57 protein-coding genes (2 of these 57 cut by a window edge) are annotated in these 57,671 nt (G+C 32.3%); 36 read left to right on the forward strand and 21 right to left on the reverse strand.

The genetic code is table 11. From position 1 onward, the window contains the following. Window positions 1-733, reverse strand: the 5' portion of a protein-coding gene (locus FEF17_RS11780; protein WP_211342480.1) for a TonB-dependent receptor. It extends 746 nt beyond the left edge of the window; the window shows 733 of its 1,479 coding nt (coding positions 1-733); its start codon is at window positions 731-733; its stop codon lies beyond the left edge, outside the window. A 93-nt stretch (window positions 734-826) separates the two neighbouring features. On the opposite strand from FEF17_RS11780, the gene FEF17_RS11785 reads away from it, so the two are divergent. Both FEF17_RS11785 and FEF17_RS11790 read left to right on the forward strand, forming a co-directional pair. After that, complete coding sequence (locus tag FEF17_RS11785) at window positions 827-1,588, forward strand: MBL fold metallo-hydrolase (RefSeq protein WP_139002598.1); 762 nt, start codon at window positions 827-829, stop codon at window positions 1,586-1,588. A gap of 7 nt (window positions 1,589-1,595) precedes the next feature. Beyond that, window positions 1,596-2,096, forward strand: coding sequence for a hydrolase (locus FEF17_RS11790; RefSeq protein ID WP_139002599.1), 501 nt, complete (start codon window positions 1,596-1,598; stop codon window positions 2,094-2,096). Here the strand turns inward: FEF17_RS11790 and FEF17_RS11795 are convergent. Then, the gene (locus FEF17_RS11795; protein ID WP_170181002.1) at window positions 2,090-2,461 is read right to left on the reverse strand and encodes a DNA topoisomerase IV; all 372 of its coding nucleotides are present in this window, start codon (window positions 2,459-2,461) and stop codon (window positions 2,090-2,092) included. The two genes, FEF17_RS11790 and FEF17_RS11795, sit on opposite strands and share 7 nt — an antisense overlap. Window positions 2,462-2,497: 36 nt before the next feature. Then, a complete protein-coding gene (locus FEF17_RS11800; RefSeq protein ID WP_139002600.1) occupies window positions 2,498-2,860 on the reverse strand; it encodes a helix-turn-helix domain-containing protein in 363 nt (120 codons plus the stop codon). A gap of 280 nt (window positions 2,861-3,140) precedes the next feature. On the opposite strand from FEF17_RS11800, the gene FEF17_RS11805 reads away from it, so the two are divergent. Next, entirely contained in the window at window positions 3,141-4,286 is a 1,146-nt protein-coding gene (locus FEF17_RS11805; protein WP_139002601.1) for a M14 family zinc carboxypeptidase, read from the forward strand. A gap of 70 nt (window positions 4,287-4,356) precedes the next feature. Beyond that, the gene (locus FEF17_RS11810; RefSeq protein WP_139002602.1) at window positions 4,357-4,839 is read left to right on the forward strand and encodes an Lrp/AsnC family transcriptional regulator; all 483 of its coding nucleotides are present in this window, start codon (window positions 4,357-4,359) and stop codon (window positions 4,837-4,839) included. 57 nt (window positions 4,840-4,896) lie between these two features. Here FEF17_RS11810 and FEF17_RS11815 read toward each other — a convergent pair whose 3' ends face one another. Beyond that, the gene (locus FEF17_RS11815; protein WP_139002603.1) at window positions 4,897-5,178 is read right to left on the reverse strand and encodes a hypothetical protein; all 282 of its coding nucleotides are present in this window, start codon (window positions 5,176-5,178) and stop codon (window positions 4,897-4,899) included. Between the two features lie 74 nt (window positions 5,179-5,252). Further along, window positions 5,253-6,320: a 3-dehydroquinate synthase gene (gene aroB, locus FEF17_RS11820; RefSeq protein WP_139002604.1), complete on the reverse strand. Its 1,068-nt coding sequence runs from the start codon at window positions 6,318-6,320 to the stop codon at window positions 5,253-5,255. Between the two features lie 93 nt (window positions 6,321-6,413). On the opposite strand from aroB, the gene FEF17_RS11825 reads away from it, so the two are divergent. Then, window positions 6,414-7,595, forward strand: a complete 1,182-nt coding sequence (locus FEF17_RS11825; RefSeq protein ID WP_139002605.1) for a proline dehydrogenase family protein — start codon at window positions 6,414-6,416, stop codon at window positions 7,593-7,595. Here FEF17_RS11825 and FEF17_RS11830 read toward each other — a convergent pair. Together FEF17_RS11830 and FEF17_RS11835 are read right to left on the reverse strand one after the other, a co-directional pair. Next, the gene (locus FEF17_RS11830; RefSeq protein ID WP_139002606.1) at window positions 7,592-7,945 is read right to left on the reverse strand and encodes a hypothetical protein; all 354 of its coding nucleotides are present in this window, start codon (window positions 7,943-7,945) and stop codon (window positions 7,592-7,594) included. The two genes, FEF17_RS11825 and FEF17_RS11830, sit on opposite strands and share 4 nt — an antisense overlap. A 37-nt stretch (window positions 7,946-7,982) precedes the next feature. Then, window positions 7,983-9,182, reverse strand: coding sequence for an alanine dehydrogenase (locus tag FEF17_RS11835; RefSeq protein ID WP_139002607.1), 1,200 nt, complete (start codon window positions 9,180-9,182; stop codon window positions 7,983-7,985). Window positions 9,183-9,369: 187 nt separating this feature from the next. Here FEF17_RS11835 and FEF17_RS11840 point away from each other — a divergent pair, with 187 nt between their 5' ends. Then, on the forward strand, window positions 9,370-11,811 hold the full coding sequence (locus FEF17_RS11840) for an outer membrane beta-barrel family protein (protein ID WP_211342481.1): 2,442 nt from the start codon (window positions 9,370-9,372) through the stop codon (window positions 11,809-11,811). Here the strand turns inward: FEF17_RS11840 and FEF17_RS11845 are convergent. The 4 genes from FEF17_RS11845 to porX all read right to left on the reverse strand — a co-directional run bounded on the left by FEF17_RS11845 (window position 11,808) and on the right by porX (window position 14,667). Beyond that, window positions 11,808-12,356 (reverse strand): hypothetical protein, encoded by a 549-nt coding sequence (locus FEF17_RS11845; RefSeq protein ID WP_139002609.1) that lies wholly within the window; start codon window positions 12,354-12,356, stop codon window positions 11,808-11,810. The two genes, FEF17_RS11840 and FEF17_RS11845, sit on opposite strands and share 4 nt — an antisense overlap. Beyond that, a complete protein-coding gene (locus FEF17_RS14325; RefSeq protein ID WP_170181004.1) occupies window positions 12,301-12,441 on the reverse strand; it encodes a hypothetical protein in 141 nt (46 codons plus the stop codon). The genes FEF17_RS11845 and FEF17_RS14325 overlap by 56 nt, the downstream gene beginning before the upstream one ends. A 175-nt stretch (window positions 12,442-12,616) precedes the next feature. After that, on the reverse strand, window positions 12,617-13,030 hold the full coding sequence (gene tsaE, locus FEF17_RS11850) for a tRNA (adenosine(37)-N6)-threonylcarbamoyltransferase complex ATPase subunit type 1 TsaE (protein WP_139002610.1): 414 nt from the start codon (window positions 13,028-13,030) through the stop codon (window positions 12,617-12,619). Between the two features lie 89 nt (window positions 13,031-13,119). Continuing rightward, complete coding sequence (gene porX / locus FEF17_RS11855; RefSeq protein WP_139002611.1) at window positions 13,120-14,667, reverse strand: T9SS response regulator signal transducer PorX; 1,548 nt, start codon at window positions 14,665-14,667, stop codon at window positions 13,120-13,122. Window positions 14,668-14,762: 95 nt separating this feature from the next. Here porX and FEF17_RS11860 point away from each other — a divergent pair, with 95 nt between their 5' ends. The 19 genes from FEF17_RS11860 to hisIE all read left to right on the forward strand — a co-directional run bounded on the left by FEF17_RS11860 (window position 14,763) and on the right by hisIE (window position 33,531). After that, window positions 14,763-15,983 carry an HD domain-containing protein gene (locus FEF17_RS11860; protein ID WP_139002612.1) on the forward strand — a complete coding sequence of 407 codons (1,221 nt, stop codon included), beginning with the start codon at window positions 14,763-14,765 and terminating at the stop codon, window positions 15,981-15,983. A gap of 54 nt (window positions 15,984-16,037) precedes the next feature. Continuing rightward, complete coding sequence (lpxD, locus tag FEF17_RS11865) at window positions 16,038-17,066, forward strand: UDP-3-O-(3-hydroxymyristoyl)glucosamine N-acyltransferase (RefSeq protein WP_139002613.1); 1,029 nt, start codon at window positions 16,038-16,040, stop codon at window positions 17,064-17,066. Continuing rightward, on the forward strand, window positions 17,053-18,459 hold the full coding sequence (locus FEF17_RS11870) for a bifunctional UDP-3-O-[3-hydroxymyristoyl] N-acetylglucosamine deacetylase/3-hydroxyacyl-ACP dehydratase (protein ID WP_139002614.1): 1,407 nt from the start codon (window positions 17,053-17,055) through the stop codon (window positions 18,457-18,459). Before lpxD ends, FEF17_RS11870 begins: the two co-directional genes overlap by 14 nt. A gap of 10 nt (window positions 18,460-18,469) precedes the next feature. Next, the gene (lpxA, locus tag FEF17_RS11875) at window positions 18,470-19,255 is read left to right on the forward strand and encodes an acyl-ACP--UDP-N-acetylglucosamine O-acyltransferase (RefSeq protein ID WP_139002615.1); all 786 of its coding nucleotides are present in this window, start codon (window positions 18,470-18,472) and stop codon (window positions 19,253-19,255) included. 4 nt (window positions 19,256-19,259) lie between these two features. Beyond that, complete coding sequence (gene efp / locus FEF17_RS11880; protein WP_139002616.1) at window positions 19,260-19,826, forward strand: elongation factor P; 567 nt, start codon at window positions 19,260-19,262, stop codon at window positions 19,824-19,826. 3 nt (window positions 19,827-19,829) lie between these two features. Further along, entirely contained in the window at window positions 19,830-20,768 is a 939-nt protein-coding gene (locus FEF17_RS11885; protein ID WP_139002617.1) for a UDP-3-O-(3-hydroxymyristoyl)glucosamine N-acyltransferase, read from the forward strand. A gap of 61 nt (window positions 20,769-20,829) precedes the next feature. After that, on the forward strand, window positions 20,830-21,702 hold the full coding sequence (gene sucD / locus FEF17_RS11890) for a succinate--CoA ligase subunit alpha (RefSeq protein WP_139002618.1): 873 nt from the start codon (window positions 20,830-20,832) through the stop codon (window positions 21,700-21,702). A 118-nt stretch (window positions 21,703-21,820) separates the two neighbouring features. Then, window positions 21,821-22,567: a 3-oxoacyl-[acyl-carrier-protein] reductase gene (gene fabG / locus FEF17_RS11895; RefSeq protein WP_139002619.1), complete on the forward strand. Its 747-nt coding sequence runs from the start codon at window positions 21,821-21,823 to the stop codon at window positions 22,565-22,567. A gap of 4 nt (window positions 22,568-22,571) precedes the next feature. Further along, entirely contained in the window at window positions 22,572-23,129 is a 558-nt protein-coding gene (locus tag FEF17_RS11900; RefSeq protein ID WP_139002620.1) for a hypothetical protein, read from the forward strand. Continuing rightward, window positions 23,130-25,163: a VWA domain-containing protein gene (locus FEF17_RS11905; RefSeq protein WP_139002621.1), complete on the forward strand. Its 2,034-nt coding sequence runs from the start codon at window positions 23,130-23,132 to the stop codon at window positions 25,161-25,163. A gap of 11 nt (window positions 25,164-25,174) precedes the next feature. After that, window positions 25,175-25,990 (forward strand): prohibitin family protein, encoded by an 816-nt coding sequence (locus FEF17_RS11910; RefSeq protein ID WP_139002622.1) that lies wholly within the window; start codon window positions 25,175-25,177, stop codon window positions 25,988-25,990. Window positions 25,991-26,303: 313 nt separating this feature from the next. Then, window positions 26,304-27,161 carry an ATP phosphoribosyltransferase gene (gene hisG, locus FEF17_RS11915; protein ID WP_139002623.1) on the forward strand — a complete coding sequence of 286 codons (858 nt, stop codon included), beginning with the start codon at window positions 26,304-26,306 and terminating at the stop codon, window positions 27,159-27,161. 24 nt (window positions 27,162-27,185) lie between these two features. Then, entirely contained in the window at window positions 27,186-28,472 is a 1,287-nt protein-coding gene (gene hisD / locus FEF17_RS11920; protein ID WP_139002624.1) for a histidinol dehydrogenase, read from the forward strand. Beyond that, the gene (gene hisC, locus FEF17_RS11925) at window positions 28,469-29,506 is read left to right on the forward strand and encodes a histidinol-phosphate transaminase (RefSeq protein ID WP_139002625.1); all 1,038 of its coding nucleotides are present in this window, start codon (window positions 28,469-28,471) and stop codon (window positions 29,504-29,506) included. The genes hisD and hisC overlap by 4 nt, the downstream gene beginning before the upstream one ends. After that, window positions 29,503-30,639, forward strand: a complete 1,137-nt coding sequence (hisB, locus tag FEF17_RS11930; RefSeq protein ID WP_139002626.1) for a bifunctional histidinol-phosphatase/imidazoleglycerol-phosphate dehydratase HisB — start codon at window positions 29,503-29,505, stop codon at window positions 30,637-30,639. The genes hisC and hisB overlap by 4 nt, the downstream gene beginning before the upstream one ends. 124 nt (window positions 30,640-30,763) lie before the next feature. After that, a complete protein-coding gene (hisH, locus tag FEF17_RS11935) occupies window positions 30,764-31,345 on the forward strand; it encodes an imidazole glycerol phosphate synthase subunit HisH (protein ID WP_139002627.1) in 582 nt (193 codons plus the stop codon). Window positions 31,346-31,408: 63 nt separating this feature from the next. After that, complete coding sequence (gene hisA, locus FEF17_RS11940; protein ID WP_139002628.1) at window positions 31,409-32,140, forward strand: 1-(5-phosphoribosyl)-5-[(5-phosphoribosylamino)methylideneamino]imidazole-4-carboxamide isomerase; 732 nt, start codon at window positions 31,409-31,411, stop codon at window positions 32,138-32,140. Further along, the gene (hisF, locus tag FEF17_RS11945; protein WP_139002629.1) at window positions 32,140-32,895 is read left to right on the forward strand and encodes an imidazole glycerol phosphate synthase subunit HisF; all 756 of its coding nucleotides are present in this window, start codon (window positions 32,140-32,142) and stop codon (window positions 32,893-32,895) included. The genes hisA and hisF overlap by 1 nt, the downstream gene beginning before the upstream one ends. A gap of 42 nt (window positions 32,896-32,937) precedes the next feature. After that, window positions 32,938-33,531 (forward strand): bifunctional phosphoribosyl-AMP cyclohydrolase/phosphoribosyl-ATP diphosphatase HisIE, encoded by a 594-nt coding sequence (hisIE, locus tag FEF17_RS11950; protein WP_139002630.1) that lies wholly within the window; start codon window positions 32,938-32,940, stop codon window positions 33,529-33,531. A 54-nt stretch (window positions 33,532-33,585) separates the two neighbouring features. Here hisIE and FEF17_RS11955 read toward each other — a convergent pair whose 3' ends face one another. Continuing rightward, a complete protein-coding gene (locus FEF17_RS11955) occupies window positions 33,586-34,002 on the reverse strand; it encodes a hypothetical protein (protein ID WP_139002631.1) in 417 nt (138 codons plus the stop codon). A gap of 94 nt (window positions 34,003-34,096) precedes the next feature. Here FEF17_RS11955 and FEF17_RS11960 point away from each other — a divergent pair, with 94 nt between their 5' ends. Together FEF17_RS11960 and FEF17_RS11965 are read left to right on the forward strand one after the other, a co-directional pair. Continuing rightward, the gene (locus FEF17_RS11960) at window positions 34,097-34,873 is read left to right on the forward strand and encodes a tRNA pseudouridine synthase A (protein WP_139002632.1); all 777 of its coding nucleotides are present in this window, start codon (window positions 34,097-34,099) and stop codon (window positions 34,871-34,873) included. A 36-nt stretch (window positions 34,874-34,909) separates the two neighbouring features. Further along, window positions 34,910-35,593 carry a DUF2461 domain-containing protein gene (locus FEF17_RS11965; protein ID WP_139002633.1) on the forward strand — a complete coding sequence of 228 codons (684 nt, stop codon included), beginning with the start codon at window positions 34,910-34,912 and terminating at the stop codon, window positions 35,591-35,593. 12 nt (window positions 35,594-35,605) lie between these two features. Here FEF17_RS11965 and FEF17_RS11970 read toward each other — a convergent pair whose 3' ends face one another. Further along, window positions 35,606-36,022: a glyoxalase gene (locus FEF17_RS11970; RefSeq protein ID WP_139002718.1), complete on the reverse strand. Its 417-nt coding sequence runs from the start codon at window positions 36,020-36,022 to the stop codon at window positions 35,606-35,608. Window positions 36,023-36,310: 288 nt separating this feature from the next. On the opposite strand from FEF17_RS11970, the gene FEF17_RS11975 reads away from it, so the two are divergent. The 5 genes from FEF17_RS11975 to leuB all read left to right on the forward strand — a co-directional run bounded on the left by FEF17_RS11975 (window position 36,311) and on the right by leuB (window position 42,128). Further along, window positions 36,311-37,177, forward strand: a complete 867-nt coding sequence (locus tag FEF17_RS11975; RefSeq protein ID WP_139002634.1) for a DUF72 domain-containing protein — start codon at window positions 36,311-36,313, stop codon at window positions 37,175-37,177. Between the two features lie 249 nt (window positions 37,178-37,426). Then, entirely contained in the window at window positions 37,427-38,833 is a 1,407-nt protein-coding gene (leuC, locus tag FEF17_RS11980; protein ID WP_139002635.1) for a 3-isopropylmalate dehydratase large subunit, read from the forward strand. A gap of 11 nt (window positions 38,834-38,844) precedes the next feature. Beyond that, on the forward strand, window positions 38,845-39,444 hold the full coding sequence (gene leuD / locus FEF17_RS11985; RefSeq protein ID WP_139002636.1) for a 3-isopropylmalate dehydratase small subunit: 600 nt from the start codon (window positions 38,845-38,847) through the stop codon (window positions 39,442-39,444). A gap of 91 nt (window positions 39,445-39,535) precedes the next feature. After that, complete coding sequence (locus FEF17_RS11990; RefSeq protein WP_139002637.1) at window positions 39,536-41,056, forward strand: alpha-isopropylmalate synthase regulatory domain-containing protein; 1,521 nt, start codon at window positions 39,536-39,538, stop codon at window positions 41,054-41,056. A 16-nt stretch (window positions 41,057-41,072) separates the two neighbouring features. After that, the gene (leuB, locus tag FEF17_RS11995; protein WP_139002638.1) at window positions 41,073-42,128 is read left to right on the forward strand and encodes a 3-isopropylmalate dehydrogenase; all 1,056 of its coding nucleotides are present in this window, start codon (window positions 41,073-41,075) and stop codon (window positions 42,126-42,128) included. 65 nt (window positions 42,129-42,193) lie between these two features. Here the strand turns inward: leuB and FEF17_RS12000 are convergent, their stop codons facing one another. From FEF17_RS12000 to FEF17_RS12010, 3 genes are all read right to left on the reverse strand, one after another. Beyond that, window positions 42,194-43,444, reverse strand: coding sequence for a mechanosensitive ion channel family protein (locus FEF17_RS12000; RefSeq protein ID WP_139002639.1), 1,251 nt, complete (start codon window positions 43,442-43,444; stop codon window positions 42,194-42,196). 1 nt (window position 43,445) lies between these two features. Beyond that, window positions 43,446-43,736, reverse strand: coding sequence for a DUF3817 domain-containing protein (locus tag FEF17_RS12005; protein WP_139002640.1), 291 nt, complete (start codon window positions 43,734-43,736; stop codon window positions 43,446-43,448). A 64-nt stretch (window positions 43,737-43,800) separates the two neighbouring features. Beyond that, window positions 43,801-44,412 (reverse strand): YqaA family protein, encoded by a 612-nt coding sequence (locus FEF17_RS12010; RefSeq protein WP_139002641.1) that lies wholly within the window; start codon window positions 44,410-44,412, stop codon window positions 43,801-43,803. A gap of 200 nt (window positions 44,413-44,612) precedes the next feature. On the opposite strand from FEF17_RS12010, the gene FEF17_RS12015 reads away from it, so the two are divergent. Further along, window positions 44,613-46,718: an elongation factor G gene (locus FEF17_RS12015; protein WP_139002642.1), complete on the forward strand. Its 2,106-nt coding sequence runs from the start codon at window positions 44,613-44,615 to the stop codon at window positions 46,716-46,718. A 22-nt stretch (window positions 46,719-46,740) separates the two neighbouring features. After that, window positions 46,741-47,121, forward strand: a complete 381-nt coding sequence (locus FEF17_RS12020; RefSeq protein ID WP_139002643.1) for a hypothetical protein — start codon at window positions 46,741-46,743, stop codon at window positions 47,119-47,121. A gap of 266 nt (window positions 47,122-47,387) precedes the next feature. On the opposite strand, the gene FEF17_RS12025 is transcribed toward FEF17_RS12020, so the two are convergent. The 4 genes from FEF17_RS12025 to FEF17_RS12040 form a co-directional block, all read right to left on the reverse strand. Continuing rightward, window positions 47,388-48,605, reverse strand: a complete 1,218-nt coding sequence (locus tag FEF17_RS12025) for a radical SAM/SPASM domain-containing protein (RefSeq protein ID WP_139002644.1) — start codon at window positions 48,603-48,605, stop codon at window positions 47,388-47,390. Window positions 48,606-48,613: 8 nt separating this feature from the next. Continuing rightward, window positions 48,614-50,317 (reverse strand): hypothetical protein, encoded by a 1,704-nt coding sequence (locus FEF17_RS12030; protein ID WP_139002645.1) that lies wholly within the window; start codon window positions 50,315-50,317, stop codon window positions 48,614-48,616. Between the two features lie 168 nt (window positions 50,318-50,485). After that, window positions 50,486-51,394: a TolB-like translocation protein gene (locus FEF17_RS12035; protein WP_139002646.1), complete on the reverse strand. Its 909-nt coding sequence runs from the start codon at window positions 51,392-51,394 to the stop codon at window positions 50,486-50,488. Between the two features lie 394 nt (window positions 51,395-51,788). Next, window positions 51,789-52,940, reverse strand: coding sequence for a DUF7486 family protein (locus FEF17_RS12040; protein WP_139002647.1), 1,152 nt, complete (start codon window positions 52,938-52,940; stop codon window positions 51,789-51,791). Between the two features lie 213 nt (window positions 52,941-53,153). Here FEF17_RS12040 and FEF17_RS12045 point away from each other — a divergent pair, with 213 nt between their 5' ends. Then, complete coding sequence (locus FEF17_RS12045) at window positions 53,154-55,349, forward strand: amino acid permease (RefSeq protein ID WP_139002648.1); 2,196 nt, start codon at window positions 53,154-53,156, stop codon at window positions 55,347-55,349. 19 nt (window positions 55,350-55,368) lie between these two features. On the opposite strand, the gene FEF17_RS12050 is transcribed toward FEF17_RS12045, so the two are convergent. Continuing rightward, on the reverse strand, window positions 55,369-56,829 hold the full coding sequence (locus FEF17_RS12050; RefSeq protein ID WP_139002649.1) for an MltF family protein: 1,461 nt from the start codon (window positions 56,827-56,829) through the stop codon (window positions 55,369-55,371). Between the two features lie 172 nt (window positions 56,830-57,001). On the opposite strand from FEF17_RS12050, the gene FEF17_RS12055 reads away from it, so the two are divergent. Continuing rightward, window positions 57,002-57,671, forward strand: the 5' portion of a protein-coding gene (locus FEF17_RS12055; RefSeq protein ID WP_139002650.1) for a M23 family metallopeptidase. The gene runs 224 nt beyond the window's last position; only the first 670 of its 894 coding nucleotides appear in the window; its start codon is at window positions 57,002-57,004; its stop codon lies off the right edge, out of view.

The raw sequence follows: 57,671 nt of genomic DNA on the forward strand, positions 1-57,671 counted from the left end.
GTAATTCATTATTACCATCGGGACCAAACATTACAGCGTCGGTCATTCCATTTTTAACCAATTGCAAACTCATCAGGCGATTGTCAACATCTTTAAAAACGGGTCCAGAAAAATTAATGGTATCAATTTCTAACTGATCTTTATCTAAGTGATCGTATAAGTAGCGCAACAATTTCTTAGGCTCGTTATACTTGTAAAAAGCACCATAAATTAAGTTTGTTCCCAATACACCAAGCGTTTCTTGCTGTAATCGGGCATCAGTTTCCTTAAATCTTAAATGAATTATTATTTCATTATAATCTTGACTAGCTTCTATTTGATACTTTATTCCAACCCAGCCGTGTCCTTTAAATTGCTTTGCAAAATCAATGGTTGCAACAGTATTGGCATATGTGAAAAAGATTTTATTCGGATTTTTTTCTCTAGTTAACCTATTTTCCATAAGATCCATCTCATGAGAAAGCATTTTTCGTAACCGGGCTTCAGTTACATAACGTCCATCTTTTTCAGCACCATAAATAGCATCACTAAAATCTTTATCGTATGCCGACATTGCTTTTGCAATGGTTCCAGATGCTCCACCAGCCCTAAAAAAATGACGACAGGTTTCTTGACCCGCACCAATTTCGGCAAATGTTCCGTAAATATTTTCGTTTAAATTAATTCGAAGTGCTTTCGATTTTAAAGAAGGAATATCATCAAAATCTTTATCGCCTTTTATGGTAATTTCCATATTAATTAATAGGTTATAACTTGTGTTACAAAGGTATCAAATAAGTATAGCAAACAAAAAAATAAACTTATTTTTGTGGAAAACTAAATGTAATTGAAAATAACCTTTCTTGGTACTGGTACATCACAAGGTATTCCAATAATTGGAAGTAATCATCCAGTTTGTTTAAGTGATGATCCAAAAGATAAGAGGTTGCGTGTTTCTATTTTAGTAGAATGGGACAATTATACTTATGTTGTAGATTGTGGTCCTGATTTTAGATATCAAATGTTACGTGCAGAATGCTCTAGAATTGATGGAGTTCTTTTTACTCATGAACATTCAGATCATGTTTTAGGATTAGATGATATAAGACCGTTTTATTTTAAGCAAGGTGATATTAATGTTTATGCTCATAAACGTGTTATAAAAGCCTTAAAAAAGCGATTTAATTATATTTTCAAAACAAAGAATAAATACCCAGGAGCTCCTACGGTCATTACAAATCGTTTAAAGAACAAGCCGTTTGTAATAAGCGATTTAGAAGTGATTCCCATAAAGGGACTGCATGATAAGCTTCAAGTTTTTGGTTTTAGATTTAATGATTTTGCGTATTTAACTGATATGAAAACGGTTTCTGAAAAAGAAATCAACAAATTAAAAAACCTAAAAGCATTAGTAGTAAATGCATTGCGTATCACACCGCATCAATCGCATTTTAACCTAGAGGAAGCGCTTTTATTTATAAAAAAGGTTAATCCTGAAAAAGCCTACTTGACACATATTAGTCACTTATTAGGTTTTCATGAAGAAGTGGAATCAAAATTGCCTGAAAATGTCTTTCTTGCCTACGACGGTTTACAATTAAAACTATAAAAATCAAATGAAGCAACGCATATTTTTATACCTATTTATTTTTGCTAGTTTATTAGCACTATTTCAATATATCAATGCTAAACGCGTAATTGAAGAATTGAATAAAAAAAGTCAAAATTGTTCGAATGCATTAGTCACTTATAAAGATTCTGTGGCATTTTTAAGTAACAAGATGTTAGAACTATCACATTTTAATTTAGAACGAAATGAAGATGCGCTTTCTTATTTTGAGAATGACGGTTATAAAACGGATGAACTCATTCCTTTTATTAAAGATGAACTTTATAAGTTAAATGAGATAAAAGGAGAGCATCCTATAGTTCCTTACGCAGCCAGTGAAGGAAGAAAAATGATGATTAATACCGTCAAAATGCTGAATCACAAATGGATTATAGCTGATTTTTCGGATGGCGAATATTGGGGTGAAGTTTTTCTAACTTATGAAATAAATAAAGACAAAGAACTTCAGTTTAACTTGATTGAATCGTTTTTGTATCCTTTTTATTGATTGAGTCTGTAGGCTGTGCCTTTTTGTTTTTTTGTTTCTCCTACATAAGAATACTCAAACGTATATGAAGAATCTGTTGTAGTTAAAATTTTTAGGTGTACATCCTTTTGTTCAGCTCTATTTTTTGGGTTGATAGTTTTAAAAATGACCTCACAATCGTTTATCCACCTTAGTTTAGAGGAATCTATTTTGCTATTGTAAGTTTCAACTTGTGTGGTTTTAAATCGCTCAAATTGTGATTTATAAGTGACGTCATCAATTATTACTTCGCTGTAAAATGTGCCTGTTTTATAATCAGTACAATTTCTTTCAATATTATAACAGCTTGTCAAACATATAAGCATAATCAATCCAAAAAGGCGCATAGAATAGTTTTTAGGCAAAGTTAAGTAAGTTTCCTATTAATTCTGAAAGCTTTTAAAACTGCCGTCGGAATAAAAAATCACGATTCGTTCAATAGCCTTATCGTCTTTATCTGGAAATCCAGTTTTCTCTGTACTATCTTCTTTGGCATTTTCAACGATATTTGAAGTTACTGTGGAAGGGAATGTGCCTTTACCATTTAAAAGCCAATAAAGTTCTACTTCTGGAAAAGAGGCTAGGACCTTTAAAACAAATTCCAAACTTGGTTTGTTTCTACCTGATAGTATGTGCGAAATACCTGAGCGCTGTACTCCAATTTTTTCGGCGAAAGAGGAAGCAGATTCTCCGTGATAATCTATCACTTTTTGTAGTCTTTTCGAAAAAGCCTCGTTGTTTATCATTGTAAATTAGTATCAAAATCGATTCGATATACAAATGTAACAATATGAACCTAAAATGACTATTCAAATCTGATAATTTGTTTATTATTAATAAATAAACACTTTATTTAAAAGTAATTAATATATTGAATAGCAATCATTTATTAATTAAATAATGAATTTAATATATTTTTAATTTGATAATATGATTATGTGTTTATAATTGTAAACAATTTAATATAAATAAATGTTCACAATTGTAACACAGTAAATGTTTACTTTTGTAAATTAAATCTTTTAGATGGATATTGAGTTAATAAAAGAATTGTATTTAAAGAACAAAGAAGAAAGCTTGTTTCATAGGTATATTACTAACGATCACGTAAGTCCTTTACTTCAAAAGCGCAAAGGAGGCATTGATGTAAATACAATTGGTAAATCAGTTTTCGGTGAGCCGATTTATGGATTTAAAATTGGGAATGGTAATAAAAGAATTTTAATGTGGTCTCAAATGCATGGAAATGAATCTACCACAACAAAAGCCTTATTCGATCTTATAAATACGTTTCTTGATAGCACTTCTGATGTTGATTACATATTAAGTTCATGCACTATATATATAATCCCTATACTTAACCCGGATGGTGCTCGTGCCTATACTAGAATTAATGCCAATGAAATTGATTTAAATAGAGATGCACAAAATTTAACACAGCCAGAAAGTAGAGTGTTGCGTAAAGTTTTTGAAGATTTTAACCCTCATTTTTGTTATAACTTACATGGACAACGAACCATTTTTAGTGCTGGTAAGACGTCGAATTCGGCTACTGTTTCGTTTTTAGCTCCGGCTCAAGATGAAATTTGTACTATAACACCTAATAGGAAAGTAGCCATGGAAGTTATTAGTGTTATGAATAAATCGCTCCAAAAAGTTATTCCACAGCAAATAGGCGTTTATGATGATGCTTTTAATATTAATTGTGTTGGGGATACGTTTCAAAGTCAAAATGTGCCTACCATACTGTTTGAAGCTGGTCATTCTAAAGATGACTATGCTAGAGATAAAACACGTGAATTAATATATTTGTCTTATTTAGTTTCATTAGATTACATCTCAAGGAATAGCATAAATGGACTTCATTATAAAGATTACTTTGATATTCCTGAAAACGACAAATGTTTTTTAGATGTTATTATTAGAAATGCTAAAGTTGAAGGTGATAACGTAGATATTGGAATTCAATTCCAAGAAAACTTAGTTGATAACCGAGTTACATTTTTACCAAGAGTTGAAAAAATTGAAAATCTTAATGAGCTTTATGGCCATTTAGAGATAGAGGCAAGTGGTTGTGAGGTGTTAGCGCATGATGGTAAAACCTTAAAAATCGGTTACGAAAACGTTTGCGTAATATTGAATAATGAAAAAATATTGCTTTTATCGAAATAAAACATAGTATTTTTGCTGAATTTTTAATAAAAATGTATTAATTTTGACTCATATTTAAGAATAGTTAATTATGGGGAAAATTAAATTAGACGAAATTGATCATCAAATTCTTGACATGTTAATTGATAACACAAGAATTCCGTTTACTGATATTGCTAAAAAATTATTGATATCCGCAGGTACAGTTCATGTTCGTGTTAAGAAAATGGAAGAAGCCGGGATTATTAGAGGTTCTTCGTTAACACTGGATTACAAGAAATTAGGATATTCTTTTATTGCATACGTTGGGGTTTACTTAAATAATACTTCACAAACTAAATTTGTTCTTGAACGTATAAATGAAATTGCTTTTGTTACCGTTGCTCATATTACGACTGGCAAATTTAATATCTTTTGTAAGATTAGAGCAAGAAGTACAGAGCACGCTAAAGAAGTAATCTTTAGATTAGATGATATTGAAGGGGTTTACAGAACCGAAACAATGATTTCTCTTGAGGAAAGTATTAATGATAAGAAACGTTTAATGCACTCCATTTTTAATGAGATGAATTAAAGAAAATGTATATATTGAATTTACAAAAGCTCTTTTTAAAAAAGAGCTTTTTTTTGCTTAATTATCAAGATCGTCATCTTTTTCAACAATCACATTGCCTAAATCATTTACAGTAAAATTATCACTATCAAAATTAGCCATGGTATAATGAAGTTTGCTGTGAACCTTAACTAAGTAAATGGTGTCTTCTGTTTTAACCTCTACAGCTTCAATGGTTTGATTATGATGATCATCAAAAGTAATGATATCGTCATCTCCGTAACCGTCAGGGAACTTTTCCGTTAGTCGGGTTAGGAGTTCTGGTGTAAGCTTTTTATAATCAACTATAATTCTTTTCATATCAAACCTTAAAATATGATATAAGTGAACTCAAATCGAGTTTTATAAAGTTACAAAAAAAATAAATTGAGTAATTAAGAATTGTAAAATTTAAAAGCGTCTATAATAATATTATCATCGACTAGGCAATCAATTTTAGGTTTCCCTATCGCTTCTAAAAGGACAAAATTTATATTACCATGTTCGTTCTTCTTATCGTACTTAAGTAGCTCGATAATATCGGCATACTCACTTTCAAGAATTTCAACATGACCATAAAAGCCTTTAAATAATATTTTGATTTCATTATTAACTGCTTCTGGAAAGCCTGTTAGTTTTGTAGATATGTAAGATGCGAGAACCATACCTATTGCAATAGCTTCCCCATGTAATAAATCAATTTTATCTGGTTTACTTAAAAAGTATGACTCGATTGCATGACCTAAAGTGTGACCATAGTTAAGAGTTTTTCTCAAATTTTGCTCGAAAGGGTCTATATCAACTACATGTTTCTTTATGAGAATTGACTCATAAATTAATTGATCTAAATCTTTAAGATTTAAACTTTTTAAGTCCTTGAATTTATTCCAATAATTTTCATCACTAATTAAACCATGTTTAAGCATTTCAGCTAAACCAGATCGCATTTGGCTTTTAGGAAGTGTATCTAAATAATTTGTGTCAATAATTATAATATCTGGAGCACTGATAACTCCTATTTGGTTTTTTAAATGACCCAAATCTACACCTGTTTTCCCACCAACAGAAGCGTCGACCATAGATAATAAAGTCGTTGGAATGTTTAAATAAGAAATACCACGTTTAAAAGTACAAGCTGCAAAACCACCTAAATCTGTAACAACACCACCACCAACATTTATCATCAAGCTTTTTCTATCAGCGTCTAAATCCGAAAGAGCATTCCAAACTCCTACACAAGTGTCAATTGTTTTATGAATTTCTCCTGCTTCAATCTCAATAATTTCAATGGATAAATCTGTTTCTAATCGTTCTAAAAAATTAGCTAAACAATAGGTGTGCGTGTTAGTATCAACTAGAACAAAAATTTTAGAAAAATTACCCCCATTTACATACTTATTTAGTAGCGCGTAAGACGGTTCGTTAAAATGAATTATAGAGTCACTTGCTTGAATAGAATCCATAAAATAATACTTTTTTGAGGCTGTGAAATTAAGGAGTTTTTATATAAAATTATAACCATGTGATAATTATCTTTGTACAAATTACATATTTCAATGATTACTAATCCAATTTTTGATAATACTGAAATAGCTTTCGCTTTAAAAAATGATTCTGAGTTAGAGCGTGCTTATTTTTTGTTTAAAATGATATCCATTCAGCCCTTAGTTAGGATTGGTACGGCAGCGACAAATTTTGCAATTAAAGCTAATTTGCCAATTGAAGGTTTAATTAGATCGACGGTGTTCGATCATTTTTGTGGCGGTGTAAATGAAGAGGATTGTATTCCTGTAATTGATAAAATGTTCAATAAAGGAGTTAGTTCTGTTTTAGATTACTCTGTTGAAGGTAAAGAAAATGAAGCTGAGTTTGACTCTGCGATGCATACAATTTTAAAAATAATTGATTTTGCAAAACAACGAGATGCCATTCCCATTGCCGTTTTTAAGCCAACTGGTTTTGGTCGTTTTTCTCTTTATGAAAAAGTAAGTAAGGGAGAGGGATTAAATAAAAATGAAACTATTGAGTGGAATAATGTAATAACTAGGTTCGATACTGTTTGCGAAAGAGCCAAAAAGAACGATGTCGCAGTTTTAATAGATGCAGAAGAAAGTTGGATGCAAGATGCAGCTGATGATCTAGTAACTAAAATGATGCAAAAGTACAACACTGAGAAACCTATTGTATATAATACATTACAGATGTATCGACACGATCGATTAGCTTTTTTAAGACAACAACACGCTTTAGCAAAAAATGGTGGCTATTATTTAGGATATAAATTGGTGCGAGGTGCTTACATGGAAAAAGAGAATGACCGTGCAGAATTGAAAAATTATGTTTCTCCAATTTGTGTTAATAAAACAGCAACTGATATTAATTTTGATTCAGCAACCACGTATATGTTAAATAACTTAAATGATATGTCTATGTTTGCTGGCACTCATAATGAGGATAGTTCATATCTCATAATGAAGTTAATGAGAGAGAAAGGGATTGAAAATAGTGATAAACGGGTTTGGTTTGGACAATTGTATGGTATGAGTGATCATATAAGTTTTAATTTAGCAAATGAAGGCTATAACGTGGCTAAATATATTCCATTTGGCCCAGTTAAGGATGTGATGCCTTATTTGATAAGACGTGCAGAAGAAAACACCTCTGTCGCTGGACAAACAGGGCGAGAATTAAGTCTTTTAAGCAAAGAACGTAAGCGCAGAAAATTAGCAGAAAATTAGAACTTAGTCAGTTTTATAATAGTTGCAATACTATCACAGTTTTCTACTGAAATTGAAGTTTCGTTGTCATCATAAACACCCTCAATAAGATATATACTACAAGGTTCTTTTCTGGTATCGCTGCCAGAGAAATTAATATTGCCTTTTTTTAATAAATGCTGAACAATTGTAGAATCAACATTTTCAACATTATCACTGAAAATTATTTTTTTGGTGTTTATGTTTTTTAGAACTCTTGCTTCGGGGCCATAGCTACAAGATGTTTTTTTTCCATTTAAAAAGAAAGCCAAAATAATTAAACCAAGAGAGAAACCTCCAAGATAATAACCAATTCGTTGAATTAATTTCATTTATGCACTTTAAAGTAAATCCAGAAAATTTGTAGACTTAAAATATTAGAAGATTAACATCACTATATTTTAAATCGAACCATTCACCAACAGATTTACTAGTTAAAATTCCGTGGTAAAAGTACAACCCATTTTTTAATCCTTTGTCAAATCGAAGCGAATTTTCTAAACCACCATCTTCAGCAATTTTTAGCAGATAAGGCGTGAATATATTACTTATTGAAACTGAAGCGGTTCGCGGGTATCTCGCTGGAATATTAGGAACACAGTAGTGTATAACACCATGTTTCAAAAACGTTGGTTTTTTGTGTGTTGTTACCTCACTTGTTTCAAAACAACCGCCCATATCAATACTAACATCAATGATGACGGCTCTTTTTTTCATTTGTTCAACCATACCTTCAGAAACTACTATAGGAGATCTATTAGTGCCACGCAAAGCACCAATGACTACATCACAACGTTTAAGTGCTTTGGTTAAATTTTTTGGTTGTAGGGTAGAGGTGTATAGCGGTCTGCCTACATTTTTCTGAATTCGTCTCAGTTTCGTTACCGAATTATCAAAAACCTTAATATTTGCACCTAGGCCAATGCTACTTCTGGCAGCAAACTGACCAACCGTTCCAGCTCCCAATATAACCACTTCAAGTGGGGGTACTCCGCTAATATTACCAAACATAAGACCATTTCCATCCTTGCCATTCGATAAAAGTTCTGATGCGATTAGTACAGAAGCGGTTCCTGCTATTTCACTTAAAGAACGCACGGCTGGATAAGTTCCATCCTCGTCTCGAATAAACTCAAATGCAAGCGCAGTAACTCTTTTAGAAGCAAGCGCTTCAAAATACTTTTTACTCTGCGTTTTTAACTGTAATGCTGAAATGAGGATTGCTTGAGGATTAATAAGTTTAATTTGCTCTAAACTTGGAGGTTCAACTTTTAGAATCATTGGACAAGCAAATACTTTCGCGGTATCTTTTGTTATTTCGGCACCTGCTTCACTATAATCTTTATCACTAAAACTAGCGCCATTTCCAGCTCCAGATTCTAATAAAACCCTATGGCCATTATTAACCAAATCTGATACAGCATCTGGCGTTAAGCAAATACGCCTTTCTTGATAATCTGTCTCTTTAGGGATTCCAATAAACAGTTCTCCTTTATTCTTAAATATTTCTAATTTTTCCTCTTGGGGTAGCAATTGTTGCTTTGTAAAAGGAGATAACGATTCAGACATAACTTTGGTTAGTTAAAGAAATATGAAATTACAAATAAAATATTTAAAGTTAGAATTTAGCCGGAAATAAATCAAGATAATATCTAAGATAAAAGTGTCTTTTACTATGGTAATTTTGTAAGAATTTAATTAAAAACTATTATGGCTTTACCTCATAGCTTTTTGAATTAATTATTTTATGTTTGTAATGATGACTTATAATATGGTTAAAAAATTATTTTCATTTTCCCTGTTTTTTTTCTGCTTATATGGATTTGCACAAAATTATTCGATTCAAGGAAAAATTATAGACCAAAATAAGGCACCCATTCCTTATGCCAATGTGGTTCTAAAGACCTCTACTGACTCGCTTTTTATAAAAGGAACATCTACAAACGAAATGGGTTTATTTGAGATAGAAAATGTTAACATCGAAAACTATATTTTGGAGGTAAGTTATATTGGTTATTCCAAACATGTCACAAGAATCGAAGTAAAAAATGATTTAACTCTGTCAGAAATAATCCTTGTTGAAGATGTTGAAGAACTGGAAGGTGTTACTGTTACGGCTAAAAGACCAACTGTAAAACGTTTAGTTGATAGGGTTGTTTTTAATGTTGAAAACTCAACTTTATCAAACAATAATGTATTAGATGTTTTGAAGAATACACCTGGGGTAATAGTTAATGACGGAAGCATATCTATAAAAAACTCTACACCTACTATTTATATTAATGACAGAAGAGTACACCTGTCTTCAAGTGAAGTACAACAGCTCTTGGAGGGCACATCGGCTTCAAATTTAAAGTCTATTGAAGTGATAACTAATCCACCGGCAAAGTATGATGCAGAAGGTGGTGCTGTTTTAAATATTGTGACTAGCAAAAAGATCATAGCTGGTTACAATGGTAGCGTATTTGGGAATTTTAAACAAGGATCTGTGTTTCCTAAGTATTCTTTTGGAACTAGTCATTTTTTTAGGACCAAAAAGTTAAATACATATATAAATTATAGCATTAGTCCAAGAAAGGAATTTAGAGGATATGATGAATTTGTGAACTTTATAGATTTAGAACAAACAACTTCAAGTTGGAAAACTAAATTTGGATTAAATAGTAAAACTTCTAATCATAATATAAATGCTAATATTGAATATGAGTTAGATAAAAATAATAGTTTGGGATTTTCAACAAGCATGATGATATCACCGAGAGAAAAAACACGTTACCATTCTAGTGCTATTACAGAAGTTTTTAATAATATGAAAGTATTAGATTCTACCTTCATTACTGATAATATAAGCGTTGATGAGAAGTTTAATCTTGCCTTTGGATTAGATTATATACACAAGTTTAAGAAAAATGGTGAAAAGTTATTATTTAATGCGCACTATACTGATTTTGATTTTTCTAGTTTTCAAAATGTTGATACGGATTATTTATTTCCTGACGAATCCTTAATTAGAAGTAATCAGTTTCAAACCTTTTCAAGTCAAGCAATAAAAATATATACAGGTCAAGTAGATTATGTATTGCCATCATACGGATCTGGAATGTTTGAGGCTGGTGTGAAAATAGCCAATATAAATTCAAAAAATATTTTGACTCAATATAGTTTCAAAAATGGAATTAAAGAACAGGATTTTCAAAACTCTGATACATTTTTATATAAAGAAACTAATTATGCAGCATATTTGAGTTATTCAAAAGAGTGGGATTCATGGAACCTAAAATTAGGTTTAAGAAATGAGTTAACGAGAGTTGAGGGAAATTCATTATCAAATAGCACTGTAAATGATACGAAATATTTAAAGTTTTTCCCAACACTTTATATTTCAAATAAGCTAAATGATCAAAATCTTTTGTATATCAATTATAGTAAGCGAATTTACCGCCCTCGATACGAACAATTAAATCCATTTAAGTATTTTTTAAATGATAATACTTTTATAACGGGAGATCCTAATTTAAAACCTCAAATAGATAATCAATTTATATTAGGATATACTTTTAACCAAGATTATACTTTTGAACTTTATTATAGACACGAAAACAATCCCTTTTTACAGTATTTTTATCAAGATAACGGCAGAAATTTACTAGTATATCAATATACAAACACAGATGAATCGGTTTCCTATGGTCTAGATTTTACAACCTATGTTCCATTGAATCGTTTTTGGAATTTATATTTTTTATCATCAATTTTTCATTATAAAACTAATTTCAATCCAATTGAAAGTAACCTAGTTTCATTTGAAGGTAAGCAATGGAGTTTATACGCAGAAATTAATAACTATTTTACTTTATTAAAAGACAAAAGTTTATCAATAGATGTTTCTTTTAATTATTTATCTCCTACCAATGATGGACCAACTGATTCAAGTTTTGTGTCTAGTTTAGATATTAATTTAAAAAAGACGTTTTGGCAAAATAAAGCTACATTTAGCCTTGGTGTATTGGATATTTTCAATACAAGAAATTTTAATGCAACTACAAAGTATTTAAATCAAGATATTTTTACAAAATTTCAATTAGAAAATAGACTATTTGTATTTGGATTTAATTATAAGATAGGAAACTTAAAATTAAAAAATAATAAAAAGAGTATTGATTTATTAGAAAGAGATAGGTTAAGTAAAGGTAACTAGAAATAATCTTTTAATTTACCCCAAAAGTTTTTTGGTGATATCTTAAACTCCTCTTCTAATTCCTCTAAAGATTTATTTGCATCATTAATTTTGTTGAATATACGGGCTCTAATTAAATATATAGATGGTATAATGATAGCCATTACAGGTAATAAATACATGAGCTGAAATTCATCTATAAATTCGGTGTCTCCACTCAAATTATCAATTATTTGAAAAACATACATTGCTATTGGTACTAGAATAGAATGATACCACCAATGTCTGCAGGTAAAAAACCAAATAAACAATAAAAATAAGGGTATTAGTTTGCCAGTTAGTACCCACATGGCATAATTTGCATCTTGCCAAGCTTTACTGTCATATGTAAATAAAAAAGTGTCCCAAAGCCTTTGCTCTGGAACACTTTCATACAAAGAAAAAAGATAAGGGGTAATAGCTATTAGGGTTGCTACGATGCTACCCAAAACTAAACCATTTACATCTTTCTTATTTGTCGAAATTTGTTCTAGGTTTTTTATCGATTTTTGCTGTTTGTTGCGCATCTAAATTATATTGATTTGCAGTACTAGCCAAAAACAACATGCCTCCGAAAATTGCGATTGCAATTACATACTTTTTTGTTTTCATAATATAAGGGATTAATTAATTAATATCCCAAATGTAAACAAAGAGTATTTTGAAGAAATTGGCAAAATGTTAAAATTATGTTAAAAACATTGATTTTTAATTTTTACGCTGCGGGTTTACCGTAAAACTTCAAAATTCGGGGTTATTCATAGTGTCTACTAGCTTATTTTATTTGTTAAATTCTTCTATTTTCTAATCTTATAGTTCGAGAATTATCTTCATTTTTATTGATAAAAACTCTATCATAATTGTCGACTAAACTTTCAATTAAATTTGGCCATTCTACAATGATCCAATTATTCGAGTCTATATAATCTTCAATTCCAAAATTATAAGCCTCTTCTATGTTTTCAATCCTATATAAATCAAAATGATATATGGATTCATTTAAACTTTCATATTCATTAACTATCGAAAAAGTTGGACTGCTAACTTCATCATTACTACTTAAAACTTTTACTATGGATTTTATAAGCGTTGTTTTGCCAGCTCCCATTTCTCCATATAAAAAAATCGTTTTTGTCTTAACATTTTTTATAATCCAATTTGCTGCATCGTCAATTGAATCTAAACTATAGCTAATTTCCAATAGTTAAATTTTAATACAATATTATAAATTAAAAGTGAGAAAACCTAGGAAAAAGTGTATTTCACCGAAGTTTTTTGCATTACATAGATTTATTTAGGGTTGAAAACCACAAATGGAATAATCATTTCTTCCAATGAAACACCACCATGTTGATAAGTATTTCTAAAATAGCTCACATAATGATTGTAATTATTAGGATAGGCAAAAAACAAATCACTTTTAGCAAAAATATATGAACTGCTCATTGTAATAGAAGGTAAATGAATGTCTTTAGGAGCATTGGCAACCAAAACATCTTTACTGTCAAAGGTAAGACTTCTTCCAGTTTTATAACGTAAATTCAAACTAGTATCTCTATCTCCAATAACTTTAGATGGGTTTTTTACATTAATGGTTCCGTGATCAGTAGTTAAAATTAATTTAAAGCCTAATTGTTGAGCTTGTTGAATCATTTCTAAAAGTGGTGAGTTTTTAAACCAACTGAGGGTTAAAGAACGATAGGCTTTGTCGTTAGATGCCAATTCCTTAACAACTTCCATTTCAGTTTTTGCATGTGATAGCATATCAACAAAATTATAGACTAGTACAGTTAAATCGTTATTCTTTAAAGACCTAAAATTATCAACTAACTTTTTTCCAGATTTGAGATTGGTTATTTTATAATATTCACTCTTTAAATGGTTTAGGTTTAAGCGTTTAAGTTGAGCTTCTAAAAATTCTGCTTCAAACAAATTTTTTCCTCCTTCATCTGTATCATTTTTCCAATAATTAGGAAACAATTTTTCCATGTCACTAGGCATTAAACCTGAAAAAATTGCATTTCTAGCGTATTGTGTTGCTGTTGGTAAAATGCTAAAAAAGGCTTCTTCATTTTCTTTTTTATAATAATTGCTTATAATAGGCTCAAAAACTTTCCATTGATCATACCTTAAATTATCAATAACCACAAATAAGGTTGGTTGCTCTTTACTAATTTCAGGCATTACTTTCTCTTTGAAAAGCGTATGGGACATTACAGGAGCCTCTGTGTTTGGTTTGAACCAATCCGCATATTTTTTATCAATAAATTTTCCGAATTGAATATTGGCTTCAGTTTTTTGAGATTCTAATATTTCAAACATGCCTGCATCTTCAATATCCTCTAACTGAATTTCCCAATATATAAGCTTTTGATAGAGGTTAACCCACTCTTCATAACTGTTTACCATAGCCAAATCCATAGCTATTTTTCTAAACTCTTGTTGATAATTTGAGGTTGTTTTTTCCGAAATTAATCTAGAGTGATCGAGATTCTTTTTTAAACTGAGTAGTATTTGGTTTGGGTTTACTGGTTTAATTAGGTAATCGGCTATTTTATTACCAATAGCTTCTTCCATTATATATTCCTCTTCACTTTTGGTAATCATTACAACAGGAAGATTATCTTGCTTTTCTTTGATTTCATTTAAAGTTTCAAGACCTGATAGACCAGGCATATTTTCATCGAGAAAAACAATATCGAAATTATTATCATCTAATATTTCAATGGCATCTGTGCCGCTATTACAAGTGGTAACGTTATAATTCTTTTTCTCAAGAAATAAAATATGGGGTTTAAGTAAATCTATTTCATCATCAACCCAAAGTATATTTATCATATTAGTTTTTTGTAAAGTGTGTTTAAATTGCAAATGTCCAAATTGGACTTCATATAGTTATATTTGTAATATATTTAAAACTAAAAATTTAAAGTTTGAACAAACTTAAAATCTTAAACGATCCAATTTACGGATTTATTACTATTCCTAATTCCTTAATTTTTGACTTAATTCAGCATAAATACTTTCAGCGTTTAAGGAGAATTACACAAATGGGTATGTCATATTTGGTATATCCCGGAGCGCATCATACACGATTTCATCATGCTATTGGCTGTGTTAATTTAATGCAAAAAGCGGTTAATATACTTCGCTTCAAGGGAGTTACAATATCTAAAGATGAAGAAGACGCACTTTATGTTGCTATTTTATTGCACGATATTGGTCATGGTCCGTTTTCGCATGCCATGGAGCATAGTATTGTAAATAATGTTTCTCATGAAGAAATTTCGTTGCTCTTAATGAAGAAACTTAATCAAGAATTTAACTCAAATTTAACGCTTGCCATACAAATTTTTAAAGGCGAATACCATAGAAAATTCATGTGTCAGCTAATTTCAAGCCAATTAGATATTGATAGATTAGACTATTTGCGACGCGATAGTTTTTATACTGGAGTAGCTGAAGGAAATGTAAACAGCGAAAGATTAATAACTATGCTTAATGTTGTTGATGAAGAGCTAGTTGTTGAGGAAAAAGGGATATATAGTGTAGAAAAATTTCTTATTGCACGCCGATTCATGTATTGGCAAGTATATCTGCATAAAACAGGTTTAGCAGCAGAGCAACTTTTAATAAGAGTTTTAAAACGTGCGAAAGAATTAGCAAACCGTTCGATTGAGCTAAATGCAAGTAAGCCTTTAAGCTATTTTCTATGCAATGAAATTTCTCATTCAAATTTTAGTGATTCAACACTCAATATTTTTTCACAACTAGACGATTATGACGTTGTTAGTGCTATGAAAGAATGGCAAAATCATGACGATTTTGTCTTAAGCAATTTGTGCAAAATGATAATAAATAGAGATTTATTAAAAGTTAAAATAAAAAGTAAACCTTTTAAGGGATCAACTCTAGATAAGCATTTAAATAATTTAACCAGTGTTCATGGTATTAGTCAAGAAGAAGCAAGCTATTTTGTTTTTAAAGGGGAAGTTTCAAATCAAGCCTATGGCATAAAGGGTAAGAATATCAATATTCTTTATAAATCTGGAAAAATTGAAGATATTGTTAAGGCTTCAGATCATTTAAACCTTAAACCGCTATCAAAACCAATCACGAAATATTATATATGCTACCCTAAGGAAAAACTTTAGCACATTTTTCCTATTTTTGCGGAAATCAAACGAAAACTAAACAAACCTCAGCGAGTGAAATTTACAGCACTACAAATAGCAGAAATTCTAGAGGGCGATGTAGTTGGAGATGCTGATGTAGAAGTTTCGAAATTATCAAAAATAGAAGAAGGGGTTAAGGGTTCTTTAACTTTTCTTGCAAATCCTAAGTATACTCCTTATATATATACAACTGAAGCATCAATAGCTATCGTGAATAAAACTTTTGAGCCAGAAAACAATGTAACGGCAACTTTAATAAAAGTGGAGGATGCTTATAAGGCGTTTTCTAAAGTTTTGGAATACTATAATTTGGTAAAGCTTAACAAGTTTGGTATTGAACAGCCTTCATTTATTTCTGAATCATCGAGACAAGGTGAAAATATCTATATTGGCGCATTCTCTTATATTGGTGAAAATGTAGTTATTGGCGATAATGTAAAAATATTTCCGAATGTTTATATTGGGGATAACGTAGTTTTAGGAGATAATACTATTGTTTTTGCAGGAGCTAAAATTTATTCAGAATGTATTATAGGTAATAACTGTGTAATTAATTCTGGTGCTATTATTGGAGCAGATGGATTCGGCTTTACACCAAATGAACAAGGTGAATATTCGAAAGTCCCTCAAACAGGGAATGTAATTTTAGAAGACTTTGTGGACGTTGGTGCAGCAACAACCATAGATAGGGCCACATTAGGTTCAACAATAATAAGAAGAGGAGTTAAATTAGATAATCAAATCCAAATAGCACACAATGTGGAAATAGGTAAAAATACTGTTATAGCGGCTCAAACAGGTATTGCTGGTTCAACAAAAATTGGTGAAAATTGTCAAATTGGTGGACAAGTTGGTATTGTTGGACATATCACAATTGGAAATAATGTAAAAATTCAAGCTCAATCAGGTATTGGAAGAAGTATTAAGAATAATGAAGTTTTACAAGGCTCTCCAGCTTTATCTTATGGAGACTATAACAAATCATATGTTCATTTTAAAAACCTACCCAAAATTATAAAAAATCTTAACGATTTAGAAAAAAAAGTAAATGGCAATAGTTAATACTGAAATAAAACAAAAAACAATAAAGAAAGAGATTTCTTTAACTGGAGTTGGGTTACATACGGGAAAAAATGTAACACTAACTTTCAAACCTGCTAGTGCAAACTTTGGACTAGCTTTTAAACGAGTTGATTTAGAAGGAGCACCAGTAATTGAAGCTGATGCCAACTACGTTACTAATACACAAAGAGGAACATGTTTAGAAAAAAATGGTGTCACTATTCAAACATCAGAGCATGTATTGGCGGCTTTAGTAGGGTTAGATATTGATAATGCTATTATAGAGCTAAATGAATCAGAGCCTCCAATTATGGATGGGTCGTCTAAATTTTTCGTGGAAGCACTCGAAAAGGCAGGGCTTGAAGAATTAGATGCTTTTAGAGAAGAATATGTAGTTTCAGATATTGTATCGTATGTTGACGAGGAAAGCGGAAGTGAAATTCTTGTGATGCCCGCTAAAGAGTATCAAATTACTACGATGGTAGATTTTGGCACTAAGGTTTTAGGTACTCAAAATGCTACATTAAATCAAGTATCCGATTTTAAGAAAGACATATCCAATTCACGAACATTTAGTTTCTTGCATGAAATTGAAATGCTTTTAGAGAATGGCTTAATAAAAGGAGGAGACTTAAATAACGCTATAGTTTATGTTGATAAGGCATTATCTCCTGAAACTATGGAAAAACTTAAGGTGGCTTTCAAAAAGGATTCTATTGCCGTAAAGCCTAATGGTATACTTGATAATTTGACATTACATCACCCAAATGAAGCTGCAAGACATAAACTACTTGATGTTTTAGGAGATTTAGCCTTAGTTGGAACTAGAATTAGAGGAAAAATTATTGCAAATAAGCCGGGGCATTTTGTGAACACACAATTTGCAAAGAAGTTGTCGAAAATAATCAAAAATGAGCGCCGTAATAATGTTCCAAATATCGATTTGAATCAAGCACCTTTAATGGATGTTAATCAAATCATGGCCATGTTACCCCATAGACAACCCTTCTTATTACTAGACAAAGTTTTTGAGTTAACCGATAATTATGTGGTTGGCTTAAAAAATGTGACTATGAATGAAGAGTTTTTTAAAGGTCATTTTCCAGGAGCTCCAGTAATGCCAGGAGTTTTAATTGTTGAAGCTATGGCTCAAACAGGAGGAATACTTGTATTAAATACAGTTCCAGATCCAGAAAATTATTTAACTTTTTTCATGAAAATGGATAATGTTAAGTTTAAACAAAAAGTAGTACCAGGCGATACATTAATCTTTAAATGCTCATTAATTACTCCAATACGAAGAGGAATATGCCATATGCAGGGCTATGCTTATGCTAATGGTAAATTATGTGCTGAAGCTGAATTAATGGCTCAAATTTCTAAAGTAAAATAATTAAGAAAAAATGAATCAACCTTTAGCATACGTTCATCCAGGAGCGAAAATTGCAAAAAACGTAGTGATTGAACCTTTCACTACTATTCATGGTAATGTTAAGATTGGAGAAGGCACATGGATTGGAAGTAATGTTACTATTATGGAAGGTGCTAGAATTGGTAAAAATTGCAATATTTTTCCAGGCTCTGTTATTTCTGCAGTTCCTCAAGATTTGAAATATAACGATGAAGAAACAACAGTTGAAATAGGTGACAATGTTACCATTAGAGAATGTGTGACAATTAATAGAGGTACTGCCGACAGAATGAAAACTGTTATTGGTAATAATTGTCTAATAATGGCCTATTGTCACGTAGCTCACGATTGTATTGTTGGTAACAACTGTATTTTCTCAAATAACAGTACACTGGCAGGACATATTACTATAGGAGATAATGTTGTTTTGGCTGGAATGACAGCTGTACATCAATTTGTTTCAGTAGGTAACCATGCTTTTGTTACTGGCGGTTCATTAGTTAGAAAAGATGTGCCTCCTTATGTAAAAGCAGCACGTGAACCATTATCATATGTAGGTATTAATTCAGTGGGTTTAAGAAGAAGAGGCTTTTCAACCGATAAAATTAGAGAGATTCAAAATATCTATAGAATTCTTTATCAAAAAAATTACAACAATACTCAAGCTTCAGAAATAATAGAAGCAGAAATGGAGGCAACTCCAGAAAGAGACGAGATACTTCAATTTATTAAGAATTCTCATCGGGGAATTATGAAAGGATATTTTAAATCAAATTAACTTTATGGCAAGTACTAGTGATATTAGAAATGGGTTATGCATTAGGTATAATCATGATATATTTAAAATTATAGAATTTTTACACGTTAAACCAGGTAAAGGGCCGGCGTTTGTAAGAACTAAATTAAAAAGTGTAACTACTGGAAAAGTAATTGATAATACTTTCTCGGCAGGTCATAAAATTGAAGACGTACGCGTAGAAACGCACAAATTTCAATATCTTTATAATGATGGTGAGTTTTATCATTTTATGAATGAAGCGGATTACACACAAATTCGTTTATTAGAAGCTGCCTTGGATAGACCAGATTTAATGAAAGAAGGAGAGGTTGTTACAGTTCTTATTAACACTGAAGATAATATGCCACTTTCTATTGAAATGCCTGCAAGTGTAATTTTAGAAGTAACACATACAGAACCAGGAGTAAAAGGTAATACTGCAACTAACGCAACAAAACCTGCTACTGTTGAAACTGGAGCAGAAGTTAATGTCCCTCTTTTTATCAATGAAGGTGATAAAATTAAGATAGAAACTGAGAAAGGAACGTACAAAGAACGGATCAAAGAATAACTATTGAAGTTTCCAAAAGCATATACTCTAAAGCAAGTTGCAAGCTTAATTGATTGTAACTTTATTGGAGCAGAAGATTTTCAAGTTTTAGGAATGAACGAAATCCATGTTGTTGAACCAGGAGATATCGTTTTTGTGGATCATCCAAAATATTATGACAAGGCACTAAATTCTGCAGCAACTATTATTCTTATAAATAAAGAAGTTAAATGTCCGGAAGGCAAGGCCTTGCTTGTAAGTGATGATCCATTTAGAGATTTCAATAAATTAACAGATTATTTTAAACCGTTTGTTGCTTCAAATGTATCTATATCTGAATCTGCAGAAATTGGTATAAACTCTATTATTCAACCTAATTGTTTTATTGGACACAATGTTACTATTGGTGATAATTGCATAATACATTCCAATGTGAGCATTTATGATGATACTGTTATTGGCAATAATGTTACTATTCATGCTGGAACTGTTTTAGGTGCTAATGCGTTTTATTATAAAAAACGACCTGAAGGATACGACAGGCTAAAATCTGGTGGCCGTGTTATGATTAAAGATAATGTAGATATAGGGTCTGGCTGTACGATAGACAGAGGTGTAAGTGGAGATACAATTATTGGAGAGGGTTCAAAACTTGATAATCAAATTCAAATAGGTCACGACACCGAACTTGGAAAAAACTGCTTAGTGGCGTCTCAAGTTGGAATTGCTGGATGTGTTGTTATAGAAGATGACGTAACTATTTGGGGTCAAGTAGGTTGCACTAGTGGTATAACTATTGGTGAAAAAGCAGTTATCCATGCTCAAACAGGTATAAGTAAATCTCTTGAAGGAGGAAAAACATATTGGGGAGTTCCTGCTCAAGAGGCTCGAATGGTATTAAAAGAAATGGCTTCGATTAAAAGAATTCCTGAAATATTAGCGACTTTAAAAAAAATAAAATAATTAGTCTTTTAAATAACTTCAAAAAATTATTTTTGCAAGACAAATATCCAAATAGAAAAACATGAGTGTTTTAGTAAATAAAGATTCAAAAATTATAGTGCAAGGATTTACAGGTAGTGAAGGTACTTTTCATGCAAGCCAAATGATTGAGTATGGGACGAATATCGTTGGAGGAGTAACTCCAGGAAAAGGAGGACAGACACATTTAGAAAAGCCTGTATTTAATACTGTTTTAGAAGCTGTAAATGAAGTAGGAGCAGATACGACCATTATTTTCGTACCACCTGCTTTTGCTGCTGATGCTATAATGGAAGCTGCCGATGCTGGTATTAAAGTAATAATTACAATTACTGAAGGTATACCAGTTGCAGATATGATTATCGCTTCAAATTATATTAAAAATAAAAATTGTCGATTAATAGGTCCAAACTGTCCAGGTGTTATAACACCAGAAGAAGCTAAAGTTGGTATTATGCCAGGTTTTGTATTTAAAAAAGGAAAGGTTGGTATAGTGTCTAAATCTGGAACTTTGACTTATGAAGCTGCCGATCAGGTTGTAAAACAAGGTCTTGGGATAACAACTGCTATTGGTATTGGTGGAGATCCTATAATTGGAACAACTACTAAAGAAGCGGTAGAATTATTAATTAACGACCCAGAAACTGAAGCTGTTGTTATGATTGGCGAGATTGGTGGGCAACTAGAAGCCGATGCTGCTAATTGGTACAAATCTAGTGGGAGCAACAAACCTGTTGTGGGATTTATAGCTGGTGAGACAGCCCCTGCAGGACGCACAATGGGACATGCAGGTGCGATTGTTGGTGGTAGTGATGATACTGCCCAAGCTAAAAAGAAAATTATGAGGTCTTGTGGAATACACGTAGTAGATTCACCTGCTGAGATTGGTAAAAAAATAGCTGAAGTTTTAGCTTAAAACTTAGATAACAATTATAAAACCTCACAAAATCTTGTGAGGTTTTTTTATTTCAAAGCAATTAGTATTTGTTATATTTGAATACAACAAGATACTATAATAACTAACTAAATTTATTATGAAATTATTAGAAGGAAAAACGGCTATCGTTACTGGTGCGAGTCGTGGAATTGGGAAAGGAATAGCTCAGGTATTTGCTCAGCAGGGGGCTAATGTAGCTTTTACCTATAGTTCATCTGTTGAAGCAGCTAATGAACTTGAAAAAGAATTGAACGCTTTAGGAGTTAAGGCTAAAGGATATAAAAGTAATGCTGCCAGTTTTGAAGAGGCTCAGAAATTAGCAGAAGAGGTTGCTTCAGAGTTTGGAAGTATCGATATTTTGGTTAATAATGCAGGTATAACAAAGGATAATTTGTTAATGCGCATTACAGAAGAAGATTTCGATACAGTTATAGAGGTTAATCTTAAATCAGTTTTTAATATGACCAAAGCTGTACAACGCACCATGCTAAAGCAACGCAAAGGATCTATAATTAACATGAGTTCTGTCGTAGGTGTTAAAGGTAATGCTGGTCAAACTAATTATGCGGCATCAAAAGCTGGAATCATAGGATTTTCCAAATCAGTTGCACTAGAATTAGGTTCGAGAAACATAAGAAGTAATGTTGTAGCTCCTGGATTTATAGAAACAGAAATGACAGCAAAGCTTGATGAAGAGGTTGTTAAAGGATGGAGGGCTGGTATTCCTTTAAAACGTGGAGGAACTCCAGAAGATATCGCAAATGTTTGTGTTTTCTTAGCTAGCGATATGAGTGCTTATGTTACTGGGCAAACCTTAAACGTTGATGGCGGAATGCTGACATAGTATTATGAAAGAACTATTTGTATTATTTTTTGTATGTAGTTTTTATACGCTAATTGCACAAAATAATGAATGGTATAAGATAAAAGACTTAGAAGCAGCGTATCGCATTGAATTTCCTTCTGAACCAAAGAAGGGTAAAAGTGATGTTTCAACAGAAAAAGGATTAGTAACTATGCACACATATACCTATCAATCAGATAGTGGTGATGAAAATTTCATCTATATGTCTTCTTTCAGCGAATATCCAAACTCCTTTTTTCCGGAAGGTTTAAATACTTTAGAAAAAAGAAATCAAGTATTAGAAAATGCGGTTAATGGTGCTGCAACAAATACTAAAGGAACACTTATATCTAAGTCTGACATGATATTTAATGGCTATAATGGGACAGATGCAAAAATTTCTGTAGATGTTAGCGGATATCAGTATATTATAAGGATGAAAATTATTTTAGTTGGATTTAAAATATATATGACGCAAGTTATTTATGAAAAAGACAATGGTGATAATTTAAATTTAAACCGCTTTTTTAATTCTTTTGAGTTATTAAATGTAAAAATGTAGGTGGAAGCAAAAACCTTGATATACATTATAATTGCTGGAATATTAGCGCTATTTATAGCGCTTTTTCAGTATAAATATAAGGTGACAAATAAATCACGTTTTATTTTTCTTGTTGCCATTCTTAGGTTTCTAACTGTTTTTTCAATTTTATTATTACTAATAAATCCAAAATTTGAACAAAATGAGTTGTCTATTGAAAAACCTAATTTGGTTTTAGCTGTTGATAATAGTAGTTCTATAAAATATTCAGGTAACAATGATAAAGTTGAGCAATTCTTAGAGGCTTTAACCAACAATGAGTCGTTAACCCAAAAATTCAATGTAAGTACCTATACTTTTGGTAGTGAATTAGTAGCTGCAGATTCTTTAAGTTTTAATGAACGTCAAACAAATATTCATAAGGCATTTAGTCAATTAAATGAAGTTTATAAGAATTCTGTTTCACCAACGGTAATGGTGTCAGACGGAAATCAAACCTTTGGATCAGACTATGAGTTTAGCTATGATTCTTACAAACAACCCATCTATCCAATAATTGTTGGTGACACAACATCATTTGTAGATTTAAAAATCAGTCAATTAAATGTAAATAGGTATACCTATTTAAAAAACAGCTTTCCAGTAGAAACCATGCTAACCTACAATGGAAATAATAGCATCAATACGCGGTTTATAGTTACATCTGGATCTAATACTGTATACACAGAAACTATTTGGCTATCTGAGCAAGATAATTCTAAAATTATCAATTTCACAATACCATCAAAAAGGGTTGGTGTTAATACTTATAGAGCACATGTAGTTCCTTTAGAAAAGGAAAAAAATACTGTAAACAATAGTAAAAATTTTGCAGTAGAGGTTATTGATCAAAAAACCAACATTGCTATTGTAAGCGATTTTTCTCATCCAGATATTGGTGCATTTAAAAAGAGTATTGAAAGCAACGAACAACGTTCAGTCAAATTAATAAATCCTAATGATATTATAGATCAAACAAATGATTTTCAATTAATTATATTGTATCAACCAAATTATAAATTCAAATCTTTAATTGAAACATTAAAGGATGAAAACATAAACTCATTTACAGTTTTAGGACCACAGACCGATCTTAACTTCTTAAATAGTATTGATAATTATGTTAATTATGAAATTACGGGACAACTTGAAGATTACCAGGGCAAGTTGAACATAAATTACAAACCTTTTTATTTAGAAGATATAAACTTCGAAAGTTTTCCGCCATTAAAGTCCCATTATGGAAATATTTCCTTTTCATTATCTTACGAAACCATATTATATAAGTCGCTTGGAGGCAATACTATTAATAATCCATTATTAGTTACTTATGAAAACTCAGGTAGGAGAGAAGCTATTTTATTTGGTGAAAATTTATGGAAATGGAGAGCTCAAAGCTTTTTAAACACCAAGTCATTCAATGAGTTCGACAATTTTATAGGCAAATTGGTTCAGTATTTAGCTTCTAATAAAAGAAGAAATAGACTAGACATTGATTATGAGTCATTCTATAACGGAAGTGATAATATTATTATTAAGGCACAATTTTTTGATAAGAATTATATTTTCGATGCTCGTCAGAATGTAAATATGTTAGTAAAAGACCTTAATTCTAATGAAGAAAAAACATTGCCTTTTGTTCTTAAGAACAATAATTATCAAGTAGATTTAAGCAGCTTATCGCCTTCGGAATATAGTTTTACTGTAGTTGTCGAGAACGAAAATATATCTAGGTCCGGTAGTTTTGAAATTTTAGAATATAATGTAGAACAACAATTTTTGAATGCCAATGTAACGAAATTGCGAAGATTGGCTACAAACAGTTTAGGTAGTAGTCATTTTATCGATAATACAGATGCTCTTTTTGATCAATTATTAAATGATAATCGTTTTATTCCTATTCAAAAAAGCATTAAAAAAAGCATACCTTTGATAGATTGGAAATACCTACTCATTATTATAGTCATTTGCTTAAGTTTGGAGTGGTTTTTAAGAAAGTATAACGGATTAATTTAAAAAAATAAAAAATGGAAAAATTACCAAAAGTAGCGTTGCCTTTTATAATTGGGGCAATAATTTTAGTTGTGATATTAGCAAAATCTGCTGTAACAATAGACTCTGGAGAAGCAGGCGTGTTATTTAAAACCTTTGGAGAAGGTGTTGTAGTTGATGAACCACCTATGGCTGAAGGGTTTCATATTGTAGCACCTTGGAACAAGGTATATGTATACGAAGTACGTCAGCAAGAGCTATTTGAAAAAATGAAAGTATTATCATCAAACGGATTAGAAATTCAAATTGATGCTTCCGCTTGGTACGAACCAGTATATAGTGACTTAGGAAACTTACATCAGTCTCTAGGTCAAAATTATTTACAACGTGTTATACAGCCAGCTATTCGAAGTGCAGCAAGAAGTGTGGTTGGACGCTATACCCCAGAACAGTTATACTCCAGCAAGCGTGATGCAATTCAAGATGAAATATATGCGGAAACAAAAAAGATTCTTGATAAACAATATGTCCAACTTAATGAAGTCTTAGTTCGTGATGTTACACTGCCAAATACAATAAAAGAAGCTATTGAGCGCAAGTTACGTCAAGAACAGGAATCTTTAGAATATGAATTTAGACTAGTAACTGCAGCAAAAGAAGCTGAAAAAGTAATTATAGAAGCTAAGGGTAAAGCGGAATCAAATAGAATATTGAGCGCATCTTTAACAGATAAAATTCTTCAAGACAAAGGTATTGAAGCCACTGTTAAACTTTCTGAATCTCCTAACAGCAAAGTCGTTGTTATTGGCTCAGGTGATAGCGGAATGCCAATTATTTTAGGGAATCAATAATCTTAAATATTTCAATGTTTAATGACTTATTTTAAATTTTAGTTAAGAATTCGATTATAAAATTAGCATTTAGTTAATTGTCCTAAAAATTATTTAGATAATTTGGAGTTTTAATTAGAATTTATTGATATTTGCATCAAAGAAACAAAATGACTATTACTCAAACACATCATCATTTTTGCATTTGCTCTCAAGCGAAGTAAAAATGTATTGAGTAATATCAACATATATTTTAAACCCGTTTGAGACTTATCAAGCGGGTTTTTTAATTTTTAATTCAGCTTGATAGTTTCAAACTCAGAAAAATAAAAAAATGAGTAAATTAAGAATTGCAGTACAGAAATCGGGTAGATTAAATGAAGACTCGATGAAATTATTAAAAGACATTGGTATCTCCATTGATAACGGAAAAGACCAGTTAAAAGCCTCAGCTAAAGGATTTCCTGTGGAAGTGTTCTATTTGAGAAATGGCGATATTCCTCAATATTTAAAGGATGGGGTTGTAGACGCCGCTATAATTGGTGAAAATGTTTTAATTGAAAAAGGAGAGGGTATAGGGGTTGTAGAAAAATTAGGATTCTCTACTTGTCGTGTTTGTATTGCTGTACCAAAAGCTATGGTTTATTCAAGTATTAAAGATTTAGAAGGTAAGCGTATAGCGACATCTTACCCTAATACTGTGCAGATGTATTTAGATAGGAAGGGTGTAAATGCTAATCTTCATATAATTAATGGATCTGTTGAAATTGCACCAAACATTGGGTTGGCAGATGCAATTTGTGATATTGTTTCCAGTGGAAGTACCTTGTTTAAAAACAATTTAAAAGAAGTTGATACGATTTTAAAGTCTGAAGCAGTATTAGCAGTTTCACCTAAATTAGATTCAGATAGACTAGCCATACTAGAAAAGATTCAATTTAGAATACAGTCAGTATTAAAGGGTAGAAATTCTAAGTATGTACTGCTTAATGCACCTAATGATAAAGTTCAAGATATAATTAATGTATTACCAGGAATGAAGAGTCCAACTGTCTTGCCATTAGCAGAAGAAGGATGGAGCTCAATCCATTCAGTAATAAGTAAAAATGAATTCTGGGAGGTTATTGATGATTTAAAAGCAAAGGGAGCACAAGGAATTTTGGTTTGTCCTATTGAAAAAATGGTGCTGTAGAGCATCGTGAAAGAAGTTTATATTATGAAAATCATAAAAAATCCAAAAAGAGAGGTTTGGTCTCAAATTTTAAAGAGACCAACCCAAACAGTTGATGATATTGAAGATATCGTCAATGAGATTTTCATTGATGTATCCAAAATTGGTGATGAAGCGGTTAAAAGATACACCAATAAATTTGATGGTATTTCATTAGAATCAAATAGTGTTACTTCAGAAGAACTAAATGTCGCTATTAAACAGGTTCCTGATAAACTTAAAAATGCAATTAGAAAAGCTAAGGCTAATATCGAAGCATTTCACAATGCACAAAAAACATCAAAAATTGAGATAGAAACGACTGCAGGTGTGCAGTGTTGGCAAGAAAAAAGACCAATACAAAAAGTCGGTTTATATATTCCAGGCGGTACTGCACCTTTATTTTCGACAGTTTTAATGCTGGCTGTTCCGGCTCAAATTGCCGGTTGTAAAGACATTGTGTTGTGTTCGCCTCCAAACAAAGAAGGTAAGTTGGCTCCAGAAATTTTATTTGCAGCTCAACTTTGTGGTGTGACCAAAATTATTAAAGTAGGAGGAATTCAAGCCATTGCTGGATTGACTTTTGGGACCGACAGTATTCCAAAAGTATACAAGATTTTCGGACCAGGAAATCAGTTTGTCACTGTTGCAAAACAATTAGCGACAAAATATGGGGTAGCCATCGATATGCCTGCTGGCCCAAGCGAATTGTTAGTAGTTGCAGATGACACAGCTATTGCATCGTATGTGGCTTCAGATTTGTTAAGTCAAGCAGAACATGGTACAGACAGTCAAGTGATTTTGGTTTCAACATCTGAAGCGATTATTAATGATGTATCAGAGGAAGTTAATAAGCAACTAGCTGTACTTCCACGTAAAGCAATTGCAGAAAAAGCTATTGCAAACTCAAAGTTAATCTATATAGAAACTGATGAGATTGCCTTAGATATGATTAATGAATATGGCCCTGAGCATTTTATCATCTGTTGCAAAAACGAAGATTTATACGTTGATGGAATAAGTAATGCTGGTTCTGTTTTTATCGGTAATTACACTCCTGAAAGTGCTGGTGATTATGCGTCAGGCACTAACCATACATTACCAACAAACGGATTTAGTAAAGCTTATTCAGGGGTTAATCTGGATAGCTTTATGAAGAGTATGACTTTTCAAAAAATATCAAAAGAAGGTATTTTTAATATAGGTGAAACTATAGAATTAATGGCAGAAGCTGAAGGATTACAAGCGCACAAAAATGCCGTGAGTATTCGATTAAAAGATTTAAAATCATGAACGTTCAAGATTTAATAAGACCAACGGTAAAAGCACTAAAACCTTATTCATCTGCAAGAGATGAATACCAGGGGAATAGTGATAATATGGTGTTTTTGGATGCGAATGAAAATCCATTTGAAAATGGTGTTAATCGTTATCCAGATCCTCAACAGCGTACTGTGAAATCTTTACTTTCAAAAATAAAAGGTATTTCACAGCAAAATATTCTTTTGGGAAACGGTAGTGATGAAGTTTTAGACTTGATTTATCGTGCATTCTGCGAGCCTAATCAAGATAATATCATTACGTTACCACCAACTTATGGGATGTACAGCGTATTAGCTAATATTAATGCTATCTTAATAAAATGTGTGCAATTGGATGAGAATTTTCAGCCTAAAGTTGAGAACATTTTAGAGATAGCCGATTCTAATTCCAAATTGTTATTTATATGTTCACCAAATAATCCGACAGGAAATAGTTTTGAAACTAAATCAATTGAGAGATTAATACAAGAATTTAAAGGTATCGTGGTTATAGATGAAGCATATATTGATTTCTCGAATGAAGATAGTTGGATAATTAGATTGAATGAGTTTCCTAATTTAATAGTGACGCAAACACTTTCTAAAGCTTATGGAATGGCGGGAATTCGATTAGGTATTTGTTATGCTTCAGAAGAAATCATTTCAGTTTTAAATCGCATCAAACCACCATATAATGTTAATGAATTAACGCAACAAAAAGCTATACTACAATTAGAACAGAACAAGATCACTAAGCAACAAGTGCAAGCAATTTTAAATGAGCGAGATGTTTTAGTTGATAAGCTTTCAGAAATAGGTTTTATCTCTAAAATTTATCCCTCTGATGCTAATTTCATACTTGCAAAAGTGGATAACGCGACAATGCGCTACAATCAATTAATTGAAAAGGGGATTGTTATAAGAAACAGAACTACACAACCAGGATGTGAAAATTGTTTGCGTTTTACGGTAGGAACGCCTGAAGAAAATATAATATTAATAAATACTTTAAAAACAATACAGTGAAAAAGGTATTATTTATAGATAGAGACGGAACGTTGGTGTTAGAACCACCAGTAGATTATCAACTCGATAGTTTAGAAAAATTGGAGTTCTACCCAAAAGTATTTCAATATATGGCTAAAATAGCTAATGAATTGGATTATGAATTAGTAATGGTAACTAATCAAGATGGTTTAGGAACTGATAGTTTTCCAGAAGACACCTTCTGGCCAGCACAGAACAAGATTATTGACGCCTTTAAAAAAGAAGGTGTTATTTTTTCAGCAATTCATATTGACAAAACATTTCCACATGAAAATGCCGATACGCGTAAACCAAGAACAGGATTGTTATCACAATATTATACTGAAGATTATGATTTAGAAAATTCTTTTGTTTTAGGCGATAGAATAACGGATATGGAATTAGCTAAAAATCTTGGGGCTAAAGGTATTTACTTGTCTGTAGATCCAGATTTAGGAGCTGATGAAATTGAAAGTTCTAAACAAGAGATTTTAGATTGTATTGCTTTACAAAGTAAAAATTGGCAGGAAATATATGACTTTTTAAAATTGAAAGACAGAGTTTCTGAAATTACGCGCAACACCAATGAAACTAAGATTTATATCAAATTAAATTTAGATGGTTCTGGTAAAAATGATATTAATACAGGCTTGTCTTTTTTCGATCATATGCTAGATCAAATTGGGCGTCATGGAGCCATGGATTTAACTATAAAAGTAGATGGAGATTTAAACGTAGATGAACATCATACTATAGAAGACACCATGATTGCTTTAGGCGAATTATTCAATAAAGCTTTGGGAGACAAATTAGGCATTGAACGTTATGGGTTCTGCTTGCCAATGGATGATTGTTTGGCACAAGTTGCTGTGGATTTTGGTGGTAGAAATTGGCTGGAATGGGATGCAGAATTTAAAAGGGAAAAGATAGGAGATATGCCTACAGAAATGTTTTTTCACTTGTTCAAATCGTTTACAGATGGTGCAAAATGTAATTTGAATATCAAGGCAGAAGGCACTAACGAGCATCATAAAATAGAAGGTGTTTTTAAAGCCTTTGCAAAAGCCATTAAAATGGCAGTAAAGCGTGATGCTAACAAAATGTTTTTACCATCAACAAAAGGAATTCTTTAAAAAAGCAAAAAATAAATTCCAAATTCCAAACCGCTTAAGTTAGTATTTTGGAATTTAGAAATTGAATATTTGGATTTTGTAATTATAAGTTTCAAAATTCAATAATATAAAAAAAAGAAAAAGTTTGAAACTTATCATTATTAATTACGGCGCAGGAAATATAAAAAGTATTCAATTTGCTTTTAAGCGACTGGGCTATGATGCTATTTTATCAAATGATCCGGAAGAAATCAAAGCCGCAGACAAGGTGATTTTCCCAGGAGTAGGAGAGGCAAGTTCTGCTATGGTAAAGTTAAAGGAGAGCGGATTAGATCAATTAATTCCAAACCTAAAACAACCCGTATTGGGCATTTGCCTAGGGATGCAACTCATGTGTTTACATACTGAAGAAGGAGATACTGAAGGTTTAGGTATTTTCCAAACCAAGGTAAAGCGCTTTTCAAATAATGTTAAGGTACCGCAAATGGGATGGAACGTAATCAAAGATTTAAAATCTAATCTATTCAAAGGCATCAAAGAGAATGAGTACATGTATTTGGTGCATAGCTATTATGCCGAGCATTGTAATGAAACCATTGCTGCAACAGATTATCAAATTAACTATGCGTCCGCTTTACGACATGAAAATTTTTATGGCACACAATTTCACCCTGAGAAAAGCGGAAATGAAGGTGCTAAAATACTAGAGAATTTTCTTGATTTATAACAAGAAAAGTGTCTAGAACAAAATATTAACATTAAAAAGATTCCTGCTTTTTCAGGAAATATTATGAGAATAATACCAGCCATAGATATTATAGAAGGAAAATGCGTCCGTTTAACTAAAGGTGATTACGATACTAAAAAAGTATATAATGAAAATCCATTAGAAGTCGCTAAAATGTTTGAAGCTTCTGGAATTGAGTATCTACATTTAGTAGATTTAGATGGTGCTAAAGCAAAACATATAGTTAACTATAAAGTTCTTGAGCAAATTGCCTCTAAAACCAAGTTGAAAATCGATTTTGGAGGTGGACTCAAAGCCGACGAAGATTTACATATCGCATTTAATTCTGGAGCAAGACAGATTACAGGTGGGAGTATAGCAGTAAAAGACCCAAAGACCTTTGAAAGTTGGATTTCCAAATATGGCAGCGAAAAAATAATTTTAGGAGCCGATAGTAATGACGGAAAAATTGCCATAAGTGGATGGCAAGAAGATAGTACTGAAGACGTGATTCCTTTTATTAAAAGCTATCAAAAAAAAGGTATTAAATATGCTATCTGTACCGATATATCTAAAGACGGAATGCTAGAAGGGCCCTCTTTTAATTTATATAAAGAAATAATATCGAATTGTTCAAATAGCAGTGGTCAATCTATAAAGTTAATAGCTTCAGGAGGTATTTCACATATTGATGAATTACCAAAACTTATTGAACTAGGTTGCGAAGGCGTTATTATTGGAAAGGCAATTTATGAAAATAGAATTAGTTTATATCAACTTGAAAAATTTGTATAATGCTTACTAAGAGAATCATTCCTTGCTTAGATATAAAAAATGGACGTACTGTAAAAGGTGTTAATTTTGTTGATTTGCGCGATGCAGGAGATCCAGTGGCATTGGCAAAACAATATGCAGAGCAAGGAGCAGACGAATTGGTCTTTTTGGATATCACAGCAACATTAGAAGCAAGAGCGACAACATTAGAAATGGTCCGTCATGTGGCTGAACAAGTTAATATCCCATTTACGGTTGGTGGCGGCATATCTACTATTGCCCACGTGGATGCCTTATTGAAGAATGGGGCAGATAAAGTATCGATCAATTCATCTGCCGTTAAAAGACCAGAATTGGTTAACGAATTAGCTGATAAATTTGGTAGTCAGTGTGTTGTTGTTGCTATAGATGCTAAGAAAATAGAAGGCGAGTGGTTGGTGCATCTTGCAGGCGGTACAATTCCAACAGAAATTAAATTGTTTGATTGGGCAAAGGAAGTAGAAGCTCGTGGAGCAGGTGAAATATTATTTACATCAATGAATCATGATGGTACTAAGAATGGTTTTGCTAACGAAGCCTTAGCCAAACTTTCTGAAGAATTAAATATTCCGATTATTGCTTCTGGAGGAGCAGGAAATGTGCAACATTTTGTAGATACGTTTAATGAAGGAAAATCAGATGCAGCTCTAGCAGCAAGCGTGTTTCATTTTGGGGAAATTCCTATTCAAGAATTAAAAAAAGAATTAAGAAAACATTATATAGAAGTACGGCTATAGTCGCAATGCTGAACTTGTTTCAGCATCTTAAAAGTATTAGTTATGACCATAAAATACGATCAAAATGGATTAGTCCCTGCAATCATTCAAGATGCAACAACCAAAAATGTGTTGATGTTGGGCTACATGAACAAGGAAGCTTATCAAAGAACATTAGAAATAAAAAAAGTGATTTTCTTTAGCAGAAGTAAACAGCGTTTATGGACTAAGGGTGAAGAGAGTGGTAACTTCCTAAATCTTGTAGATATTAAAAACGATTGTGATAATGATTCTTTGTTAATAACTGTAAATCCAGTTGGGCCAACATGCCATACAGGTACAGATACTTGTTGGAAGGAAGACAATAACTCTTCCTATGGCTTCTTTTCTACTTTAGAAAATGTTATTGCAGAACGTGTTGCCAATAAGGACGCTTCAAAGTCTTATGTGGCAAGTTTGTTTTCCAAAGGTATTAATAAAGTAGCACAGAAAGTAGGCGAGGAGGCTGTAGAAACTGTTATTGAAGCAATGGATAATAACGATAAGTTATTTCTTTATGAATCGGCAGACTTATTATTTCATTACCTTATGTTACTTCAAGCTAAAGGTTTCACTTTAAAGGATATAGAAGAAGAACTTAAAAGCAGACATAAATAAAAAATGGCATTAGATTTTTCTAGTGCCATTTTCATTTAGTGAAATACTATTTTATTAGGACAACCATCCATTTGCTTCAGATTTTCTTGCAAACCAAACAAAAAGACAAGCAAAAGCTATAATCATAATAGTCATAACAATACTTGAAGCATAACCATTAATAAGAATATATCCCATTTGCACAAGCACAGCTATTAATGACAAATACCATAATTTTACAGACCAAGATTTTCTTAGTATTAAGCCTATGGCGGCCAAAGCACCAGAAAAAACAGCAATAGCAAAAGCAGCAGTTATAAAGGCAGGCATGTTAGCAGCTATTTCCAGTTGCTCCGGTGAATACATTTCCCGATAGCTTTCTGTGTTATAAGCTTGTTGTAGATAAGCGTTCACGCCCATGCCATTCCATACAAGGGCAATAACACTTAATATCCAGAACCAAATAGGAGGCTTGTTCGATGAGTTTGTCATAATAATCAATTTTAGTTAGTAAAAAGTAATACAAGTTATAAATTTTTTGTCACAATTTATAAATAGACTATTTTCCATTATCTATTTAATGCCAATGAAAAAATATTATTACGTTATTGATATTCAATATTTAGGCTACCGATTTCATGGCTGGCAAAAGCAACCAAATGTGAAAACGTTGCATTTAATGGTAGATAGAACGTTGAATTTTATTTTGCAAGACAAATATTTTAAAAGCCTTATTTCAGGAAGAACGGATGCTATGGTTTCTGCTGAGCATGCAGCTTTCGAGCTTTTCCTTAAAGAACCTCTAGATAGTCAAACGGCATTTTTAGAGCTTTTTAACTATAATCTACCTCAGGATATTCGTGCATTAGATATTCGTGAAGTGGATAAGAATTTTAACATCATTAATCATTCTAAAGTTAAAGAATATCTGTATCTGTTCACTTTTGGTGAAAAATGCCACCCGTTTTGTGCACCAATAATGACTACTATTCTTGATAGTTTAGATATTGAAGTCATGAAACGAGGGGCTAAACTTTTTGAGGGAGAAAACTATTTATGGTCTTATTGCTATAAGCCTACCGAAAATGGAATTTACACCCGTAAAATCATAGAATGCGAATTGGTAGAGAATAATATCTATACTGCAAATTACTTTCCCAAAAAATCATATTTGTTAAGAGTTAGAGGTAAAGGCTTTATGAGAAATCAAATTAGATTAATGATGGGAACTCTTATAGATTTAGGGAAAGGTAAATTGACACTTCAAAACATTCAAGATAGTTTAGAACCAAATAGTAAAGTGAAAATGGATTATATAGCTCCAGCTTCTGGTTTAATTCTTAACAAAGTAGAGTTTGAATAACAACAAAGCTTTTGTAGCTTTATAAAAAATAAAATTATGAGTTCAGCTATTTCAAAAGAAGTATTTTCGTTCTTCAAAAAATTGGAAAAAAACAATAATCGCGACTGGTTTAATGCAAATAAGCCAGAGTTTAAAGTGATTGAAACTGAAGTTAAGCAATTTTACAACACCATTTTTGAAAATTTGAATAAGCACGACGAAATTGATAAACTAAAGATATTTAGAATTTATCGTGACGTTCGTTTCTCAAAAAACAAGTTGCCTTATAAAACGCATTTTGGAGGTTCATTTCATAGAACAAAACCAAGATTAAGAGGTGGCTACTATTTGCATATTCAACCTAACAATGAAAGTTTTATTGCTACGGGATTTTGGGAACCAGCACCAGCCGACTTGTTAAGAATTCGTAAAGAATTTGAAATGGATGATTACGAAATTCGAGATATTTTAGCTAATAAAAACTTCAATGCTATATGGGGAGATTCCTTTGTTGGAGATGAAGTAAAAACTGCTCCAAAAGGTTTTAGCAAAGAACATAAAGCGATAGATTTAATAAAAAAGAAACAATATATTTTCACTAAGAAATATACTGATGAAGAAGTGCTTGACACTAACTTTTTAAACGATATCGATAAATCCTTTAAAGCAATTCGACCATTTTTTGATTACATGAGTGACGTATTAACGACAGACTTAAATGGGGTTTCTTTGATTGATTGATATCGCTAAATACTATACGGCGGTCAATAACTCAGGTCGCTCAAATAATTGAATATGGCTTAATAAGCGCTCTTTAACAATGTTCATCATGCGTTTATTTAAAGCCGACGAATTTTGAATGTAAAGCTCGTATTCTTCAATCGTAAACAATCCAATGACCATGCCTTTCATCGAATTTCGAAGTTTCATGTCTTTATGAATAGCATTCTCAATATAATCAATACGCTTTTCTAATGATAAATCATAAAAAACAGATTTATGCTTATTGATATAATTTCGAAATACTGCAATTAATAAATCATTTTGAAATTTGATGATTGGACGTAATACTAAATTTTGAAAACGCTCATCAGAACTCATGTTATCATTAATTGTAGTGCTTAAAAATTCTGGTCTAATACTTTTAAGTTGGGATTGTCTTGTATCCATGAGAAGAAGATTTGGACTTAAAATTATTGAAATTAAAACATCGGTTGTTAACAATCTAGTCATAGTTGTTAACGAGGTTATTAACATTCAAGGTTCTAAAATTTAGGAGTTTTGATTAAAATGAGGCATAATTTAAGATATGATTTAATCTGAATTCAATAAGCACTCATCTTTTAATTTGTTCTTAATTAAACATTTATCAACTATAAAAAGAAGCACAAGCTAATAACTCCTAAATGTTTTGAGCAGATAATTGAAAACCTTATTTTTATTGAAAATTAGTCCTAAATGAAGTTCGGAAGTGTAGAAAACCCTCAAGACATAGATTTTACATTACGAAAAGATCATCCAGATACAAAGAGAGTATTAAATAGCGTAAAAGATGATAGTATTCCCGAAATTTATGTAGGATGCGCTAAATGGAATAGAACGGACCTTAAAGGTTTTTATCCTAGGGGTACAAAAGACGAATTGAGCTACTATTCTTTGCAATTTAATTCTATTGAACTAAACGCAACGTTTTACAGAATTTTTCCAGCTGAACAATTTTCAACTTGGTACAACAAAACACCAGAGGGATTTAAGTTTTTTCCAAAACTAAATCAAGAAATAAGCCATTGGAAACGTTTGAAAGAAACCAATGCAGTAGTTGATCACTACTTATATAATGCATCAAACCTAAAAGAAAAACTAGGAACAGTCTTTTTACAAATGCATTCTAATTTTGCTCCTAAAGATTTTGATAGGGTCGTAAATTTTGTAGAAAGTTGGCCAAAAGACATCCCTCTAGCAATTGAATTTAGGCACACCAATTGGTATAATGATCAGGCGGTTGCTGAAGATTTGTTTGAGCTTTTGAAGGTTAATAATATCTCAAACGTTATTGTAGATACTGCTGGAAGACGCGATTTAATGCATATGCGATTAACCAATGCCATAGCTTTTATACGATTTGTAGGTACAAATCATAAGAGTGACTATTCTCGGCTAGATGATTGGTTGGAGCGCATAAGGCTTTGGAAAGAGCAAGGTATTAAAGAAATTGATTTTTTTATACATCAAAATATAGAAAAAGAATCCCCATTACTGTCTGAATATTTCATTAAAAAAATCAATTCGAAATTAGGCTACACACTAAAAATACCCAACGGTTAAGATGACAAACAAACTCTTTTCTAAACTAATAAAATTAGTCTTTGAAAATTATAATCAAAATTTTGTTTTTGTTGAATAAAATGCAATTTATGCAGTCTTCACTGTATATTTTGTAAAAATTAGATAACAATACGATCTAAACTTTCGATTAAATGTAATTAAATATAAATTTGTATGCTGTTGTAATGTTATTGGTTAATGTATTTTACCTTTTTTTAATTCACAACAGATAACAAACCTTAATTACCTATGAGTAAGACATTATTTGACAAAGTGTGGGATTCGCATGTTGTTAGAAACATTGAAGATGGACCAGACGTATTTTTTATTGACCGTCATTTTATACATGAAGTAACAAGTCCAGTAGCGTTCGTTGGATTAAAACAACGTGGTATTGGAGTGATGTATCCAGAACGTACATTTGCAACGGCTGATCACAATACACCAACCTGGAATCAGCATTTACCTGTTGCAGACCCATTATCAGCAAACCAATTAGAAGCATTGGCAAATAATGCTGCAGAATATGGTATTTCGCATTGGGGCTTAGGACACAAAAACAATGGTATTGTTCATATTGTAGGCCCTGAGAATGGTATAACATTACCAGGATCAACGATTGTTTGTGGAGATTCACACACTTCTACGCATGGTGCTTTTGGTGCCATTGCTTTTGGTATAGGCACTTCGGAAGTTGAGATGGTATTATCTACTCAATGTATTATGCAGCCTAAGCCAAAGAAAATGCGTATCAACGTAAACGGTGAACTTGGTTTTGGAGTGACACCTAAAGATGTGGCACTATATATTATTTCTCAGCAAACTACTTCAGGAGCTACAGGATATTTTGTAGAATATGCTGGTGATGTGTTTGAAAACATGTCTATGGAAGGACGTATGACCGTTTGTAATTTATCTATTGAGATGGGTGCTCGTGGTGGTATGATCGCTCCAGATGAAAAAACTTATGAATATATAAAAGGCAGAAAGCATACTCCAAAAGGTGAAGATTGGGATAGAGCGATGTCATATTGGAAAACGCTTAAGACGGATGATGATGCTGAATTTGATGTAGAATTTAACTACAATGCCTCTGATATTGAACCAATGATTACTTACGGAACTAATCCAGGAATGGGTATAGGAGTTACGCAATCTATTCCACTGGCGGAAGATGTTCAAGGTGGTGTAGCAACATATAAGAAATCATTGGGCTATATGAAGTTTGATGAAGGTGATAATATGATTGGAAAGCAAGTTGATTATGTTTTCCTAGGATCTTGCACAAATGGACGTATTGAAGATTTTAGAGCATTTTGTTCAATTGTTGAAGGAAGAAAAAAAGCGGATAACATTACAGCTTGGTTAGTACCGGGATCGCATAAAGTTGTAGATCAAATAAAAGAAGAAGGTTTAGATAGGATTTTAGAAGAAGCTGGTTTTGTGTTAAGAGAACCGGGTTGTTCTGCATGTTTGGCAATGAACGATGATAAAGTACCTGCTGGTAAATTAGCAGTATCAACGTCTAACCGTAATTTTGAAGGGCGTCAAGGTCCAGGATCTAGAACATTATTAGCCTCTCCGTTGGTTGCTGCCGCAACAGCAGTTGAAGGCGCAGTAACTGATCCAAGAACATTAATTCAAGTAACAGCATAAAAGAAACGATAATGGCTTACGATAAATTTGAAGTTTTAACAAGTACAGCATATCCACTACCAATTGAAAACGTGGATACCGATCAAATAATTCCAGCTCGTTTCTTAAAAGCAACAGAACGGGTTGGATTTGGAGATAACTTTTTCCGTGATTGGAGGTATGACTCTGAGGGAAATCCAATCGCAGATTTTCCTTTGAATGATGCAAAATACGCAGGATCTAAAATTTTAGTAGGAGGGAAGAACTTTGGTTCTGGTTCTTCAAGAGAGCATGCCGCTTGGTCTGTTTACGATTTTGGTTTGCGTTGTGTAATCTCTTCATTCTTCGCAGATATTTTTAGAAATAACTGTTTGAATATAGGAGTATTACCAGTTCAAGTATCGGTCGATTTTGCTCAAAAATTATTTGATGCTATTGAAGCAGATCCTAAAACTGAGATAAAAGTTGATTTGCCATCTCAAACTGTAACCCTATTGTCGACTGGTGAATCAGAATCTTTTTATATCAACGGTTATAAAAAAGGAAATATGTTGAATGGTTTTGATGATATCGATTATCTTCAAAACATGAAAGATGAAGTTGAAAAGTTTGCAGAAACCAGACCCTTCTAGTTTCGTGCTACAAAAAATAATAAAATAAAAAATCCTTCAAAAGCATTCCATATTTTTATGTAATGCTTTTTGTGAATTTATAAAACCCTCAATGACTAAAAGGAGAATAGAAATAATGGATACGACATTACGAGATGGAGAGCAAACCTCTACAGTGTCGTTTTCTGCACCAGAAAAACTAACCATTGCTAAACTCTTACTTGAAGAATTAAAGGTAGATCGTATTGAAATCGCATCGGCTAGAGTTTCCGAGGGCGAGTTTCAAGCGGTAAAGGATATTACAGATTGGGCTTCCGAAAATAATTATTTAGATAAAGTTGAGGTTTTAACTTTTGTAGATAATGGTGTATCCATTGAATGGATGGAAGAAGCAGGAGCTAAGGTTCAAAATCTATTAACAAAAGGTTCATTAAACCATTTAACTCACCAGCTTAAAAAGACTCCTAATCAACATTTTAAAGAAGTTAAAGAGGTAATTGATTTAGCTTCCAGTAAAAACATTATAACTAATGTTTATTTAGAAGATTGGAGTAACGGTATGCGTAACTCTAAAGATTATGTTTATGAGTTTTTAGCCTTTTTAAAGGCACAAAATGTAGCAAGAATTATGCTTCCAGATACATTGGGAGTACTCACACCACAGGAATCCTACGATTTTATAAAAGAAATTAGAGATACCTATCCAGAATTACATTTTGATTTTCACGCCCACAACGATTATGACTTAGGAGTTTCCAATGCGATGCAAGGTTTAAAAGCTGGTGCAGACGGCTTACATTTAACTGTAAATGGTATGGGGGAACGTGCTGGAAATGCACCTATGAGTAGCACTATTGCGGTTATAAACGATTTTATGCCTAATATTGAAATTGGGGTAAATGAAAAGGTACTTTATACAGTAAGCAAATTAGTAGAAAACTTTTCAGGGGTTATGATTCCTGCTAACAAACCCATTGTTGGAGCTAATGTATTTACCCAAACAGCAGGAATACATGCCGATGGTGATAACAAAAAGAATTTATATTTCAGCGATTTAATGCCAGAACGCTTTGGTAGAAAGCGCCAATATGCTCTGGGAAAAGCTTCGGGAAAAGCTAACATTCAAAAAAACCTTCAACAATTAGGTTTACAGCTTAATGATGAAGATTTGAAAAAGGTAACCCAACGCATCATTGAGTTAGGGGACAAGAAACAGGTTGTTACAAAAGAGGACTTGCCCTATATCATTTCGGATGTTTTAGATAGAACTTACGAAGAAAAAGTTAAGGTTAATTCATATGTATTAACTCATTCTAAAGGACTTAAACCATCAACAACTGTTTCCATAACCATTGAAGATGAGACTTTTGAGGAGAATGCACAAGGTGATGGGCAATATGATGCTTTTATGAATGCTATTAGAAACGTATTCAAAAGGAAGAAAACAGTACTACCCGATTTGGTCGATTATGTGGTTAGAATACCACCAGGAAGTCGTTCAGATGCTTTATGTGAGACTATTATCACTTGGAAAAATACCGAGAAAGAATTTAAAACTAGGGGTTTAGATTCAGATCAAACAGTATCGGCTATAAAGGCCACTGAAAAAATGCTAAACATTATTATTAATTAAGATATAATTTAAAAACATGAAATTTAACATAGCGCTTTTAGCCGGAGACGGTATTGGACCAGAAGTAATAGATCAAGCGGTAAAAGTGAGTGATGCGGTTGCCAAAAAATTTGATCATGAAATCAATTGGAAACCTGCTTTAACAGGAGCTGCTGCTATTGATGCGGTAGGCGAGCCTTATCCAGATGAAACACACAAGATTTGCGCCAATGCTGACGCTGTACTTTTCGGAGCTATTGGTCACCCAAAATTTGATAACGATCCTTCGGCTAAGGTTAGACCAGAACAAGGCTTACTTAAAATGCGTAAAGCTTTAGGGTTGTTTGCTAATGTGCGTCCAACATTTACATTTCCATCATTGTTAGATAAATCGCCTTTGAAAAAAGAACGCATTGAAGGTACAGATTTAGTGTTTTTACGCGAGCTAACTGGAGGTATTTATTTTGGTGAAAAGGGTAGAAGGGATGAAGGAGAGACAGCGTACGATAACTGCGTTTATACAAGAGCTGAAGTTCAGCGATTAGCTAAAAAAGGATTCGAATTGGCTATGACGCGCAGCAAGAAATTATGTTGTGTTGATAAAGCCAATGTCCTAGAAACATCAAGATTATGGAGAGAGACCGTTCAAGCCATGGAAAAAGACTACCCAGAAGTGGAAGTGTCTTATGAATTTGTTGATGCCGTAGCGATGCGCTTAGTACAATGGCCAAATAGTTATGATGTATTGATTACTGAAAATTTGTTTGGTGATATTCTAACCGACGAAGCTTCTGTAATTTCTGGGTCTATGGGATTAATGCCATCAGCCTCATTAGGATCTGATATTGGTTTATTCGAACCTATTCATGGATCTTATCCACAAGCTGCTGGAAAGAATATAGCAAACCCAATGGCAACGGTACTGTCTGCTGCGATGATGTTTGAAAATTTTGGTTTACTAGAGGAAGGTAAAGCTATTAGAGAAGCGGTTAATAAAGCTTTAAATGAAGGCATGGTTACTGAAGATTTATCCGATGGAGGAAAATCTTTTGGAACTAGTGAAGTTGGCGATTGGTTAGCTGCTAATATCTAAGAGTAAAGAACAAACTACTAACTATAATTTAATTGAGCCTATTGATTTTACATCAATGGGCTTTTTTATTGCTGCTGACTAAAACTGGAGCCTGTTGGTAATTCAAAAATCTCTAAATCAAAATAACGGGTTGCAGCTATCATATGATCAAAAATATCGGCCATAATATACTCGTAATTGGCCCAACGTTTATCGCTACTAAATGCATAAATTTCAATGGGTAAGCCTTGAGTAGTTGGAGCTAGTTGGCGTACCATAATAGTCATGTCTTTATTGATTGCAGAATGCTTTTCAATGTAAGTTTGAACATATTTTCTAAAAATACCAATATTTGTCAGGTTCCTTCCATTTAGTAATAAGGACTTATCCGCTTTAATATCGGTATTAAAGACATTAATATCTTTCTGTCTTGATTCTAAATAGGGTGAAATAAGCTGTATTTTTTTTAAACTATCAACTTCTTCAACAGTCAAATATTTAATGCTTTCTTGCTTAAGATGGAGCGCACGTTTTATTCGTCTTCCGCCAGAGTTAGTCATACCCCGCCAGTTTTTAAAAGAATCTGAAATTAGGGCGTAAGTTGGTATGGTAGTAATGGTTTTATCCCAATTCTGTACTTTTACGGTCGCTAAATTAATTTCGGTTACATCACCATCTGCACCATATTTTTCGAAAGTAATCCAGTCTCCAATTCTCACCATATCATTTATGGATACTTGAATACTTGCAACGAATCCTAAAATGGTGTCTTTAAAAACGAGGATTACCACTGCAGAAATTGCCCCTAAACCAGTTAAGAACTTTAAGAAAGGGATGTCTGTAATTATTGCAATAGCAGACATAATACCTCCTAACCAAGCGAAAATCATGAATACTTGAATATAACTATCTATAGGTTTGTCTTTTAACCTCGGTAATGTTTTAAGGTAGTCCTTAAGCGTATTTAGAAGACTTCGTACAATCCATAATGTTAGAACTATGGCAAATACTTTTAATCCCTTTTCAACGACGAATTCAAAACTCCCAAAATCCGCAAATACATCAGGTACAAATTCCAAAGCAATTAAAAGCGGGATAATATGTGCCACATTTCTAGGTACTTTATTAGTAAGCAGTAAGTCATCAAAGTTAGTTTTAGATCTTACGGCAAATTGTGTAAATGCACTTATTAAAATACGTCTTATAAGAAAGTCAACAATGAAAATGATAATTATAAGCACTAATAAAAGCATAACCATATTTAAATACGCTGCAGCTTCGTTTGAAATGCCCTTATTTACTAAAAAATCGTAAAAAATATGTTTGAAACTTTCCATTTTAGTTAGTAGATTTTAAATACTTTCTATCAATATAAAATGTTCCGAAAGGTATAATTGCAGCAACTAGAACCAATAAAAACTCATTATTTGTCCAAGAAAACTCTTTCTTAAACAGTATAGCCAACGCTACGTATACAACAAATAAAATACCGTGTGGCATTCCAAGTAACTTGACATATTGTGGGTCGTTTACCAAGTATTTAATTGGAGTGGCTATAAATAATAGTAAGATATACGATACACCTTCTAAAAAGGCTACAATTCGGAATATATTTAATAAAGAAAACATGTTATTTATTTAGAGTGCAAAAGTAGAACACCCTAAAGTAAAAACAGTTATTTTTAAGATTTTTTTATAAAACATTAAATATTACCAGCCCATAAATTGCAAAACGCAATAAGCGTAAAGAACCAAATAGCATTACACTTTTAAAAGGAAACTTAATAATACCAGCGGCAATACACGATATAGAAAAGGGCAGTGGTAATAGGGCACCAACTACTATTAAAAAACCACCCCATTTTTTTGAGTTTTTTAGCTGTTTTGCCATTTTAACTTCTAGATAATTATGAAAAGATGGAATTTTGGTGATTGATCTGCCCATCCAATAAGATAGTAATCCGCCTCCAAAAGATAAAACACCCAAAACACTAAGGAAAAACCAAGGGTTTAATAGTTTGCCAGCCCACGCGATAAAAATTTCAGGAGGTATAAGACCTAACAACGTTTCGGAAACAAAAAAGAAGCTTAAAACACCAAATACGGGCAGTATTTCGGTAAGATTTACTAGAGCTGCATTAATATCAAAAAAATGATCTACTATATAAAACACTGCAATAAAACCAAGAATGTATGGAAAAGCTTTTTTAATAGCACCCCAAACGAACGCGTAAAACCCAGTATAGCTGTAATACTGATGTAGTAACTTAATACGTGATTTATTTGATTTAGGTTTTAATTTCATTTAAGAGATAACCATCTAGGGCATGCAAATATACTTTGTAAATAAAGGTTTTACAACAATAGTGTTTGTTTTATTCACGAAACATTCTTTTTGGAGTTGAATTCATTGGTGTTATCTAGAAATTTATTGAATAAGTTGATATAAGTCATATTTTTCACTATAAATTGTTATTAGTTTTATTGTTTAAATATTATAATCATATGAAAGTATTTGACGATAAGCACATTAAAAATGTTGTTTTTGTTGGAGCACATAACAGTGGGAAAACAACATTATCTGAAACCATGTTGTTTGAAGCTGGAGTTATTAAAAGACGCGGTAATATTGAAGATCATAATACAGTTTCAGACTATCATGAATTAGAGCAAAAACGAGAAGCTTCCATTTTTCTAACACCATTGCATACAGAATGGCGTAATTATAAAATTAACATTATTGATACGCCCGGATTAGATGATTTTATTGGAGAGATTATACCTGCAATTCGCGTATCTGATACTATAGTTACTGTAATTAATGGAAGAAAGGGTGTTGAAATAGGAACCGAAATAATCTGGAATTATATAGACAGCTATAATAAGCCTAGTTTGTTTGTTGTGAATCAAATTGATCATCCAGATACAAATTTTGAAGATAATTTTAAAAGTATTAAATCATTAGTTGGGAATAATGCTGTTAAAATTCAGTTTCCAGCAGTAGTCGATGGTGCTCAATGTATTATTGATGTTCTTAAAATGAAGATGTATAAATTCGGTCCAAAAGGAGGGAAGCCAGAAAAATTTGAAATACCCCAAGATTATAAAAATATAGCTGATGAATTGCATAATGAACTGGTTGAAAAAGCAGCTGAGAATGACGAAGAACTTATGGAGCTGTTTTTTGAAAAAGGAACATTAAACGAAGATGAAATGCGTAAAGGTATTAAAGCTGGTATGTTACATCATGAGTTGTTTCCTGTGTTTTGCGTTTCAGCTCTAAAGGATATGGGCTCTGGAAGGCTTATGGGTTTTATTGATAATGTAGCACCAGCAGCGGCAGACTTAAAACCTACGCAAAGCTTGGAAGGGAATAAAATAATATCTAGCACAAATGGTCCCACTGTACTTTTTATATTTAAGACATTATATCTTCAAAATTTAGGACAAATCACCTTTTTTAAAGTGAAATCTGGGGAGGTTCAAGTAAATGACAAATTATTTAATCCTAGAAATGAAGAGACTGAAACAATCAACCAGTTATTTATAATGGATGGTAAATCTAGAGAAGCCGTTAATAAACTAACTGTTGGTGACATTGGTGCTACTTTAAAGCTAAAGTTTTCAGAAACGAACGACACACTTTATAGTGGTAGTGATGTAATAACCGTTAAACCAATACAATATCCAGCCTCTAGAATTACAAAAGCCATTTATGCCCAAGATAAAAAAGAGGAGGAGAAGCTTAGTGATGCTCTTAAAAAAATACATGCCCAGGACCCAACCATCGTAGTTGAATTTTCAAATGAGTCTAAACAATTATTGGTAGGCTGCCAAGGGGAGTTGCATTTTGCGACATTAAAATGGCTATTAGAACATGTGTATCATGTTATTCCAATATTTGAAAGACCAAAAACTCCATACCGTGAAACCATACAAAGATCTTCAACCTCCAGTTATAGACATAAAAAACAATCAGGAGGATCTGGACAATTTGGTGAAGTTCACATGAAAATAGAACCTTGGTACGAAGGTATAGCAGAACCGCAAGGATTTAATATTAGAGGAAAGGAAGAGCTGGACTTACCATGGGGTGGAAAGCTTATTTTTTATAATTGTATTGTTGGTGGAGTTATAGACCAGCGTTATTTACCCTCTATAATGAAAGGTATATTGGAAGTTATGGAAACAGGACCACTAACAGAATCGTATGTTCGAGATATACGAGTAATGGTTTATGATGGCAAAATGCACTCGGTAGATTCAAATGATATATCATTCAAAATTGCTGGTTCACATGCCTTTAAGGAAGCCTTTTTAAATGCCAATCCAAAACTTTTAGAACCAGCGAACGAGCTTACTGTAAAAGTGCCCGAGGAAATGGTAGGTAATGTCATGACGAATTTACAATCTAGACGGTCGATTATTCAAGGCATAGAAAGTAAGGGAAATTATCAGATATTAAAATGTATTGCACCAGCCGCAGAGCTTTATGATTTTTCGACCGATTTAAGGTCCTTAACACAGGGAAGAGCAACTTTTAATTCAGTTTTTTCCTCATATCAAGTAGTTCCGCAAAATGTTCAAAATCAAATAATAAGTAAGAATTAAGAATAATTAAAACGATTAAATTATGATAACAAAAATCTCATATTTAAGTGATCTTAGGTTTAATTTAGAAACCTGGAAAAGAGAGTTACGTTTCCATTTTAATGAAATGGATACATTTCAAGAAAAACTAGAAGAAACTGCGAGTCGTGAATTTGGTAAATCGGCAACTATACCATTAGAAAATTATCAAAATAGAATCATGATTGAAAAAAATGCAATATCAAAACTAATGCATCGATGCCGAAATAAAATGGCCAATATTAATAACGCCAATTATAATGAAAATATAGACGGTAGACTACATAATGAACAAAGTACATTGCGTGATGATATGCGCACCTATATTAAATTGCACTACGAATTAAAAGAAGAGATGATGAGTTATTTTCTTGAATGGTTATAAGAATTTATTATTTTACTAAAAAGTCACGCTCAATACTATAAGGGCATGACTTTTTTTATACTAATTAATTAACAGCTATTGTTCCATTTACTATTGTGTTTAACTGTACGTTGACAGTATAAACTGTTATCTAATACGAGGGATAGGTAAGATGTTCTTAAATTTACTATTTGACATAATATAAATTATAGAACATTTTATAATATTAGTTTATCCTGTGGATGAAGCAATATTTAAGAATGATTTAGTTTAGATAAGATTTAATCTTAATTATAACTACTACAACCAGCAGATTGTAATATATTAAGATTAGAGTTGAAATTTGAATCCAGTACGTTTCCATTTTTTTTATGGCAAAATGGACAAGGATTCATATCACCATCTGTATCAATATAAATACCCTTTTTTCCAGCGCTTAAACAACCTTGTCTACGTTGATAGTAACCATGATATGTTATTAAAGGATAATTGCCGAATTTATTTGTGAAGTTCATTTTTATGAAAAAATTTTCTAAAACTCCGATCTGTTGTGGATTGAGTAAAACATCTTTATTCACATAATGACCCACAGCTTTGGGTTCTAGGAATTGTACAAACGACACCTTTAATTTTTTAGCTAATTCCATGTACGACATTAAATTCTCTTCAGAAATAAAGTCTTTAGTAGTACATAAAGAAAGTGCAGTAATAAGGTTATTATTGTTGGCATTTTTAACCGCTTCTTCAACCCAATAAAAGGCGTCTTTAAAGTTACGGAACGTATTGTGCTTTTCTGGAATAAAATGATCTAAACTTATTACAGCGCCTTTTAAACCAGCTTCTTTCAAGCGTTTTGCATTTGTATTGTTTAATTTAAAACCAGAAGTAACTACCCAGAAATTGGTAGATTTATCTGCATGGTTTAATATTTTAAGTATTGCATCCATTCTAATTAAAGGCTCTCCACCGGACAAATGTATTTGGCTCACTCCTTTATCCTGAATTCTTTTTACAACTTCCATTAATTGGTCATCGGACAGGGTCTCTTTTTTATTTAAATTATCCCACTCAAAACAATGTTCACATTGTAAAGCACATTTTTTAGTAATAGCAAAAAATATATTATTAAATCTATTAACTTCAACCAATTTAATTGGTTTAAAATCATTTAGATTAGAAGCAATAAACTTTTCATATAAGCTGCTATTCCATCCTGGAGTATATAGACCAATGTGATATTTTCCATTAATATAAACCATTTTATGGACTTTGATATTTCCCAAAAAACGCCTTCTGAGTTTAATTAAATAGCGCAATGATTGAATCCAGACTATAGGATTATAGTAGCATTTTAAAATAACTTTTAAGAGGGTGAACTTAATTTTTAATTGAACTAATTTCAATCTTAGTCCATTAATAAACTTTGGACCGTTTGAAGTATCAATTGTTGTGGAAATTAAACTAGTAGTCTCTTGAGCCTTTTTTTCTTTAAATTCAGCTATCATAAGCTTTATTATTTAGTATTAGCAGCTATGACATCTAATTGATTTTCATAAGCCATTATGACTTCATATTCTAGCTTAGAAAACTCTGTGAAAGTGCCAGCTTCTCTAAATAATTTAAGTTTTTGAAAATTGGGTTCACTTTTATAGTCTCTTATATAATTATAATACCCTCTATTCTTTAAAAAGAAGGTTCTTTTTAAATCTAGATTGTTTTGGCTTGTTTTAAAATGGACTACAACTTCATCACCAACATTAGGTTGTGTAAAATAGTTGTTGTCTGCAGCGGATAAAAGATGTGTTACATTAACATTATTATCATCAATAGCTAAACTAGGATTAATATAATTGATGTCTAATGCTATATTATCAGTAAAATCGATTCCGGCAAAATCTATTTCCCAAAACATAAATCCTGTTTCCAGTTTAATAATTACTTCTTCTTCTTCTTTTATTTTGTTTAAATTTATTGGGACTACAATGTCTCTTGAGGCCATTGGTCCAACAACGTTAATTCTATCCACTAATTCCCATCCTTTTTCGGTTTTTAAATATACCGATAAAGGAATATTTTGCTCATTCATCCATTTTGTACTTTTTTCAGCTGAAGCGACCTGTTGATCTTTTTGAAATTGAGTATAATATGTTCCAAATTGCTCATTAAACTTTCCAAATACATAGTCTAACCACATCGAGTTTTTGACTGTTAAAAACAATTTTGCGTTTTCTGTTTGTTGCGGTTTGTTAAAATTTAATTCAATATTTCGTAAGCTACCAGAATTGATAAGATTAGAGTTAAATAAATAAGAATTGTTGTCTTTCATTAAAACAGGGTTGCTATCGGTATTTAAATTATCAATTAGAACGCTTTTTGGAGATATTATATCTGAAAATGTATGAAGATTCCCATTTTTATCCAATAGAACCTTAAGAGCATCTGAATGGGTAATTTCTAATAATTGAACAAAGTCTGTATACTGTATTTCTTTTAATTCATTGGTGATTTTAATACTATAATCATTATTAGTCTTATCAATATTTGGCAGCTTTAAATAATCATCGTGTTGTTGATTTACTGTTAAGATGCCTGGATAAAGTTCTCCAGTAAAAACAAAATCTTCCCCGTTTTTGACATATATAAACGGACAAGAGCTCTTTGTTAATGCGACGATAATTGCGACTAAAGCTAATGTTCCAACAACACCTCCAACAACATTTAAGATTGTTCTTCCAGTATTTCTGTCGTTTACAGAAATCGAATTAATTTCTGAAAAGGGAATAGTTGTGAAAGATCCGTAATTACGCGTAGAATTTGTACTAATATAAAAATGGACTTCATTTAAAACTTCTTTCCCTCCACTGTATTGATGAGTTCGTTTAGTTTCTCGTGATTTTCTTGAAATATGTTTGGATCCTAGATGTTGAACAGTTCCTGACATCGTTTTATCGTCTTCACTTAATTCAAGATTACTTAAATGCCAAGTATCAGGCCCAGAATGAATAATTACATATTTTTGATTCTTTACAAATTCATCAATTTGTTCAGCTATTGTTTCAGAGCTAGTCGTTACACTTCTTACATTATAATATGAGCATCCTATAACTAGATTTAAAAATAATAGTGTTAAAAAGACAGATAGAAAAGATGTAAATTTTCTGTTTTTAATGAAAAAGTTAAGGGGACGAAATTTTGAATTCGATAGAAGTAACATCATGAATAAGAATTTATTAGTAAAGTCTTATTCAACAGTAGATGGGAGAACCGGTATTTGACTATTAAAGATAAGCAATAATTGAACAATAATCAAGCAAGATGTAATAAATTCCATACACATTATGCTTCCCGTCTATATAGCTATAAAATGTTATTATGTATAGTAAACTTATTGGTTAGGTCTTAGAGTTTCAATAATTTTAGCATCAACCCAAAATATATCTACATTTTCATAAGCATCGGAACCAACATTTCTACTAAAGAAAAGGTATTTGCCATCTGGGGTTATACTTGCAGAAGCTTCCCATGCGTTGGTGTTTATTTTATCTCCCAAATTAATTCCATTTCCCCAAGTACCATCTTTTTGTTTAAAACTGATATGAATATCAGATTCTCCAAAACCATCTTCCCTTTCAGCATCAAATAATAAATAAGATTCATCTGGAGCTATAAAAGGATGACTTAAAAAAGTTCCTGTGTTTATTTCTTTGGGTAAAGCTTTAGGCTCTTCATACTTTCCATTGATTAAACGTGAATAGCGAATTGGAAAGGCTGAATCATTCTCTTTATAAGTATCAAAATAATATGTACCGTTAGCCGAAGATGAAAGCCTCATTATATACATGGAATCATTACTTACCGTAGGAGGTTCAAGATTATGTAATTTGGACCATCCGGCTTCCGTCCTTTTTAGATATCTGTCACCTAAATGCATGATTTCGCCATCTGGAGATATTACTGGGCGTCCTATCCATGGAGATGCTACTTCTGATTTTTCCCAAATCCCATTAGTTTCGTTGTATTTGTATTCATAAAAAGCTGATGTTTTATTTTCTTCTCCTCTTCTAATAAAATAAAACGCCTTCATGTCTGGTGTAAATGCACCATCGTATTCATAAATTTCTGTAGAAACTAGTCCAGGTGCAAAAGGAATTGGGATTAAACCTGGTGGTTTTTGCCCTAAATATGGCTTTTCTATAGCTAAAGAATCATTATTATTTGCCTTCTTATTATTTGTAATACATGCATTTAAGACTAATACGAATAGAAGTGTCAATATAAAATAGGTTTTTTTCATTGTTGCATTTAATTAAAAATGCATAAGTACAATTATTCTCCTTATTTACAAGTTAATATATTGTTAAGTCACGTAATTAAAGTAAACCTGGATTAGATGCGGGTATTTGTATGCTTTTCCATTTAAACACATTGGGCTTTCCTCCTATATAGTTGCATTAAAAGTATTCCTTTAAGATAGAAAAGAAACTTTTGGAAATAATTTTTTTTGAAGGAAGCTTGTGTATGGCTCAGCTTTTCACAAAGCAAAGTACCATAACGCAGAACATTATATTACATTTTTAATTATGAATAATCCATAGTCGATTATTCATAATTAAAACGACAAGGAGTTCTTATAAAAAGACTTAATCTATAATTTGTTTTGTAATAAAAACATCCACTGAATCTTCTAATTATTGATTAATAGCTTTTAAATGCGCGTAAACTGGTTGACCTTGTGTTCTCATTTCTACTTTTCTATCAAAAATCTTAATGCCTTTTACTTGGTTAAGTTTTCCGTCTGGAGCGAAAGCTTTAACAGCTAAAAATTCTCCATTTTCATTTATAGCTTTTACATTAATAATATTTCCTGAACGACTAACACCTCTCACATCTAACTTTACATTATCTTCAGTTAATGCTTTAATTTCGTATAACACACCGTTTTTACCTATTGCATTAATTCGTGCATATTCATCTGTACTTTCCAATACTTTAACAGGTAATTCATAACCATCTGCAAATGCCTTAATATTCAAAAAACTATGTTGTTTAGAATCTTGTGTTGCTTTTACATCAAACATATTGCCTTCTTCATCAAAAGCTTTCACATCTAAATTTTTACCATCTGCTGTTATCGCCTTGATATTCCAAATAATTCTTTCAAAATCACTTTTATAACTTTTTTTCTTTTGATTTTTTGCAGGCAGTTTAAAGTCATCTTCATTTGCAGCTGGGTGCATTGCTTTAATATGCGCATGGATACCTATGCCTTGTAACGACATCTCTCTGTCCCTTAAATTAATTTTTATGCCTTTAATATCATTAAGCTGTCCTGATGGTGAAATAGCTTTTACGCCATAGAATTCCCCCTTTTTATTAATAGCTTTCATAATTACAATATTTCCAAATCTTGCAACGCCTTTAACGTCTAGTTTTTGCCCTTCTTTAGTTATTGCTTTAATGTAATACTTAGCGCCTTCTTTATTTATTGCTGCAACTGGAACAAATTGATTTTCACTCTGTAACATCTTAACGGGTAATCTCTCGCCATTTACAATAGCTTTTATATCTAAAAAAAGATCTTGATCGGAGTTTTGAATTGCCTTTATCTCGAAAGATTTTCCTTCTTCATCAAAGGCTTTAATATCTAAACTTTTTCCATCGGGTTGAATGGCTTTTACATTCCAAAAGATATCATTAAATTTTTCAACTTCTTCTATTTCAGTTTTACTTGTTTTATCTTTTGAAGGACTATCATTACAGGCTGTGAATAAAAATAAAGATCCAAGAATAAAAAAATTATAACAGATAGTTCGGATGAATGATTGGTTTGAATTTCTCATAATTAAAATTTAACATTTGAACTATAAAATTAAATAAAGGTGATGCCATTTTTCATGATATTAGTCATGTAAAAAAGGTGTACATAGATGTATTTGTAAGTTGAAAATAGCCGAACAATTTATAAACTAAATATTTTTAATTCATGCATATTTTAAATTTAAACTAAATAATTAGTATTTTCATACGTCACAATATTTCTTTAGAATTACTATATGTCAGATCAACCAAAGACCATTAAGAAATTTGGCACTTTTGGAGGTGTTTTTACGCCTACTTTACTCACTATATTAGGCGTTATTATGTACCTGCGTTTAGGTTGGGTTGTTGGTAATGCAGGGTTATTAGGAGCATGGCTTATAATAATCATATCATTTGGCATTACCCTTTGCACAGCATTGTCTATGTCTGCCATTACAACCAATATTCGTATTGGAGCTGGTGGTGCCTACGCTATAGTCTCTCAAGCCCTTGGTTTAGAAGTTGGTGGTAGTTTGGGGATACCTAGATACATTTCACAAGGGTTAGCAGTAACCATGTATATTTTTGGTTTTAGGGAAGGCTGGCTGGCTATTTTTCCTGATCATAATGCCTTTTTGGTAGATATTATTGTTTTCGTTTCGCTTTTGACTATTGCTTATATAAGTGCAAATCTGGCTATTAAAACACAGTTTATAATTATGGGGATTATTGCTCTTTCCTTAGTTTCTGTAGTTATTGCTGCTTATAATGGCTCCATGGCGTTACCATTAGATAACTCTTTAAGTTGGGGTTCCTTTAAAGGTTCTGAGGAAAATGGATTTAGTGGCAGCAGTTTTTGGATTGTTTTTGCAGTTTTCTTTCCAGCCGCCACAGGTATTATGGCGGGTGCTAATATGTCTGGAGAATTAAAAAATCCTAAAGATAGTATTCCCATTGGAACTTTATGGGCTATAGGTGTAAGCTTTGTTATTTATATGCTTTTAGCTTTTTGGATTTCACGCAGTGCCACAGAAGAAGAGCTTCTAACTAATTATTACATTATGGTAGATAAAGCCTATATAGGACCTCTAATTATAGCAGGACTTTTAGGCGCAACATTTTCTTCAGCACTTGCTTCTATAGTTGGTTCTTCAAGAATCTTGTATGCTATGGGAGAACACAAGGTACTTCCCTACTCCAATATATTAGCTGGCACTAGTGAAACTGGTCAGCCGAGAAATGCCATGATAGTTACAGGAGTTTTAATTTTCCTGACCCTCCTGCTAAGAAATATTAACGCCATTGCTCCTCTAGTTACGCTCTTTTTCCTTATTACCTATGCCATGATTAATATCGTGGTAATTATTGAACAACGTCTTGGACTTATTAGTTATCGTCCCGTATTTAAAATTCATAAATGGGTGCCATGGATTGGACTTATTTCGTCTATTTTCGCCATGTTTATTATCAATCCAACAGTAAGTCTTATTTCAATTGCTATTGTTTTGATGGTGTATTGGTACCTCTCTCGCCAAAATTTAGAAACCCCTTTTGAAGATGTGCGTTCTGGACTTTTCGTGTCCTTTGCGGAATGGGCTGCGAAACACACTTGGGGAATGAAAAAAATGCAACAACGCGCATGGAAAGCTAATCTTATGGTACCCGTAAGAGATGTTAATGGTTTAAGAGGCACTTTTGAGTTTCTGCGAAATATTGCCAGCCCTAAAGGCTCCATTAAATTATTGGGTATTGAACCTTTTAATGAACGCAGCACTCTATCGAATGAATTGGAAACTATTTCCGCTTCCTTTAGAAAAAAAGGGGTGTTTTCCTCATCAACTGTAATACATTCAGATCAGTTTGCCAATGGCATCAACTATGGTAGTCAAGCATTACAAGGGGCATTCTTTAAGCCCAATATTATGTTCTTGAATTTACAAGATCATGATGATTACAATAATGAAATTAAGCCTGTAATGAAAGAATCCATACGGCTAGAAATAGGCATTTTATTGTTTAATCTACATCCCACTGCACTTTTAGGGCAACGAAATACCATAAACGTTTGGATAAGCGAGCGTAAAGGTAATTGGGAATTAGGTGGCTGGGACATTGGCAATTTAGATCTTTCTATTTTGGTTGCCTACAAATTGAAGATTAACTGGAAGGCACGTATTCGGTTAATTGTATTGGTAAAAGACCCTAATGAAGAAAAGAATGCCAAAAACTTCTTAATAACACTTACAAATCTCGCACGATTACCTGAAACTTTAAGAGAAGTCTATGTTGGAAATTTTATTGATTTCTTAACCGAAGCACCTGCAGCAGATTTAAATATTTTCGGGATGCAAGAAACACTACCTTACAATTTCATAAATGACATGACCGCAAAAACCAACAGTAGTTGCCTATTTGTTAAAGATTCTGGGCATGAGAGCATTTTAGCATAGTAAATTAGCGCTGTAATTATTATTCCAATTGAATAAATTCCTTATAATGCCCATAGCGGTCAAAAATTTGATTAACATAATTAACAGGTTCTGAACCTCGCACATAACCGTACTTAATGATGGACTTATTATAATTTTTTGGTCGGCTTAGAGCTAAAAGCATTGGTTCTAAATTGTCATTCCATACATTCGGGTCTAATCTATTAGCTTTTGCTAATCGTTGGGCGTCTAGAACATGACCCAAACCACAATTATAGGATGCTAATGTTAATTTAATTCGGTTTATAGAATCTGTTATATTCTCAAATCCTTCATGAATTTGCTTTAAATATTTCGTTCCACCTCTAATACTTTCATTAGCATCCGATGGATTATTTACACCCAAGTAAGCTGCTGTTGCGGGCATAATCTGCATCAAACCCATAGCGCCTGCCCAAGATTTAGATTCCGGTTCAAACTTCGATTCTTGATATATTTGCGAAGCCAATAAGCGCCAATCCCAACCAATTTTTTTTGCATAGTTCTTGATTAAATTATCATAAACACTAATTTGATTATTCTTTAAACTGTAGTAATCACTTTTAGTACGACGCTTAAAAGCACGCTTATTTTTAAAGTACTTATTATAGATTACTCGGTAACGAGTTGTTTTACGTTCTTTTCGTATCCATTCGTTAACCACTTTTCTAAAATTTTTGGATTTCTTTCGGGTTACCCATGCAATGCGTTGCGACAATGAAATAGGAACAGCAATATCCAAAATTGGTCTATGAGAAGCATTAATTTTAGCAAGGTTTTCGTCTGCGATGGTATATTTTATGTTGCCTTCCGCTACCATATCCATAATTTCCCCAGTGCTTAATTTACTATCTAAGGTGTCAATATAAATATGGCCTCCTATTTCGTTCGATAAACTCTGTAGCCGCTCATAATAGGCAGAATTTCTTCTAATGGATACAGTATCACCAATCAACTCTATGGGATCATGAATGAGCGCTCTATCCAATTTTTTCCAGGATAACCTTCTAAAATTATCTGGTTTTTTCTGAACTAAGACTTGTTTCGTTAGAAACAAATATTCAGTAAAGTCTACTTCCCATTTACGCTGGTTGGTCACGGTCATTCCATGGGCAATTAGATCGACATCCCCGCGGTTAAGTACTTCGAATTCAGAATCTAAATCTTTAGATACGACAACTTCAAGTTCCAGATTAAGGTCTTTTGCTAAAAGTTGAAGGAGTTCGTACTCAAAGCCCATTGCCTGACCTTTATAGAGAAAATAACTAGTGCTGCTGTATATAACCATTGCTCTTAGCACGCCGTCAGCTTTTATAGCATCTAAATCCCTATCGACAGAATTGGCAACAATTGGATTGTAGTCTTCATCGTCATTAATATTTAAATTGGTACTATTTGGGTTTTTACATGCCGAAGCACAAAATATAAAGAGGAATAGGAAAAATTCTGTGAAGCGTTTCATTTCTTATTACCAAATATAATGATAATTGAAGATAATTAGAAATTTGAATAAAATGAGAGTTTTAGAAGCAAAATCGATTTGCACTTTTGGGCTTTAACAATACTTTATATAGAATTTACGTTAAATTCTATAAATTTGTCAATCAATCAAAAAAACATCCTTTCAAACCACCATGAAATTTTTGTTTTATTTCATTTTGCTTGTGCTCCCTTTAAATTTAAACGCACAAAAGCCTAAAACTATTCCAGATACATTTTTTACCCTAGTGGATTCTACCGATACAAAAGAAAATAATAGCCCAACGCGTTTTTCTGTTGATATTAAAAAAGAAAATTGGGATAATACGGTCTACAACCCATTTAAAGAAATGGTCGTTACCTTCCCATTGAAATTAGAGTTTAAAGATTCTACCTATCATTCCCCTATTGGAAAGGACAAAGTCATTACATCACGCTTTGGCTGGAGACGTGGTAGACCTCATAAAGGGATTGATATTGATTTAATTACTGGCGATAGTATATATGCTATGTTTGATGGTATTGTGCGTATGTCGAGATATACGAGTGGGCATGGAAGAACTGTTGTTGTTAGGCATTATAATGGCTTAGAGACCGTTTATGCACATCTGTCGAAATATGGTGTTAAAGAGAATGATACTGTTTTTAAAGGTTCTTATTTAGGTAAAGGTGGTGTTTCTGGGAATGCAAGAGGAAGCCATTTACATTTAGTAGTGAATTATAAAGGTATTCCTATAAACCCTGAATATTTATTTAAGTTTAATAAGGATAACCTAATTAGAGGCGATGAATTATGGGTTACAAAAAAATGGACACGTGCGATTG

Source organism: Hyunsoonleella aestuarii (assembly GCF_006148925.1).
Taxonomy (GTDB): Bacteria; Bacteroidota; Bacteroidia; order Flavobacteriales; family Flavobacteriaceae; genus Algibacter_D; species Algibacter_D aestuarii.

What these genes read in the sequence shown, in the direction of transcription:
- FEF17_RS11790 (WP_139002599.1), top strand. Translation starts at nt 1,596, where the DNA reads ATGAAGCAACGCATATTTTTATACCTATTTATTTTTGCTAGTTTATTA.
- FEF17_RS11795 (WP_170181002.1), bottom strand. Translation starts at nt 2,461, where the DNA reads ATGCGCCTTTTTGGATTGATTATGCTTATATGTTTGACAAGCTGTTAT.
- FEF17_RS11800 (WP_139002600.1), bottom strand. Translation starts at nt 2,860, where the DNA reads ATGATAAACAACGAGGCTTTTTCGAAAAGACTACAAAAAGTGATAGAT.
- FEF17_RS11805 (WP_139002601.1), top strand. Translation starts at nt 3,141, where the DNA reads ATGGATATTGAGTTAATAAAAGAATTGTATTTAAAGAACAAAGAAGAA.
- FEF17_RS11810 (WP_139002602.1), top strand. Translation starts at nt 4,357, where the DNA reads ATGGGGAAAATTAAATTAGACGAAATTGATCATCAAATTCTTGACATG.
- FEF17_RS11815 (WP_139002603.1), bottom strand. Translation starts at nt 5,178, where the DNA reads ATGAAAAGAATTATAGTTGATTATAAAAAGCTTACACCAGAACTCCTA.
- aroB (WP_139002604.1), bottom strand. Translation starts at nt 6,320, where the DNA reads ATGGATTCTATTCAAGCAAGTGACTCTATAATTCATTTTAACGAACCG.
- FEF17_RS11825 (WP_139002605.1), top strand. Translation starts at nt 6,414, where the DNA reads ATGATTACTAATCCAATTTTTGATAATACTGAAATAGCTTTCGCTTTA.
- FEF17_RS11830 (WP_139002606.1), bottom strand. Translation starts at nt 7,945, where the DNA reads ATGAAATTAATTCAACGAATTGGTTATTATCTTGGAGGTTTCTCTCTT.
- FEF17_RS11835 (WP_139002607.1), bottom strand. Translation starts at nt 9,182, where the DNA reads ATGTCTGAATCGTTATCTCCTTTTACAAAGCAACAATTGCTACCCCAA.
- FEF17_RS11840 (WP_211342481.1), top strand. Translation starts at nt 9,370, where the DNA reads ATGATGACTTATAATATGGTTAAAAAATTATTTTCATTTTCCCTGTTT.
- FEF17_RS11845 (WP_139002609.1), bottom strand. Translation starts at nt 12,356, where the DNA reads ATGCGCAACAAACAGCAAAAATCGATAAAAAACCTAGAACAAATTTCG.
- FEF17_RS14325 (WP_170181004.1), bottom strand. Translation starts at nt 12,441, where the DNA reads ATGAAAACAAAAAAGTATGTAATTGCAATCGCAATTTTCGGAGGCATG.
- porX (WP_139002611.1), bottom strand. Translation starts at nt 14,667, where the DNA reads ATGATAAATATACTTTGGGTTGATGATGAAATAGATTTACTTAAACCC.
- FEF17_RS11870 (WP_139002614.1), top strand. Translation starts at nt 17,053, where the DNA reads ATGGCAATAGTTAATACTGAAATAAAACAAAAAACAATAAAGAAAGAG.
- lpxA (WP_139002615.1), top strand. Translation starts at nt 18,470, where the DNA reads ATGAATCAACCTTTAGCATACGTTCATCCAGGAGCGAAAATTGCAAAA.
- efp (WP_139002616.1), top strand. Translation starts at nt 19,260, where the DNA reads ATGGCAAGTACTAGTGATATTAGAAATGGGTTATGCATTAGGTATAAT.
- sucD (WP_139002618.1), top strand. Translation starts at nt 20,830, where the DNA reads ATGAGTGTTTTAGTAAATAAAGATTCAAAAATTATAGTGCAAGGATTT.
- fabG (WP_139002619.1), top strand. Translation starts at nt 21,821, where the DNA reads ATGAAATTATTAGAAGGAAAAACGGCTATCGTTACTGGTGCGAGTCGT.
- FEF17_RS11900 (WP_139002620.1), top strand. Translation starts at nt 22,572, where the DNA reads ATGAAAGAACTATTTGTATTATTTTTTGTATGTAGTTTTTATACGCTA.
- FEF17_RS11910 (WP_139002622.1), top strand. Translation starts at nt 25,175, where the DNA reads ATGGAAAAATTACCAAAAGTAGCGTTGCCTTTTATAATTGGGGCAATA.
- hisG (WP_139002623.1), top strand. Translation starts at nt 26,304, where the DNA reads ATGAGTAAATTAAGAATTGCAGTACAGAAATCGGGTAGATTAAATGAA.
- hisD (WP_139002624.1), top strand. Translation starts at nt 27,186, where the DNA reads ATGAAAATCATAAAAAATCCAAAAAGAGAGGTTTGGTCTCAAATTTTA.
- hisC (WP_139002625.1), top strand. Translation starts at nt 28,469, where the DNA reads ATGAACGTTCAAGATTTAATAAGACCAACGGTAAAAGCACTAAAACCT.
- hisA (WP_139002628.1), top strand. Translation starts at nt 31,409, where the DNA reads ATGAGAATAATACCAGCCATAGATATTATAGAAGGAAAATGCGTCCGT.
- hisF (WP_139002629.1), top strand. Translation starts at nt 32,140, where the DNA reads ATGCTTACTAAGAGAATCATTCCTTGCTTAGATATAAAAAATGGACGT.
- hisIE (WP_139002630.1), top strand. Translation starts at nt 32,938, where the DNA reads ATGACCATAAAATACGATCAAAATGGATTAGTCCCTGCAATCATTCAA.
- FEF17_RS11955 (WP_139002631.1), bottom strand. Translation starts at nt 34,002, where the DNA reads ATGACAAACTCATCGAACAAGCCTCCTATTTGGTTCTGGATATTAAGT.
- FEF17_RS11960 (WP_139002632.1), top strand. Translation starts at nt 34,097, where the DNA reads ATGAAAAAATATTATTACGTTATTGATATTCAATATTTAGGCTACCGA.
- FEF17_RS11965 (WP_139002633.1), top strand. Translation starts at nt 34,910, where the DNA reads ATGAGTTCAGCTATTTCAAAAGAAGTATTTTCGTTCTTCAAAAAATTG.
- FEF17_RS11970 (WP_139002718.1), bottom strand. Translation starts at nt 36,022, where the DNA reads ATGGATACAAGACAATCCCAACTTAAAAGTATTAGACCAGAATTTTTA.
- FEF17_RS11975 (WP_139002634.1), top strand. Translation starts at nt 36,311, where the DNA reads ATGAAGTTCGGAAGTGTAGAAAACCCTCAAGACATAGATTTTACATTA.
- leuC (WP_139002635.1), top strand. Translation starts at nt 37,427, where the DNA reads ATGAGTAAGACATTATTTGACAAAGTGTGGGATTCGCATGTTGTTAGA.
- leuD (WP_139002636.1), top strand. Translation starts at nt 38,845, where the DNA reads ATGGCTTACGATAAATTTGAAGTTTTAACAAGTACAGCATATCCACTA.
- FEF17_RS11990 (WP_139002637.1), top strand. Translation starts at nt 39,536, where the DNA reads ATGACTAAAAGGAGAATAGAAATAATGGATACGACATTACGAGATGGA.
- leuB (WP_139002638.1), top strand. Translation starts at nt 41,073, where the DNA reads ATGAAATTTAACATAGCGCTTTTAGCCGGAGACGGTATTGGACCAGAA.
- FEF17_RS12000 (WP_139002639.1), bottom strand. Translation starts at nt 43,444, where the DNA reads ATGGAAAGTTTCAAACATATTTTTTACGATTTTTTAGTAAATAAGGGC.
- FEF17_RS12005 (WP_139002640.1), bottom strand. Translation starts at nt 43,736, where the DNA reads ATGTTTTCTTTATTAAATATATTCCGAATTGTAGCCTTTTTAGAAGGT.
- FEF17_RS12010 (WP_139002641.1), bottom strand. Translation starts at nt 44,412, where the DNA reads ATGAAATTAAAACCTAAATCAAATAAATCACGTATTAAGTTACTACAT.
- FEF17_RS12015 (WP_139002642.1), top strand. Translation starts at nt 44,613, where the DNA reads ATGAAAGTATTTGACGATAAGCACATTAAAAATGTTGTTTTTGTTGGA.
- FEF17_RS12020 (WP_139002643.1), top strand. Translation starts at nt 46,741, where the DNA reads ATGATAACAAAAATCTCATATTTAAGTGATCTTAGGTTTAATTTAGAA.
- FEF17_RS12025 (WP_139002644.1), bottom strand. Translation starts at nt 48,605, where the DNA reads ATGATAGCTGAATTTAAAGAAAAAAAGGCTCAAGAGACTACTAGTTTA.
- FEF17_RS12030 (WP_139002645.1), bottom strand. Translation starts at nt 50,317, where the DNA reads ATGATGTTACTTCTATCGAATTCAAAATTTCGTCCCCTTAACTTTTTC.
- FEF17_RS12035 (WP_139002646.1), bottom strand. Translation starts at nt 51,394, where the DNA reads ATGAAAAAAACCTATTTTATATTGACACTTCTATTCGTATTAGTCTTA.
- FEF17_RS12040 (WP_139002647.1), bottom strand. Translation starts at nt 52,940, where the DNA reads ATGAGAAATTCAAACCAATCATTCATCCGAACTATCTGTTATAATTTT.
- FEF17_RS12045 (WP_139002648.1), top strand. Translation starts at nt 53,154, where the DNA reads ATGTCAGATCAACCAAAGACCATTAAGAAATTTGGCACTTTTGGAGGT.
- FEF17_RS12050 (WP_139002649.1), bottom strand. Translation starts at nt 56,829, where the DNA reads ATGAAACGCTTCACAGAATTTTTCCTATTCCTCTTTATATTTTGTGCT.